Source organism: Natrialba aegyptia DSM 13077, from assembly GCF_000337535.1.
In the GTDB taxonomy this organism is placed as follows: Archaea; Halobacteriota; Halobacteria; order Halobacteriales; family Natrialbaceae; genus Natrialba; species Natrialba aegyptia.
In genome coordinates, this window is record NZ_AOIP01000015.1 from 57,672 (window position 1) to 112,707 (window position 55,036).

At 63.3% G+C, this 55,036-nt stretch carries 57 protein-coding genes, 1 tRNA gene and 2 pseudogenes (1 of these 60 running past the window's edge); 25 read left to right on the forward strand and 35 right to left on the reverse strand.

Features of this window, described 5'->3' with window-relative positions; translation table 11 throughout:
- Positions 1-829: the 5' portion of an iron transporter gene (locus C480_RS04355; RefSeq protein ID WP_006664405.1), read on the reverse strand. The gene continues 302 nt to the left of window position 1, outside the view; only the first 829 of its 1,131 coding nucleotides appear in the window; the start codon lies at positions 827-829; its stop codon lies beyond the left edge, outside the window.
- Between the two features lie 119 nt (positions 830-948).
- Between C480_RS04355 and C480_RS04360 the strand changes: the two genes are divergently transcribed.
- Positions 949-1,347, forward strand: coding sequence for a prefoldin subunit beta (locus C480_RS04360; RefSeq protein ID WP_006664406.1), 399 nt, complete (start codon positions 949-951; stop codon positions 1,345-1,347).
- Between the two features lie 6 nt (positions 1,348-1,353).
- Positions 1,354-1,632, forward strand: coding sequence for a DUF3194 domain-containing protein (locus C480_RS04365; protein ID WP_006664407.1), 279 nt, complete (start codon positions 1,354-1,356; stop codon positions 1,630-1,632).
- Between the two features lie 99 nt (positions 1,633-1,731).
- Here C480_RS04365 and C480_RS04370 read toward each other — a convergent pair whose 3' ends face one another.
- Positions 1,732-4,161: an LUD domain-containing protein gene (locus C480_RS04370; RefSeq protein ID WP_006664408.1), complete on the reverse strand. Its 2,430-nt coding sequence runs from the start codon at positions 4,159-4,161 to the stop codon at positions 1,732-1,734.
- A 3-nt stretch (positions 4,162-4,164) separates the two neighbouring features.
- Entirely contained in the window at positions 4,165-4,671 is a 507-nt protein-coding gene (locus tag C480_RS04375; protein ID WP_006664409.1) for an LUD domain-containing protein, read from the reverse strand.
- A gap of 383 nt (positions 4,672-5,054) precedes the next feature.
- Here C480_RS04375 and hflX point away from each other — a divergent pair, with 383 nt between their 5' ends.
- Positions 5,055-6,389: a GTPase HflX gene (gene hflX / locus C480_RS04380; RefSeq protein ID WP_049903212.1), complete on the forward strand. Its 1,335-nt coding sequence runs from the start codon at positions 5,055-5,057 to the stop codon at positions 6,387-6,389.
- A gap of 24 nt (positions 6,390-6,413) precedes the next feature.
- Here hflX and C480_RS04385 read toward each other — a convergent pair whose 3' ends face one another.
- Positions 6,414-6,968, reverse strand: a complete 555-nt coding sequence (locus tag C480_RS04385) for a GMP synthase subunit A (protein ID WP_006664411.1) — start codon at positions 6,966-6,968, stop codon at positions 6,414-6,416.
- A 188-nt stretch (positions 6,969-7,156) separates the two neighbouring features.
- On the opposite strand from C480_RS04385, the gene C480_RS23730 reads away from it, so the two are divergent.
- Complete coding sequence (locus C480_RS23730) at positions 7,157-7,297, forward strand: hypothetical protein (RefSeq protein ID WP_162832063.1); 141 nt, start codon at positions 7,157-7,159, stop codon at positions 7,295-7,297.
- Positions 7,298-7,382: 85 nt separating this feature from the next.
- Here C480_RS23730 and C480_RS04390 read toward each other — a convergent pair whose 3' ends face one another.
- Together C480_RS04390 and pan1 are read right to left on the reverse strand one after the other, a co-directional pair.
- Positions 7,383-8,291 carry a glycerophosphodiester phosphodiesterase gene (locus tag C480_RS04390; protein WP_006664412.1) on the reverse strand — a complete coding sequence of 303 codons (909 nt, stop codon included), beginning with the start codon at positions 8,289-8,291 and terminating at the stop codon, positions 7,383-7,385.
- Positions 8,292-8,484: 193 nt separating this feature from the next.
- On the reverse strand, positions 8,485-9,702 hold the full coding sequence (gene pan1 / locus C480_RS04395) for a proteasome-activating nucleotidase Pan1 (protein ID WP_006664413.1): 1,218 nt from the start codon (positions 9,700-9,702) through the stop codon (positions 8,485-8,487).
- A 242-nt stretch (positions 9,703-9,944) separates the two neighbouring features.
- Here pan1 and C480_RS04400 point away from each other — a divergent pair, with 242 nt between their 5' ends.
- The 3 genes from C480_RS04400 to rad50 all read left to right on the forward strand — a co-directional run bounded on the left by C480_RS04400 (position 9,945) and on the right by rad50 (position 14,494).
- The gene (locus C480_RS04400) at positions 9,945-10,217 is read left to right on the forward strand and encodes a MarR family transcriptional regulator (protein WP_006664414.1); all 273 of its coding nucleotides are present in this window, start codon (positions 9,945-9,947) and stop codon (positions 10,215-10,217) included.
- A gap of 138 nt (positions 10,218-10,355) precedes the next feature.
- Positions 10,356-11,753, forward strand: coding sequence for a DNA double-strand break repair protein Mre11 (gene mre11 / locus C480_RS04405; protein WP_006664415.1), 1,398 nt, complete (start codon positions 10,356-10,358; stop codon positions 11,751-11,753).
- Entirely contained in the window at positions 11,750-14,494 is a 2,745-nt protein-coding gene (rad50, locus tag C480_RS04410; RefSeq protein WP_006664416.1) for a DNA double-strand break repair ATPase Rad50, read from the forward strand. Before mre11 ends, rad50 begins: the two co-directional genes overlap by 4 nt.
- A 69-nt stretch (positions 14,495-14,563) precedes the next feature.
- Here the strand turns inward: rad50 and C480_RS04415 are convergent, their stop codons facing one another.
- The 3 genes from C480_RS04415 to C480_RS23735 all read right to left on the reverse strand — a co-directional run bounded on the left by C480_RS04415 (position 14,564) and on the right by C480_RS23735 (position 16,192).
- Positions 14,564-15,133, reverse strand: a complete 570-nt coding sequence (locus C480_RS04415; RefSeq protein WP_006664417.1) for a DUF7346 family protein — start codon at positions 15,131-15,133, stop codon at positions 14,564-14,566.
- On the reverse strand, positions 15,130-15,771 hold the full coding sequence (locus C480_RS04420) for a DUF7322 domain-containing protein (RefSeq protein ID WP_006664418.1): 642 nt from the start codon (positions 15,769-15,771) through the stop codon (positions 15,130-15,132). Before C480_RS04420 ends, C480_RS04415 begins: the two co-directional genes overlap by 4 nt.
- A gap of 259 nt (positions 15,772-16,030) precedes the next feature.
- Positions 16,031-16,192: a DUF7331 family protein gene (locus tag C480_RS23735; RefSeq protein ID WP_006664419.1), complete on the reverse strand. Its 162-nt coding sequence runs from the start codon at positions 16,190-16,192 to the stop codon at positions 16,031-16,033.
- A gap of 192 nt (positions 16,193-16,384) precedes the next feature.
- Here C480_RS23735 and C480_RS04425 point away from each other — a divergent pair, with 192 nt between their 5' ends.
- From C480_RS04425 to C480_RS04455, 7 genes are all read left to right on the forward strand, one after another.
- Positions 16,385-19,105 (forward strand): DNA-directed DNA polymerase, encoded by a 2,721-nt coding sequence (locus C480_RS04425; RefSeq protein WP_006664420.1) that lies wholly within the window; start codon positions 16,385-16,387, stop codon positions 19,103-19,105.
- A 275-nt stretch (positions 19,106-19,380) separates the two neighbouring features.
- The gene (locus tag C480_RS04430) at positions 19,381-20,811 is read left to right on the forward strand and encodes a cytochrome ubiquinol oxidase subunit I (protein ID WP_006664421.1); all 1,431 of its coding nucleotides are present in this window, start codon (positions 19,381-19,383) and stop codon (positions 20,809-20,811) included.
- On the forward strand, positions 20,804-21,799 hold the full coding sequence (locus C480_RS04435; protein WP_006664422.1) for a cytochrome d ubiquinol oxidase subunit II: 996 nt from the start codon (positions 20,804-20,806) through the stop codon (positions 21,797-21,799). The genes C480_RS04430 and C480_RS04435 overlap by 8 nt, the downstream gene beginning before the upstream one ends.
- A gap of 206 nt (positions 21,800-22,005) precedes the next feature.
- On the forward strand, positions 22,006-22,917 hold the full coding sequence (locus C480_RS04440; RefSeq protein WP_006664423.1) for an ABC transporter ATP-binding protein: 912 nt from the start codon (positions 22,006-22,008) through the stop codon (positions 22,915-22,917).
- 61 nt (positions 22,918-22,978) lie between these two features.
- The gene (sufB, locus tag C480_RS04445) at positions 22,979-24,409 is read left to right on the forward strand and encodes a Fe-S cluster assembly protein SufB (RefSeq protein WP_006664424.1); all 1,431 of its coding nucleotides are present in this window, start codon (positions 22,979-22,981) and stop codon (positions 24,407-24,409) included.
- Position 24,410: 1 nt separating this feature from the next.
- Positions 24,411-25,625, forward strand: coding sequence for a Fe-S cluster assembly protein SufD (gene sufD / locus C480_RS04450; RefSeq protein ID WP_006664425.1), 1,215 nt, complete (start codon positions 24,411-24,413; stop codon positions 25,623-25,625).
- A 144-nt stretch (positions 25,626-25,769) separates the two neighbouring features.
- Positions 25,770-26,264 carry a hypothetical protein gene (locus tag C480_RS04455; RefSeq protein WP_006664426.1) on the forward strand — a complete coding sequence of 165 codons (495 nt, stop codon included), beginning with the start codon at positions 25,770-25,772 and terminating at the stop codon, positions 26,262-26,264.
- Here the strand turns inward: C480_RS04455 and C480_RS23405 are convergent.
- Entirely contained in the window at positions 26,245-26,385 is a 141-nt protein-coding gene (locus C480_RS23405; protein WP_161606993.1) for a hypothetical protein, read from the reverse strand. The two genes, C480_RS04455 and C480_RS23405, sit on opposite strands and share 20 nt — an antisense overlap.
- A 33-nt stretch (positions 26,386-26,418) precedes the next feature.
- On the opposite strand from C480_RS23405, the gene C480_RS04460 reads away from it, so the two are divergent.
- A complete protein-coding gene (locus tag C480_RS04460) occupies positions 26,419-26,847 on the forward strand; it encodes a metal-dependent transcriptional regulator (RefSeq protein ID WP_006664427.1) in 429 nt (142 codons plus the stop codon).
- Between the two features lie 54 nt (positions 26,848-26,901).
- Here C480_RS04460 and C480_RS04465 read toward each other — a convergent pair whose 3' ends face one another.
- The 3 genes from C480_RS04465 to C480_RS04475 all read right to left on the reverse strand — a co-directional run bounded on the left by C480_RS04465 (position 26,902) and on the right by C480_RS04475 (position 31,062).
- Positions 26,902-28,818 (reverse strand): phospholipase D-like domain-containing protein, encoded by a 1,917-nt coding sequence (locus C480_RS04465; protein WP_006664428.1) that lies wholly within the window; start codon positions 28,816-28,818, stop codon positions 26,902-26,904.
- Between the two features lie 81 nt (positions 28,819-28,899).
- Positions 28,900-30,261, reverse strand: coding sequence for a HEAT repeat domain-containing protein (locus C480_RS04470; RefSeq protein WP_006664429.1), 1,362 nt, complete (start codon positions 30,259-30,261; stop codon positions 28,900-28,902).
- 75 nt (positions 30,262-30,336) lie between these two features.
- Positions 30,337-31,062: a protein sorting system archaetidylserine synthase gene (locus tag C480_RS04475; protein WP_049903216.1), complete on the reverse strand. Its 726-nt coding sequence runs from the start codon at positions 31,060-31,062 to the stop codon at positions 30,337-30,339.
- Between the two features lie 346 nt (positions 31,063-31,408).
- Here C480_RS04475 and C480_RS04480 point away from each other — a divergent pair, with 346 nt between their 5' ends.
- Positions 31,409-31,846, forward strand: coding sequence for a cupredoxin domain-containing protein (locus C480_RS04480; protein WP_006664431.1), 438 nt, complete (start codon positions 31,409-31,411; stop codon positions 31,844-31,846).
- Positions 31,847-31,993: 147 nt separating this feature from the next.
- On the opposite strand, the gene C480_RS04485 is transcribed toward C480_RS04480, so the two are convergent.
- From C480_RS04485 to C480_RS04500, 4 genes are read right to left on the reverse strand one after another with little or no spacing between them, the layout of a single operon-like run.
- Positions 31,994-32,722, reverse strand: coding sequence for a DUF7519 family protein (locus C480_RS04485; RefSeq protein WP_006664432.1), 729 nt, complete (start codon positions 32,720-32,722; stop codon positions 31,994-31,996).
- Positions 32,719-33,975 carry a DUF58 domain-containing protein gene (locus C480_RS04490; protein ID WP_006664433.1) on the reverse strand — a complete coding sequence of 419 codons (1,257 nt, stop codon included), beginning with the start codon at positions 33,973-33,975 and terminating at the stop codon, positions 32,719-32,721. Before C480_RS04490 ends, C480_RS04485 begins: the two co-directional genes overlap by 4 nt.
- Positions 33,972-34,553 carry a DUF7269 family protein gene (locus C480_RS04495; protein ID WP_006664434.1) on the reverse strand — a complete coding sequence of 194 codons (582 nt, stop codon included), beginning with the start codon at positions 34,551-34,553 and terminating at the stop codon, positions 33,972-33,974. The genes C480_RS04490 and C480_RS04495 overlap by 4 nt, the downstream gene beginning before the upstream one ends.
- Entirely contained in the window at positions 34,550-35,245 is a 696-nt protein-coding gene (locus C480_RS04500; RefSeq protein WP_006664435.1) for a DUF4129 domain-containing protein, read from the reverse strand. Before C480_RS04500 ends, C480_RS04495 begins: the two co-directional genes overlap by 4 nt.
- A gap of 279 nt (positions 35,246-35,524) precedes the next feature.
- Between C480_RS04500 and C480_RS04505 the strand changes: the two genes are divergently transcribed.
- On the forward strand, positions 35,525-36,454 hold the full coding sequence (locus C480_RS04505) for a sulfide-dependent adenosine diphosphate thiazole synthase (RefSeq protein ID WP_006664436.1): 930 nt from the start codon (positions 35,525-35,527) through the stop codon (positions 36,452-36,454).
- A 336-nt stretch (positions 36,455-36,790) separates the two neighbouring features.
- The gene (locus tag C480_RS24645) at positions 36,791-37,090 is read left to right on the forward strand and encodes a hypothetical protein (protein WP_006664437.1); all 300 of its coding nucleotides are present in this window, start codon (positions 36,791-36,793) and stop codon (positions 37,088-37,090) included.
- Here the strand turns inward: C480_RS24645 and C480_RS04515 are convergent.
- The gene (locus C480_RS04515; RefSeq protein WP_049903321.1) at positions 37,087-37,392 is read right to left on the reverse strand and encodes a hypothetical protein; all 306 of its coding nucleotides are present in this window, start codon (positions 37,390-37,392) and stop codon (positions 37,087-37,089) included. The two genes, C480_RS24645 and C480_RS04515, sit on opposite strands and share 4 nt — an antisense overlap.
- A gap of 94 nt (positions 37,393-37,486) precedes the next feature.
- Here C480_RS04515 and C480_RS04520 point away from each other — a divergent pair, with 94 nt between their 5' ends.
- Both C480_RS04520 and C480_RS04525 read left to right on the forward strand, forming a co-directional pair.
- On the forward strand, positions 37,487-38,257 hold the full coding sequence (locus C480_RS04520) for a DUF7001 family protein (protein ID WP_006664439.1): 771 nt from the start codon (positions 37,487-37,489) through the stop codon (positions 38,255-38,257).
- 116 nt (positions 38,258-38,373) lie between these two features.
- Positions 38,374-38,790: an acyl-CoA thioesterase gene (locus C480_RS04525; RefSeq protein ID WP_006664440.1), complete on the forward strand. Its 417-nt coding sequence runs from the start codon at positions 38,374-38,376 to the stop codon at positions 38,788-38,790.
- Positions 38,791-38,822: 32 nt separating this feature from the next.
- Here the strand turns inward: C480_RS04525 and C480_RS04530 are convergent.
- Together C480_RS04530 and C480_RS04535 are read right to left on the reverse strand one after the other, a co-directional pair.
- Positions 38,823-39,480 (reverse strand): annotated as a pseudogene (locus C480_RS04530) (class I SAM-dependent methyltransferase).
- A gap of 134 nt (positions 39,481-39,614) precedes the next feature.
- Positions 39,615-40,514: a thiamine-phosphate synthase family protein gene (locus C480_RS04535; RefSeq protein ID WP_006664442.1), complete on the reverse strand. Its 900-nt coding sequence runs from the start codon at positions 40,512-40,514 to the stop codon at positions 39,615-39,617.
- A 224-nt stretch (positions 40,515-40,738) separates the two neighbouring features.
- Between C480_RS04535 and C480_RS04540 the strand changes: the two genes are divergently transcribed.
- Entirely contained in the window at positions 40,739-41,089 is a 351-nt protein-coding gene (locus tag C480_RS04540; protein WP_006664443.1) for a hypothetical protein, read from the forward strand.
- A gap of 28 nt (positions 41,090-41,117) precedes the next feature.
- Here the strand turns inward: C480_RS04540 and dcd are convergent, their stop codons facing one another.
- Together dcd and C480_RS04550 are read right to left on the reverse strand one after the other, a co-directional pair.
- Positions 41,118-41,714: a dCTP deaminase gene (gene dcd / locus C480_RS04545; protein WP_006664444.1), complete on the reverse strand. Its 597-nt coding sequence runs from the start codon at positions 41,712-41,714 to the stop codon at positions 41,118-41,120.
- An 81-nt stretch (positions 41,715-41,795) separates the two neighbouring features.
- Positions 41,796-42,419: a thioredoxin domain-containing protein gene (locus tag C480_RS04550; RefSeq protein ID WP_006664445.1), complete on the reverse strand. Its 624-nt coding sequence runs from the start codon at positions 42,417-42,419 to the stop codon at positions 41,796-41,798.
- Positions 42,420-42,523: 104 nt separating this feature from the next.
- On the opposite strand from C480_RS04550, the gene pth2 reads away from it, so the two are divergent.
- Complete coding sequence (gene pth2 / locus C480_RS04555) at positions 42,524-42,862, forward strand: peptidyl-tRNA hydrolase Pth2 (RefSeq protein WP_006664446.1); 339 nt, start codon at positions 42,524-42,526, stop codon at positions 42,860-42,862.
- 133 nt (positions 42,863-42,995) lie between these two features.
- Here the strand turns inward: pth2 and C480_RS04560 are convergent, their stop codons facing one another.
- Both C480_RS04560 and C480_RS04565 read right to left on the reverse strand, forming a co-directional pair.
- The gene (locus C480_RS04560) at positions 42,996-43,466 is read right to left on the reverse strand and encodes a DUF7344 domain-containing protein (RefSeq protein WP_006664447.1); all 471 of its coding nucleotides are present in this window, start codon (positions 43,464-43,466) and stop codon (positions 42,996-42,998) included.
- A 155-nt stretch (positions 43,467-43,621) separates the two neighbouring features.
- Positions 43,622-43,843, reverse strand: a complete 222-nt coding sequence (locus C480_RS04565) for a hypothetical protein (protein ID WP_006664448.1) — start codon at positions 43,841-43,843, stop codon at positions 43,622-43,624.
- 213 nt (positions 43,844-44,056) lie between these two features.
- Here C480_RS04565 and truD point away from each other — a divergent pair, with 213 nt between their 5' ends.
- Positions 44,057-45,499, forward strand: coding sequence for a tRNA pseudouridine(13) synthase TruD (gene truD, locus C480_RS04570; protein ID WP_006664449.1), 1,443 nt, complete (start codon positions 44,057-44,059; stop codon positions 45,497-45,499).
- A 106-nt stretch (positions 45,500-45,605) separates the two neighbouring features.
- Here truD and C480_RS04575 read toward each other — a convergent pair whose 3' ends face one another.
- The 4 genes from C480_RS04575 to C480_RS04590 are packed head-to-tail and all read right to left on the reverse strand — an operon-like array spanning position 45,606 to position 48,494.
- Positions 45,606-46,247, reverse strand: coding sequence for a 30S ribosomal protein S3ae (locus C480_RS04575; protein WP_006664450.1), 642 nt, complete (start codon positions 46,245-46,247; stop codon positions 45,606-45,608).
- Positions 46,240-46,641, reverse strand: a complete 402-nt coding sequence (locus C480_RS04580) for a KEOPS complex subunit Pcc1 (protein WP_006664451.1) — start codon at positions 46,639-46,641, stop codon at positions 46,240-46,242. The genes C480_RS04575 and C480_RS04580 overlap by 8 nt, the downstream gene beginning before the upstream one ends.
- Positions 46,642-46,643: 2 nt before the next feature.
- Positions 46,644-47,975: a hypothetical protein gene (locus C480_RS04585; RefSeq protein ID WP_006664452.1), complete on the reverse strand. Its 1,332-nt coding sequence runs from the start codon at positions 47,973-47,975 to the stop codon at positions 46,644-46,646.
- A gap of 48 nt (positions 47,976-48,023) precedes the next feature.
- The gene (locus tag C480_RS04590) at positions 48,024-48,494 is read right to left on the reverse strand and encodes a 30S ribosomal protein S15 (protein WP_006109942.1); all 471 of its coding nucleotides are present in this window, start codon (positions 48,492-48,494) and stop codon (positions 48,024-48,026) included.
- Positions 48,495-48,912: 418 nt separating this feature from the next.
- Between C480_RS04590 and C480_RS04595 the strand changes: the two genes are divergently transcribed.
- Positions 48,913-48,984, forward strand: a tRNA-Ala gene (locus C480_RS04595).
- A gap of 114 nt (positions 48,985-49,098) precedes the next feature.
- Here the strand turns inward: C480_RS04595 and C480_RS04600 are convergent.
- From C480_RS04600 to C480_RS04615, 5 genes are read right to left on the reverse strand one after another with little or no spacing between them, the layout of a single operon-like run.
- On the reverse strand, positions 49,099-50,106 hold the full coding sequence (locus C480_RS04600) for a tyrosine-type recombinase/integrase (RefSeq protein WP_006664453.1): 1,008 nt from the start codon (positions 50,104-50,106) through the stop codon (positions 49,099-49,101).
- Positions 50,103-50,870, reverse strand: a complete 768-nt coding sequence (locus tag C480_RS04605; protein WP_006664454.1) for a hypothetical protein — start codon at positions 50,868-50,870, stop codon at positions 50,103-50,105. The genes C480_RS04600 and C480_RS04605 overlap by 4 nt, the downstream gene beginning before the upstream one ends.
- A 5-nt stretch (positions 50,871-50,875) precedes the next feature.
- Positions 50,876-51,085, reverse strand: a complete 210-nt coding sequence (locus C480_RS22030) for a hypothetical protein (RefSeq protein WP_083873335.1) — start codon at positions 51,083-51,085, stop codon at positions 50,876-50,878.
- Positions 51,069-51,566, reverse strand: coding sequence for a helix-turn-helix transcriptional regulator (locus C480_RS04610; protein ID WP_006664455.1), 498 nt, complete (start codon positions 51,564-51,566; stop codon positions 51,069-51,071). Before C480_RS04610 ends, C480_RS22030 begins: the two co-directional genes overlap by 17 nt.
- The gene (locus tag C480_RS04615) at positions 51,563-51,799 is read right to left on the reverse strand and encodes a hypothetical protein (protein ID WP_006664456.1); all 237 of its coding nucleotides are present in this window, start codon (positions 51,797-51,799) and stop codon (positions 51,563-51,565) included. The genes C480_RS04610 and C480_RS04615 overlap by 4 nt, the downstream gene beginning before the upstream one ends.
- Positions 51,800-52,146: 347 nt before the next feature.
- On the opposite strand from C480_RS04615, the gene C480_RS04620 reads away from it, so the two are divergent.
- On the forward strand, positions 52,147-52,458 hold the full coding sequence (locus C480_RS04620) for a winged helix-turn-helix transcriptional regulator (RefSeq protein ID WP_006430898.1): 312 nt from the start codon (positions 52,147-52,149) through the stop codon (positions 52,456-52,458).
- 317 nt (positions 52,459-52,775) lie between these two features.
- Here C480_RS04620 and C480_RS22920 read toward each other — a convergent pair whose 3' ends face one another.
- Positions 52,776-53,954, reverse strand: a complete 1,179-nt coding sequence (locus C480_RS22920; protein ID WP_152424007.1) for a hypothetical protein — start codon at positions 53,952-53,954, stop codon at positions 52,776-52,778.
- Positions 53,955-54,140: 186 nt separating this feature from the next.
- Positions 54,141-54,716, reverse strand: a pseudogene (locus tag C480_RS04625) (tyrosine-type recombinase/integrase); the annotation flags it as partial.
- Positions 54,717-55,036: the final 320 nt, after the last annotated feature.

A 55,036-nucleotide genomic window follows, 5' to 3' on the forward strand; every position in this document is an offset into this window, starting at 1 on the left:
TTCCCGCCGCGTTTCGGGCATCGTCCTCGACGAACGCGGCGACGTAGGCGATATCGTCGCTCGTTTCGGATCCGAGCCGAGTGACACCATCGCGATCGAGCGCGAGTTCAGCGGACTCGGTACGTTCGCCATCACTATCGCGGCCGCGACCGTGTTCGCCTCCGGCGTGGTCAGCCATCGGTGCGAGCGCGTCGGATTCGCCTCGGCCCTCGTCCGCGTCGATCAGCCGGCGCTCGAGTGCATCGATCGCGGCGGCCTCGTACTCGAACTCGAGGTCGACGGTCGTCGTCCCAAAGTCACCGGCGAGGGAACCGGTCGGCGCGGCACTTGGCGGGCCGACTCGGACCGTCGCCGTGTAGGTCCCATCGCCGTCGAGCGGGACGTTATCGCCGTAGTGGGGCCCCATTCGCTGCGAGAGCATCGGCCAGAGATCTCGCTGGTCGATTCGCTCGCCGTCGTCGCTCGCCCTCCCGCGCCGAATCCGCACCGTCACCGGTGCAGGGAGAATCACACCCGTCTCCGCATCCCGAACGACCACCATCAGGTGGAGTGCGTGTCGGGATCGAACGTCGGCCCGGCTCCGCTCCGCGCCGGTGACGACCCAGAAGGAGTGCGGGCGCGACCCCAGCAGCGAGAGTTCGCGCCCGGCTGCGGTCGTCTTCGCGTAGGGAAGCATCTCGTCGACGTGGGGTGGCACGTAGACGCCCTCGGGCGGGTCGACCACGAGTTCGCGCCAGGCGTCCTCGCGCCGGAGCGTCTCGAGACAGCCGGCGGTAAGCGAGACCGAGAGGGCGGACCCGCCAGCTGTGAGTACGTTGCGGCGTCGCATCGCTCGTTCACTCCGTACACTCCACCGCCACGCGGGAAGGGCTACGGGCTGCACCAGCAGCCCGGCGCTGTCCGAACGCAAAGCTTGGCTTTATCAGTGCGGAGGGCGACGGTCGAGACATGCAAGGGAATCTGCCGCCGGAGGCACAGGAGAAAATCGAACAGCTTCAGGACCTGCAAGAGACCGCCCAGCAGGTCGCCGTCCAGAAACAGGAGACCGAATCGGGTCTCACCGAGGCCCAGAACGCCCAGAACGAACTCGAGAACATCGACGAGGACACCACGATGTACCGGCAGGTCGGCGACCTCCTCGTCGAGACGGACTACGAGGCAGCCGAGGACGACCTCGACGAAAAGGTCGACTCGCTCGAACTCCGCCTCGAGACCCTCGAAAAGCAGGAAGATCGCGTCCAGGACCAGTTCGAGAGCCTGCAGGACGAACTCGAAGACCTGCTCGGCGGCGCGGGCGGCATGGGCGGCCCGGCCGGCCCCGGCGGCCCGGGTGCAGGCGGCGCGTAACTGTCGATGTCGACCAGTGATTCGACGGACGAGCGACCGAACGAGCCGACCGACGAGGAAGTCGTCCAGACGGCCGCCGAGGCCGCAGAAGGGCTGATCTTCTCGCGGTACAAGCAGTCGAACGTACGCGATCTCGACGTGACGGTGTCGTTCGAGGACGGCGTTCTCGAAGTCGACGTCTATCTCAACGCGCCCGAGCGTGACAGCGGGACTGACCCGGAGGAGGTTGCAGACGAGGCCGCACGCGTTGCTCGCGAGGCGGTCGACGACCTGTTCGGGGAATAATTCTCCAGCGTCCTCTCTGTCGCCTGTTCGCCTGTTTTCACACCCCTTTGAGCCACCCGTCCAACCGGAAGCGACCGGCACGAATCCAAGACAACCGTGCTACACGGTCGAATCCGGCGCGAGCACCTCGATCGGGTGGGGAACGTCCCGCTCGAGTAACGCCTCGAGCTGGTCGCCGCAGGAGGTTCCCGAGGCGACGACCAGATCCGTCCCCCCGTGGTCGAACTCCCGGGCAAGCCGGTCGCCAACGTCCATACTGACCTCGTAGTACTCCCGCTTGTAGCCGAAGGAACCGGCCATCCCGCAGCACTCGACCGAGGAAGTCCGTGGCGCGTAGCCACAGCGCTCGAGCAGGGCCGTCGTCGGCGCTTCGAGATCGAGCGTGCGCTGCTGGCAGTGCGAGTGGTAGGCGATCGACCGGTTGCCATCTCCATCTCCATCTCTATCTCCATCGCCATCCTCACCACCATCGCTATCGCCCGTCGAGAGCACGCTCGGGTCCGCCCCCTTCTCGAGCAGGCCGAAGACGAACTCGCAGATCTCGTAGGTGTTGTCCCGCAGGCGTTCGAACGACCGTTCCGGCAGGAATCGTTCGTACTCGCGCTGGAACGCCGCCAGGTCGGACGGTTCGATGACGACGACATCGCGGCCCGCGTCCAGGTCTTCGGCCAGCGCGGCGTAGACCCGGCTGGCCTGTCGATCCGCCGTCGCAACCATCCCCTGCGAGAGGGGTGCACGCCCGCTTTCGGGCAGGTCGGGAACCGAGACGGGAACGCCGAGCGCCTCGAGCGTTCGGACGGCGGCTTTCCCGCGGTCGGTGTCGACGTAGTTGGTGTAGATATCTGGGTAGAGGACGACCTCGCGGTCGAGTTCACTGTGTCGATCTTCCGGACCGGCGGCCGCTGCCCGTCGTCTCGATTCGCGTTCGCCGCCGCGGGCCGCGAACCAGTCGACGAGCGATCGTCGTTCGAACGTCGGCAGGTCCCGTCGACGGTCAATCCCGAGCGTGCGCTCGAGCAGCGAGCGGACGAGTTCGGTGTCGCCGAGCCAGTTCGAGACGGGCGCGGTCGCGCTGCCGAGTTTCGTCACGGTGGCAATATTGCCGAAGAAGCGCTTCCCGAGGTCGAATCCGTCCGGTTCGTCGTCCGGCGTCAGGCCGTCGACGAGGAAGTCGTAGGCCTCGGGGTCGTCGTCGCGGTTGACGCGGTCCCTGACGACGGTGTTGATCCAGGGGATATCGATCTTCACCGGGCAGGCGTCGACGCAGCGCGTGCAGCCGGTACAGAGATCGTTGAACTCGGCTGCGGAATCCTGTCCGTGGACGCCGGCCTCCCAGCCGGTAGCGATGCCGCCGGAGTAGGTCTCGCCACCGAAGCCGTGGCCGCCGACGGACTGGAAGTTCGCACACGAGTTCGAACAGGCACCACAGCGGATGCAGTAAAGCGTCTCCCGCAGTTGGTCGTCCTCGCGCATGTCCGTGCGGCCGTTGTCGAGGAGAACGAGGTGGAACTCGCGGTCTCGGTTGGCGCCAGCGGTGCCATCATCGCCGCCGAGCGGTTCGTCGGGTGACTCGAAGTCGACGGTCGGCGAGTTCGTCGGCGGCGAGAGCATCGTCACGTACTGGGAGAGCGGCTGCCCCGTCGCGCTCTTTGCGATCAGGTCGACGAACGGTTCGAGGTCGCGAACCGAGGGGATCAGTTTCTCGACGCCGGCGATGGCGACGTGCGTATCGGGCGTGACGGCGCACTTGCGGGCGTTGCCCTCGTTCGTCACGAGCGCGATCGTTCCGCTGTCGGCGGCGACGAAGTTCGCACCAGTAATGCCGACGTCGGCGGCCTGAATACGCTCGCCGAGGTGGTCGCGGGCGAATCTCGTGAGCGCTTCCGGCGTGTCGAACTCGACGTCGGGGTCGAACTGTTCGACGAACAGGTCGGCGATTTCCTCGCGAGTGAGGTGCATCGCGGGGCCGACGATGTGCGAGGGCGTGTCGTCCGCGACCTGGAGGACCCACTCGCCGAGGTCGGTTTCGGTGACGTCGATACCGTCAGCTTCGAGGGCGTCGTTGAGGTCGATCTCCTCGGTCGTCATCGATTTGGATTTGACGACCGACGGCCGGTTTCTGTCGCCATCGCCGGCCCCGCTTTCCTCGCTGCCGGTAGCCGCTTCCGAGCCATCGGTGTCCGCGCGGTCTTCGACCACGTCGGCCACGTACGCGTTCGCGTCGGCGGCGTCGTCCGCGAGGTAGACCGTGCCGCCGTTCGCTTCGACCGCCTCGCGGACCGTCTCGATCAACTCGGGGAGACGATCGATGGCATCTTCTTTGATCGCCCGCGCCTCGGTTCGCAGCGCGTCGAGGTTGTCCGTCTCGTCGTAGGCCTGCGCACGGCGATAGTTCGAGACGCTGGTCTGGGTGTGGATCGCTTCGCCTTCGGTCTCGAGCAGGTGACGGAGGTGGGCGGCAGTTTCCGCTCGCGAGTTCGGTGCTGCGCCCGTGTCGGACTGGCCTGGTTCGTGGCTGCGTTCGGCCATCGGTTATCGGTCCTCCAGTACGACGACGGTGACCTCGCCGGGGCCGTGGACGCCGTGGACGAGTCCGCCCATGTCGGCGGTCGCGCTCCGGCCCGTCGCGAAGACGATGCTGTCGCCGCCGGCCGCGAACCGGTCGGCGAGGCGGTCGAATCCGGCCCCGATGTCCGGGACGATATCGCTCGCCGCGACGACGGCGACGTGGTGCTCCGGGTAGAGGCTGACCGGTTCGTCGCCGGCTGCCCGTGACTCGATCGCGACGGTACCGTACTCCGCGATCGCAAACGTGGCCGGCGTGATGCCGGTTCGGGCGTCCGCGAGTTCAGTAGCCGTCGGCTCCGCCGCGACTCGTTCGGGAAGCGAAACGCCGTCGAACGGCAGCGGGACGCCGACGGCCGGGGTTTCGAGGACCGCGTCGAGCCGGTCGGTCGCACCGGCCGCCGACGTGAACGCGACGCTCACCGCGAGTTCGTCGAGGCTGCGTTCAAATCGGCCGACTGTATCGGTTGTCATTATCTACCATGTTCTGGTGGGAGACCAATAGCGTGGCGGTCGTCTCGATCCCGCCCTGATCGGAATTGTGCTCCCCATTCACACACCACCCAAAGCGCTATATCGGTCGTTCCTGAAGTAAACGCGAGGACATGGAGACCCTTTTCAGCCGGTAAGCCGGGATCGCTCGCCGCCGTCGTGAGCGGCAGTTTCGGACCGAGAGTACCGCGTTCACATCGGACACCGAACAAGTTCGGGTCCGCGAAGACGCGACACTGCGAAATCGCAACGCGGCGAAACCACACGGCGAGCACCCGGCCGTCACCACGTCGAGAGCCGCGGCTCCCGCGCGAACCGCGGCGAGCACCGATTCCGTCCCGACTCATGCCACCGAACACCCACTCATGGTACAATCGAACACGCCGACTCGACGCACAGTCATCGCGAAACGATCAGCAACCGCTCCCGTGGATACCGACGAAATCACCGAGTTAGCCCGCGCAACCGGACACGAAATCGTCGCCGAACGCACCCAGGTCGGTCCCGAGGACCCCGGCACCCACTTCGGGACCGGCAAGGTCACCGAACTCGCCAGGACCGTCGCGGACCGAAACGCCGAGCGCGTCGTCGTCGACGGCGAACTGACGCCGAATCAGCACCACGCGCTCGCGTCGGCGATGCCGGACGAGACGGCCGTCATCGACCGCTACCGGCTCGTTCTCGAACGGTTCGAGGACGGTGCCGGCACGCGCCGCGCGCAACTGCAAGTTGAACTCGCGACGCTGCAATATGAACTCCCACGCGTGATCGAAGCCGCGGACGAAGGGCTACTCAACCGACAAACCGAAACGGGGTCACCGGTCTATGACATCCGCGATCGAATCGACCGTCTCGAACGCAAACTGTCCGCGTGTCCCGACCCAGCGGCTGAATTTCGAAAACGCCGTCGCGAAGCGGGATTCGATCTCGTCACGATCGCGGGCTACACCAACGCCGGCAAGTCGACGCTGTTGCACCGGTTCGCCGACGACCTGTCGTACTCGCCACCCGCGCGCTCGCGATTGACCGACCAATCACCGGAGACGCCAGCGACGGATCGCTCCGACGACGCCCCGACCGCCACCATCGCGGATCGCCTCTTCGAAACCCTCGAAACGACGACGCGGCGAGCGACCATCGGCGGCCGCCCCGTCCTCGCGACCGACACCGTCGGTTTCGTCGACGACCTTCCGCACGAACTCGTCGAATCCTTCAGCGCGACGCTCTCGGAGGCGGCCGCCGCGGACGTCGTCGTGCTGGTCGTCGACGCGAGCGATCCCCCGGCCCGCTTTCGCGAGCGGCTCACGGTCTCGCTCGACGTGCTCGACGCGCAGGGCGTCGACGACGACCGCATCATCACCGCCCTGAACAAAGTCGATCTGCTCAGCGTCCGCGAACGGGCGCGTCGCTGCTCGGTAGCACGGTCGATCCTCCCGGCATCCGCCTCGGACCCGATCCCGATAAGCGTTCGAACGGGGCGGCACCTCGAACCGCTTCGGACGGCGGTCCTGGACCGGCTGCCGGCCGAACGGGCGGTGTTTCGGCTGCCGAACTGCGACGACGCAATGTCACTCGTCTCGCGGGCGTACGACCGCACGTCGGTCGATACCGTCGACTACGACGGCGATACCGTGACGCTCGTCTGTCGCGGTCGGCCGTCGGTTATCGAACGGTTGCGAGCGACCGCAGAAGAACTCTAACGCTCGTTCGGTTCGGCCGCTCGCTTACGCTGCTTCGCAGATATCCCGGAAGTTCTCGAAGATCGCGTCGCCCTCCGCAGTGTGGGCGACCTCCGGGTGCCACTGGACGCCGTAAAGGTCGCGGTCGGTGTCGCTCATCGCTTCGATGCCGCAGACGTCGCTCGTGGCCGTCCGTTCGAAGCCGTCGGGGAGTTCGACGACCTCGTCGGCGTGGCTCGCCCAGACCCGCGTTTCGGGGTGCAGGCTCCCGGTGAGCGGGTCGTCCGCGTCGACGAGTTCAACGGTAACGTCGGCGTAGCCGCCGTAGTCGCCACCCTCGACGCGGCCGCCGAGTTCCTCGGCGATGAGTTGCATTCCGAGACAGATGCCGAGGACGGGGACGTCCGCCTCGAGATACTCGGCGGAAGCGCCGATGCGGTCCATGTCCGGTCCGCCCGAGAGGACGACGCCGTCCGCATCGATCGCTTCCGGTGGGGTGTCGTTGTCGATCAATTCCGTGTCGACGCCGAGGTCGCGAAGCGCCCGACGCTCTAAGTGCGTAAACTGCCCGTGGTTGTCCACCACGACGATCTTCGTCATTACGGGCCTCTAGCCAGTCACTCGGTAAAAACGGTCCGGAAGCGAAACGCCACATGATGGCGGTATTTCGTCTCCCGGCGGCTTCTCGGATGGCCTGCATCGCTGGCCACCGCTGCTGCTGTCCTACTGCTGTTGTCCCACTGCCGCTGTCCGGTACGTTTATACGCTCGTCAGCGAACGGTATGGATATGGCAGTCGATCTCAACGAGTTCAAGCATCCGGCCTGGATCACCGCGCTCGGAACGGGCGCTGGCTACCTGTTGCTCCTCGCGGTGTTGACGATCGCCCTTTTCGTCGTGCCGTGGCTCGTCTTCTCGGCATTGCTGTAAGAGAAAGGGGAGAGAGCCAGACGTTACGTCTTCCCACGCGTTCGAGCCTCGCTGCGCTACCGACGGTGAAACGACCGTCGGCGGATTACACCCGTTTGCCGGTTCCGAACTCGAGGACGCTCGGATAATCCGCGATAAGCCCGTCGACGCCCAGTTCGAGGGGCCGGCGTGCCTCCTGCCAGGTATCGACGGTGTAGACGTTCACCGCACGGCCCTCCTCGTGAGCCGTTTCGACGAGTTCGGTATCGAGGACGCCGAGCGACGGGTTGACCGCCTCGGCATCGAGTTCGCGCGCGATCTGCAGATTTTCGTCTTTGTTCGACCCGAAGAGCTTCGCGACCGACACGCTCGGATCGACGTTCCGGACCGCCTCGAGCGCGGCCGTCTGGAACGAGGAGACGTAGAACTCGCCCGGATAGTCGGCTGCGATCGAGAGGGTGCGTTCGGCGACTTCCTGCCAGGAGTAGTCGCCGTTGTCCTTGAACTCGATGTTCATCGTGACGTTCGGGCGGGCGGCGTCGAGAACCGCCGCAAGCGTCGGCACCGTTTCCCCGCTCTCGAGAACTTCGGCTCCGAGCACCGTTTCGGCGGGCGTCTCGGCGACGCGTCCCGTCTCGTCGGTCAGATCGTCGAGGAACTCGTCGTGGAAGACGACGATTTCGCCGTCCGCTGACGGTTGAATGTCGATCTCGATGCGATCCGCTCGGAGCCGCGACGCACCGGCGACCGCCGCGACCGTGTTTTCCGGGTAGATATCGGCGTACCCGCGGTGTGCAGTCAGGTGTGGACCGTGCGTCGCACCGGAGCGAGAGCGCTCAGACGGGGCTACTCGGTCGTCGCCCTCCCGTGCCGCACCGGTGTCGCTCATACCGACGGTCCCGACTGCGAGTCCCGTAACTGCTCCGATCGTTCCGAGGATCGTCCGCCGACCGGCCGCGCCAGCTGTGTGCCGTTGCTGTGCCGTCTTGTCGGAATCGGGCTGTCTTCCCGCCATCACGACGGACCACCCGACTGACAACAAAGATCGTTTATATGAGTGCTACATATCACAAATTCTGCTCCGTGCTGGTATAGAGAGATTCTCGATCCCGTGCGCGAAAAGCGGCCGCTGGCGAGTTCACGATCGTCGGCAGAAATGATAGTAGACGGTTCCTCGAAACAGCCGACAGCCCAACAGGAGCGACCGATCAGGCGAACGTCTTCGACACGTCTTCGGTCTCGTCGGATTCGGCCTGGACCTTGTCCCAGGCGTTCTCGAAGTCCGCCATCTGAATCTCGGTGCGGTCGTCGCGGATGGCGAACATCCCGGCCTCGGTACAGACCGCTTTGATGTCGGCACCGGAGGCCTCGTCAGCCGCTTCGGCGAGTGCGCTGAACTCGACGTCGTCGGCGACGTTCATGCCGCGGGTGTGGATCTCGAAGATGATCTCGCGGCCCTCCTGGTTCGGCTTCGGAACTTCGATGAGGCGGTCGAAGCGACCGGGACGGAGGATCGCGCGGTCTAGCATGTCGAAGCGGTTGGTCGCGGCGATGATGCGGATTTCGCCGCGGTCCTCGAAGCCGTCCATTTCGCTCAGGAGTTGCATCATCGTCCGCTGGACCTCGGCGTCGCCGGAGGTCTTCGACTCCGTGCGCTTGGCGGCGATGGCGTCGATTTCGTCGATGAAGATGACGGCGGGTTCGTGCTCGCGTGCGACCTTGAACAGGTCCCGGACCAGTTTGGCTCCCTCGCCGATGAACTTGTGGACGAGTTCGGAGCCGGCCATCTTGATGAAGGTGGCGTTGGTCTGGTTGGCGACGGCCTTTGCGAGCATGGTCTTCCCGGTGCCCGGCGGGCCGTACAGCAGGACGCCACTCGGCGGGTCGATCCCGACATCGTCGAACATGTCGGGCTTCTCGAGGGGCATCTCGACGGTTTCGCGGACTTCCTGCATCTGGTCTTCGAGGCCGCCGATGTCCTCGTAGCTGACTTCGGGACTCTCGGTGACTTCCATGACGCGGGCCCGAACGTCGGTTTCGTTGGAGAGCGTCTTGACGATAGAGAGGGAGTTGTTGACGGCGACGCGGGCGTCGGGGTCGATCTCCTCGCGCATCTCGTCGGTCACTTCGGTCAGGGCTTCCTGGTTGTTCCCGTGCTGTTTGATGATGATGCCCTCGTCGGTGAGTTCCTGGACGGTGGCGACGAACAGCGGGGACTGCTTTAGCTTCTTGTTCTCGTGCGTGAGCCGCTCGAGTTTCTGCTGGTACTTGTTGTTCTCGGCGTTCGCGTCGAGGAGTTTGTCGCGCATCTCCTCGTTTTGCGACTCGAGGATTTCCAGCTGATCCTCGAGCGCCTGGATTTTCTCCTGTTGGGACGCCTCGTCCTCGTCATATGGGAGGTCGACGTCGTCCACAGTGTCAGTCATCACCCGTTCCTTGGGTGTTGGTTCATAAGAGGCTTCGGGTCATCTGTCCCCGCTGAAGCCGGTTGTGCCGACAGATTCAACCGGCTTCGATTCCGCCGCTTCTCGCCGAGACCCGCTCGGTGACCCGTCTCTCCAGCCGCGTTCCACGACGAGTTCAGTGCTCCATCACGCGCTAGATATAACCACAAAGCATTATACGAAACAGAAAATATTATCATCTCGTATTCGGTAATGGGTATACGATGAGTGCTTCAGAGACGTTTCGTCAGGAGACCGAACAGGAGCGAGGAAGTTGGGACGACGTTCGCGAACTCCCCCCGAGTGCTAAACTCGTTGCAAAGGTCCTCGAGTACAACGATACGATGACCCAACAGCAGATCGCCGACGAGACCCTGCTCCCCGCTCGAACGGTGCGCTACGCGCTGAACCGGCTCGACGAGGAGAACGTCGTCGACGCTCGCTTTTCCTTCTCGGACGCCCGCAAGCGCCTGTACAGTCTCGATATCGACGCCTGAACGGCCACAATCGGAACCCGCGGCGATGTAGATAATTCGATCCGCGAGCCGTCGTTCCCGAGTCGAGATTTCTCAGCGAAGACTACTTTCACTCCGGTCGCGGAACCTCTTTAGGGCCCACACACCAATGACGGGTAGATGACACGGGTGATACACACGGGCGACACCCACATCGGGTACCAGCAGTACAACTCGCCCGCGCGCCGACGGGACTTTCTCGAGGCGTTTCGAACCGTCGCCGAGGACGCGGTCGCGGCCGACGTCGACGCCGTGATCCACGCCGGTGATCTCTTTCACGACCGCCGGCCGGGACTGGTCGACCTCCAGGGCACCATCGACGTCCTCCGAACGCTCGACGACGCCGACATCCCCTTTCTCGCAATCGTCGGCAACCACGAGGGCAAACGCGACGCACAGTGGCTCGACCTCTTCGCCGACATCGGCCTCGCGACGCGACTCGGGCCGACCCCAGAGGTCGTCGGCGACATCGCCATCTACGGACAGGACTTCGTCCCCCGCTCTCGGCGAGACGAACTCGACTACGAGTTCAGTCCGCGTCCCGACGAGGCGACGCACGCGGCGCTGGTGGGCCACGGTCTGTTCGAACCGTTCGCCCACGCGGACTGGGACACCGAACGCATGCTCGAGGAGGCGACCGTCGAGTTCGACGCCGTGCTCCTCGGGGACAACCACGCGCCCGAGACCGCGGACGTGCTCGACACCTGGGTCACGTACTGCGGGTCGACCGAACGTGCGAGCGCCAGCGAGCGCGAGGCGCGGGGCTACAATCTGATCGAGTTCGAGAGCGAGGCCGCCGGGAACGACGAGGACGACGGCGTCGCCATCAGCCGCCGCGCGCTCACCGACACCCGCGAGTTCGTCTTCGTCGACGTTGAACTCGAGGCGGACGAAGGCATCGACCGCGTGCAAGAACGCGTCCGCCAGCACGAGCACGATGTCGAGGACGCCGTCGTCATCGTGACGGTCGAGGGCGAGGGTCGCCCGATCACCCCGGCCGCCGTCGAAGAACTCGCGCTCGACCGCGGTGCGCTCGTGGCCCGGATGAACGACCGGCGGGAGCTGCCGGACGAAACCGAGGAGGTGACGGTGAGTTTCGCCGATCCCGACGCCGCCGTGCGAGAGCGGGTCCGGGAACTGGGACTCAGCGACGCCGCCCTCGGTATCGACGAGACGGTTCGCAACGACGAGTTGCCGAACTCGAACGTTCGCGAGACGGTCGAGCGCCGCGTCCGTGACCTTCTCGAGGACGATCGGGCCGCGTTCGATCCAGTCCCGGACCGCGAGCCTGCAGACGAGGACGTGACGACGGTTGCGGATCAACTCGGGGACACAGACACGGAGTCCACCGCGGCGACAGCCAGCGACGAGGGCGAAGGGGAAGGGGAAGAAGAAGGAGAACGGAAAGGGGCGAGCGAACCCGCCGGAACCGAGGGTACTGCGGCGACGACCGAGGACGGCGGCCGGGCGGACGGCGACGGAGAGACCGACCACGCCTCACTGGGTGATTTCGCGTGAGAGCCGACCGAATCCGCCTGCTGAATTTCAAGTGCTACGGCGACGCCGATCTCACCCTGCAACGCGGCGTCACCGTCGTCCACGGCGTCAACGGCAGCGGCAAATCGACGCTGCTCGAGGCCGTCTTCTTCGCCCTCTATGGCTCGAAAGCGCTCGACGACCGCACGCTCGACGACGTGATCACGACCGGCGAAGACGAGGCGGAAATAGAACTCTGGTTCACCCACGACAACCGGGAGTACCGCGTCGAGCGCCGACTCAAACTCCGCGGCGACCGGGCGACGACGACGAAGTGCGTCCTCGAAACGCCCGCGGACACCATCGAGGGCGCACGCGACGTGCGACGGACGATCACCGAACTCCTCCGGATGGACGCCGAGGCGTTCGTCAACTGCGCGTACGTCCGCCAGGGCGAGGTCAACAAGCTCATTCACGCCTCGCCGAGCGACCGCCAGGACATGATCGACGATCTACTCCAACTCGGCGCGCTCGAGGAGTACCGCGAGCGCGCGAGCGAGGCCCGTCTCGGCGTCAAGACCGTCCTCGACGGCCAGCGCGAAGTTCTCGACGACGTCCGCTCGCAGGTCGAACAGAAAGAAGCGCAGGATCTTCACGACACGCTGAACGCCCTCGAAACCGAACGCGACGAACTCGTCGACGAACTCGAGCACTACGAAACCCAGCGCGAACAGGCCGTCGACACGTTAGAAACCGCTCAGGACGTGCTCGACCGCCACGAGGAGACACGCGAGGAGATCGAAACGCTCACCGACGCGATCGAAACGCTCCAGTCGAAGATCGGCGAAACCGAACGACAACGCGAGACCGCCCAGAACGAGATTCGCGACCGGAAGGAAACCCGCGAGGAACTCGCCGAGGAGCGCGACGACCTGCTCGCCGAACTCGACTGCGACATCGACCCTGCCGGCGACACCGACGGCGACGCCGACAACGACGAGACGATCGAGAGCCACATCGCCGACCTCGAAGCCCGCGACGAGGAACTCCAGGACGAACTCGCGGACGTTCGGGCCTCGATCCGGACGAAAACCGAGGAACAGGAACGGCTCCGCGAAGCGGCGGACGATCTCGACGCGCAGGCGGCCGACGCCCGCGAGGACGCCGCCGAGTTCGGCGAGCGACTCGACGACGACGAATCGGAGATTGACGCGCGCGAGGAGAAACTCGCCGACCTCGAAGACGAGATCGAGTCGCTCCGAGAGCGGTTTGTGGATGGAGAGGCGACGGACGACGGCGACAGCGACAACGACGCCGCAGTCGCGTTTGGCGAGACGCAGGCACGGCTCGACGCACTCGAGACGGAGCGCGAGGAGATCGTCGCCGATCGAAACGACATCACTGCAGACCTCAAGGCGGTCGACAACGCCATCGAGGAGGCGGAAGCGTTACTCGAGGCGGGCAAGTGCCCCGAGTGCGGCCAGCCCGTCGAGAACTCGCCCCACGTGGACGTGTTAGACGAGAAACGCGAGGAACGCGCCGAACTCGCGGAGCGCCGCGACGAACTCGAGACGGAACGAGCCGAACTCGACGCGCGTCTCGAAGACCTCGAAGCGCTCCGTGAGGCCGAGCGGCGCGTCGAACGACTCGAAGACAACCGCGACAACGTCGCGCAACTGCTCTCCGAGAAACGGGCGGCCGTCGCTGAGCGACGCGACCAGCGGGACGCACTTCTCGAGGAGGCTGATGACCTCGAATCCGAGGCGGAATCGAAGCGCGAAGCGGCGGCCGATCTCGAATCCGAAATCGACGAGATCCGGGCGACGCTTGGCGAGATAAACGGCGAACGGAGCGACCTCAAGGAAACCATCCGGACGCTCGAACGCGTGCGCGAAATCGTCGACGAGCGCGCCGAACTCGAGCGGGAGATCCAGACTCGGCGGGATCGTCGGGCCGACTGGCAGGAGATGAACGACGAGCGCCGCGAGACGCTCTCGACGAAACGCGACCGCAAGCGCGACCTCGATTCCGAGTTCGACGAGGACCGCGTTCAAACGGCGCGCGAAGACAAGCAAAACGCCGAGGGCTACATCGATCAGGTCGACGAGAAACTGGCCGAACTCGAGGCCGAACGCGACGATCTCCAGGGGAAGATCGGCGGCATCGAGGAGAAACTCGACGAACTCGAGCGGCTTCGGGATCGCCTCGATACCGTCGAGCAGCGGTGTGAAACCCTCGAATCGCTGTACGGCGAGGCCGAAACCCTCCAGACGACCTACGGCGAGTTACGGTCGGAACTGCGCCAGCGAAACGTCGAGACGCTCGAACGCCTGTTGAACGAGACGTTCGAACTGGTCTACCAGAACGACTCCTACGCGGGGATCGACCTCGACGGCGACTACCAATTGACGGTCTACCAGAAGGACGGCGAGAGCCTCGATCCCGAACAGCTCTCCGGCGGCGAGCGCGCGCTCTTTAACCTCAGCCTGCGGTGTGCCATCTACCGCCTGCTCGCCGAGGGCGTCGAGGGTGCCGCTCCGATGCCCCCGCTCATCCTCGACGAGCCGACCGTCTTCCTCGACTCCGGCCACGTCACGCAACTCGTCTCCCTGGTCGAGTCGATGCGCGACCTCGGCGTCGAACAGATCGTCGTCGTCAGCCACGACCGCGAACTCGTCGGCGCGGCGGACTCGCTGGTCCGCGTCGAGAAGGATGCAACGTCGAATCGCTCGCGACTCGAACGCGGCGAGCCGCCCGAAGCGACACTCCTCGCAGCAGAATAACGGCTCTCATAGTTCGCTCTTCGTCTCCCGGCACCGATAAAACCCGATCGGCCACTCGCTACTTGACCGCTACGACTCTCGCGTTTCGAGAGGCGGCTTGCGAACCGAACTCGTGTCGTCCGTCTCGCCCTCCTGGGGCGCGGTGTCCGTCTCCGTACTCGTATCCGCACCGAGTTGGTTACCGGACTCCGAACCCGCATCGACCGCGGTATCGAATCGAATCGTTTCCAGTGCTCGTTCGCCCGTATCCGTGAGCCGATACCCTCGCCGGCCGTCGACCCCGAGTTCAACCTCGGTAAGCAGGCCGGCGCTCGTCAGGACGGTCAATCGACCGTGGAGATCGCTTTCACAGAACTCGCATCCGGCGAGTATCGTCCGCACGTCGAGCGGCCCCCGGTCTGCGAGTTCAACGAGGAGGCCGAGCGTGGCCTCGTCGTGGACGGTCGTCAGCAGCGTTCTGACGGGGCTGCTGACGACCTCGGCAACGGGGGTGAATTCCTCGTCAGCGTCGACCGAATCGAGGCGGTCGTTCTGAACGTAACACTCGTTGCCGGTCTGAGGATCCCGAACGAGGCTCGCGTGTTCGGAGCGTTTGAGAAGCAGATATCGTTTGCCGGTGTCATCTTGGACGGTTGTCATGGTCTGTCAGAGTCGTCCGGTATCCGTTGTTCGGGACCATCCCCTGAAGTACTTTTGCCAGCGTCAGTATTCCTGGCTGCCCCGTCGCTGCTTGCGGGGTCTTGCTCCGAGTCGTCGGCCGTCTCGCCGTCGTGCGTGAACTCGTCGCTGCGGGCCTGGTAGGACCGGTATCGACGGTAGGCGAACCCGAAGAGAACGACGCCACCGATGACGAGTCCGACGCCGTGGGCCGAGACCCCCTCGAAAAGTAAAAAGAGGAGGCCGAGCGAGAGCGCGAGAACGGCGGCGTTGATCACCAGGACGAGTCCCCAGAAGATGTTGAGTAGTTCCGATGGAACGTCGGACTCGGTCGTCGAGACCTCCGGAATGGGAATCGAGTCGAGTTCGTGATCGGCGACGAGGTCGTCGTGGAGCGTCGAGCCGGCGTCTTCGGTCTCGACTGCTGGGATCGTCAGCGAATCGCTCTCGGGATCGGCGAACTCGGCTTCGGGGTCCCACTCCTCGGTAGGATCGAGTGACGACTCGCTCTCGTGTGGCCGGGAGTGTTCGTTCTCGTCCGCTGTTGTGTCTCGGTCCCCGCTCTCGTCGCTGTCTTCGTGTGTACGCTCGGAGTTCCCGGGAGTCCGATCGGATACCACAGGTGGGCAGAAGACGAGCACCCGCAAAAGGATTCGCGTTCGTCGGTCGCAGTTGGAGCCATGTTCATCAGTCGCAGTTGGAGCCGCATCCGTCGGTTGCAGTTGTGATACGCGGTTCTGATCAGGTTGCAGGTCGTAGGTTACAGTTCACGAGTTGCAATTCGCGGGTTGCAGGCCACAGATCATCGGTTGCAGACCGCGGCTTGTCACACGGTCGAACGCACCCGCGCCGTCTTTCGATCAGACGGCACGTCCGCGTTCAGGCGACCTCCGTGAGCACCAATGTCCGGGAGGTTTCGACCCACGCGAGCGGGTTCTGGGCATCGAAGAAGACGACGCCGTCGTCAGTCTCGTAGGATTCGATCGTCGGGGACTCTACAGCGGAACTACGATCCGTCACGTCGTCGGTAGCAGTTGACATCTCGGTCACCCGAGCTCTTGGTATGTGTTACCACATTATATGTCTTTTTACCGCTGCAATATCACGTTGGGGCGGGGACCAACAAAATCGGTAGCGGCGCTACGCACGGACCCACAGATACCCGTCTCCAGGTGGCGACGGAGCGGCGTGGATTGCAGGGGTTTTTATTCACCGGCTACAAAGCCCGATACCATGACTGAGGCGGGCCAGACCGGACTCACGGAGTTCTCAGAGGAGTCCGCAACGCGGCCGGACGAAGAGGCAGTCGCCGTCGCGGGCAACGGAGGAACCACCACGACCGAGGTGGTAGACGTCGTCGAGGAAACCCTCCCCGAACCCAACGGTGAACTCGAACTCGCGGTGATGCAGGTCGATTACACGATCGCCGGCTACGGCGACGAGGAACGGCCGATCATGCACGTATTCGGGCGGACGACCGAGAACGAACTCGAACACGTTCAGTTCGTCGGCTTCCGACCGTACTTCTACGCGCCAACCGAGACCCTCGACCGCCCGCCCGCGGAACAGTACGATCGACTCACGGGCAGCGAAACCGAAGACGAGAACGGCGAGCCCTACGAGAGCATCCGCGGCGAGCGACTCACGAAAATCTTCGGCCAGACGCCCCGCGACGTGGGGCAGATCAGGGACGATTTCGAGCACTACGAGGCCGACATCCTGTTCCCAAACCGGTTTCTTATCGACAAGGACGTTCGTAGCGGGATCCGCATCCCCGAGCGCCGAGCGGAGGACGGCTCGCTCGTCGTCCCCCACGACGAGGTCGCGGCCGTCGACGTCGACGCCGATCCCCGCGTCTGTATGTTCGACATCGAGGTCGAGGACCGCCACGGCTTCCCCGAAGACGGCGAAGAGAAAATCCTCTGTCTCACCAGCCACGATTCCTACCGCGACGAGTACGTCATGTGGATCTGCGAAGCCGACGCGGGCGACGGCGAAATTCCCTCGGCGATCGAGGAGTACGACCCGATCGAGGACGGGATCGACCACGCGATCCGGAGCTTCGAGACAGAGGAGGCGATGCTCGAAGCGTTCATCGAGTACGTCTCCGAAACGGACCCCGACGTGCTCACCGGCTGGAACTTCGAGGACTTCGACGCGCCGTACTTCCTCGACCGACTCGAAGAACTCCAGGGCTCACACCACGAGTTCGATCTCTCGACCGACCGCCTCTCGCGCGTCGACGAGGTCTGGCGAAGCGGCTGGGGCGGCCCGGACATCAAGGGCCGAGTCGTCTTCGACCTGCTCTATGGCTACCAGCGGATGGTCTTCTCCGAACTCGATTCCTACCGGCTCGACGCGGTCGGCGAAGCCGAGTTAGGGGTCGGCAAGGAGCGCTACGCCGGCGACATCGGCGACCTCTGGGAGGACGACCCCACGCAACTGCTCGAATACAACCTCCGGGACGTGGAACTCTGCGTCGAACTCGACCGCCAGCAGGAAATCATCCCGTTCTGGGACGAGGTGCGCTCGTTCGTCGGCTGTAAACTCGAGGACGCGCCGACGCCCGGCGACGCGGTCGACATGTACGTTCTCCACCAGGCCTACGGCCAGTTCGCGCTGCCCTCGAAGGGCCAACAGGAGGCCGGCGAGGAGTACGAGGGCGGCGCGGTCTTCGAGCCGATCACGGGCGTCAAGGAGAACGTCACCGTGCTCGACCTGAAGTCGCTGTACCCGATGTGCATGACGACGATCAACGCGTCGCCGGAGACGAGGGTCGATCCCGAAACCTACGACGGCGAGACCTACGTCGCACCCACCGGGACCCACTTCCGAAAGGAACCCGACGGCGTGAACCGGGAGATGATCACCGAACTCCTCGCCGAGCGCGAGGAGAAAAAGGCGCTGCGAAACGAGCACGAACCCGGCACGCCCGAGTACGAACAGTACGATCGCCAGCAGGGCGCGGTGAAGGTCATCATGAACTCGCTCTACGGCGTGTCGGGGTGGGAGCAGTTCCGACTCTACGACAAGGAAGCCGCATCCGCGATTACGGCGACCGGCCGCGAAGTGATCGAGTTCACCGAGACTGCCGCGGACGAACTGGACTATCAGGTTGCCTACGGTGACACCGACTCGGTCATGCTCGAACTCGGTCCGGACGTGTCCAAGGCGGACGCGCTCGAGCAATCCTTCGACATCGAGGAGTACATCAACGGCCGCTACGACGACTTCGCCCGGAAGGACCTGAACGCCGAGGAGCACCGCTTCCAGATCGAGTTCGAGAAACTCTACCGGCGCTTCTTCCAGGCCGGCAAGAAGAAACGCTACGCCGGCCACATCATCTGGAAGGAGGGCAAGGACGTCGACGACATCGACATCACCGGCTTCGAGTACAAACGCTCGGACATCGCCCCGATTACGAAGGAAGTCCAGCATCGTGTCATCGAGATGATCGTCCGCGAGGGCGATATTGAGGGGGCGAAAGAGTACGTCAACGGCATCATCGAAGACGTCCGCGCGGGTGCGGTCTCGCCCGAGGAAATCGCCATCCCCGGCGGCATCGGCAAGCGACTGGACAACTACGACACCGATACGGCCCAGGTTCGCGGCGCGAAGTACGCCAACCGACTCCTCGGTACCAACTTCCAGCGCGGCAGCAAGCCGAAACGGCTCTACCTCGATCGGGTCGATCCCACTTTCTTCGAAGCACTCGAAGCCGAGGAGGGACTCGACGCGCGAACCGATCCGGTCTACGGCGCGTTCAAGCGCGACCCCGACGTGATCTGTTTCGAGTACGAGGATCAACTTCCCGAGGCGTTCGAGATCGACTACGACACGATGTTAGAGAAGACGCTGAAGGGGCCGATCGAGCGAATTCTCGAGGCGCTCGGCGTCTCCTGGGAGGAAGTAAAGAGCGGTCAGGAGCAGAAGGGACTGGACAGTTTCATGTGACCGTCCCGGGCGGCACACGTCGCCGTCGCTCGAAGCGCGCACTACCGTTCGTTTTTGCACTAAGTATGCAATAGATGCCTTGCAGTTCATCGTCTGATACGAGCAGCCGGCACATGGCATCCGTCTGGGTCGATAAGGCACAATAGAGAGCCGCACCAGACGATACATGCCGTTACTGGGCCAAGATTTAGCCGTCGACATGGTCCCTTCCAATCGGGTTCCGGTCGTCGTGTTACAGCGCCGTGACTACCCCGTTCGGGTGGGGGTGGACTAACGTGCTCGATCCAGTCGTCGCCGGCCGCGCCCAGTTCGCGGTGGCGCTGACGATCCACATCATTTTTGCAGCGCTTTCCGTCGGTCTCGGCCCGTTCCTCGTCTACTTCGTCGTCCAGGAGATCCGAACCGGCGAACAGCGGTACGCCCGACTCCGCGAGTTCTTCACGAAGGTGTTCGCGCTGGGATTCGTGATGGGGACGGTCACAGGAATCCCGCTCGGGTTCATGTTCGGGACGAACTTCGCGGCGTTCTCGACGATCGCGGGCGAGTTGATCGGCGGCCCGCTCTCGTTCGAGGCCAAGATGGCGTTCTTCCTCGAAGCGGCCTTCCTCGGCATCCTGCTCTACGGCCGCGAGCGCGTCCCGGAGTGGTTCTACGCCCTCTCGTCGGGCTTCGTAGCGCTTGGTGCCTGGCTGTCGGCGTTCTGGATTCTGGTCGCGAACGCCTGGATGCAGACGCCGCGGGGCTACGAACTCGTCGAGCGCGGCGGGAGGACCGTCGCCCAGCTCACCGACCCCATGGCGGCGTTTTTCACGCCGCGGCTGCCGTGGCTGTTCGTCCACATGCAGTCGGCCGCGATCATCTCCGTGACGCTCGTGATCGCCGGCATCGCGGCGTATTTCGTCTACCACAACCGCGACAGCGAGGTCTGGAACACGGCGTTGCGCGCCGCGGTCGTGGTATTGCTGGTCATGTCCGTGTTTCAGGTGTTCCACGGCGACCTCTACGCTCGCCACGTCGCCGACACGCAGCCCCAGAAGTTCGCCGCGATGGAGGCGCAGTACGAAACGTCGACTGGCGCTGATCTCCACGTGATCGCGGTGCCGACGAGCCTGGATGCCCTGGACAATCCGCGCGCCGAAAACCTGTTCACAGTCAACATTCCGAACCTGGCGTCGTTCCTGGCGAGCGGGGGTGATCCGTCCGCCGAAATCACCGGCTTGAACGAGTTCAACTACGACTCCCCGCCGGTCGCGCTGGTCTTCTGGTCGTTCCGCATCATGGTCGGGCTCGGGTTCTGGTTCGTCGGCCTCGGCCTCTGGGGTGGCTATCGGCTCCTCCGGGGTGGTATCCGGACCAGCGACCGCTATCTGGTGGCGCTGATGGGCTCCGCGCCGCTCGGATTCACCGCGCTGATAACGGGCTGGTACGTGACCGAGGTCGGCCGCCAGCCGTGGATCATTCAGGGCGTATTGCGAACGTCTGAGGGAGCGACGATCGGCCTCTCCTCGGCCGAAGCGACGCTCTCCCTGCTCGGCGTGGCCGCCGTCTACGGCACGGCGCTCGTGACGTTCTGCTATCTCGTCCGCCAGTACGTCCGGTCGGAACGCGAGCGGTTGCTGCCGCCGACGGCGGGCGACGGCGATTCGGGACCCGACTCCGGCTCGGATTCGGAGGCCGGCCAGCAGGTGGTGGGTTCAGATGACTGAACTCGTCTCCACGGCAGCCGTCCAGTATCCCGTCGAATCGCTTCCCGAACTCTGGTTCGCGTTCGTCTTTGCCGTCCTCGGCGCGTACCTGCTGCTCGACGGCTTCGATTTCGGCGTCGGAATGCTCTACGCCCGGGCGGACGGCGATGAGCGAGAGACGATGCACGCCGCGTTCGGCCCGGTCTGGAAGGCCAACGAGGTGTGGCTCGTCCTGTTCGGGACCGTCCTCTTCGCCGCGTTTCCGGCCGTCTACGCGAATGTCCTCTCGCGGCACTACCTGTTGATCTTCGCGATTCTGGCCGCGCTCGTCCTTCGGGGCATCGGCTCGAAGCTCCGCGAGGAACGCGATTCGGACCGCTGGCACCGCGTTTGTGACCGCTCGTTCGTCGCCGGCAGTACGCTCGCGCCCTTTTTCCTCGGGATGCTCGTCGCGAACTGGCGGTTCGGGTTCGAATCGACGATAAACGGGACGGCGATCGCCGTCGGCCTCCTCCTCGTAACGCTCTCGGTCGTCCTCGGCGCGTCGTTCCTGACGATCAAGACCCGCGGCGACCTCCGGCGGACGATGCGCCGGTACGGCCGCCTCGGATCGGTCGGCTACGTCGCCGTCTCGCTCGCGACGATCGGCTATATCGCCCTCGCCGAACCAGGCGGGTCGCCGGCGCCATCGACCGCCGAAACGGCCGCCGCCGTCGGCGGAACGATCGCGTTCGCGGCGCTTGGTATCGTCGCGAACCGCCGCCGGCGGGACTACGGCTGGGCGCTCTCGGTCGCGGGACTGGCACTCGTCTTCGTCGGCTATCTCGCCTGGACGATGCGCCCGTTCGTCGACCCGGCCGCCGCACTGTCGATCCGCGAAGCCGTCGTCAGCCCGGTCGCCCTCGAGGTGAACTCGATCGTCGCCGTCACGTTCGTGCCGCTCATCATCGGCTACTTCGTGCTGCTGTATTCGGTCTTTAGCGGCCCGGCGACCGCGGGTGACTACTGAGCTATCTCGCTTCTTTCGGGGCTTTCGACCCGACTTTCGACCGTTACGCCTGTCTCGATTTCCCGATCGATCCCCCAGTCGAAGTACGCACTCACGAAATATCGGTTTTCGTAATCGGAAAATATTCTACCGAATTCATCACCGTATACAGTTGGATACGAAACCGTTATCAGTCGGACGACCCACGATTCACACGACAGAGTACTATGGCACGCCTCGAACTATCCAACCTGCACGCAGAAGTAGCAGATGGCGACGAGAAGATCCTCGAGGGCGTCGACCTCGAGGTCGAATCTGGCGAAATCCACGCCCTGATGGGACCGAACGGCTCCGGGAAGTCGACGACCGCGAAGGTCATCGCCGGCCACCCCGCCTACGAGGTCACCGAGGGCGAAGTCCTGCTCCACATCGAGGACGACGAGTTCGGCGAGGACATCGAGATCGACGACGACCAGCGCACCTGGAACCTGCTCGACCTCGAGCCTAACGAGCGCGCCGCGCTCGGCATCTTCCTCGGCTTCCAGTATCCCGCCGAGATCGAGGGCGTCACGATGACGAACTTCCTGCGCACGGCGCTTAACGCCAAGATCGAAGAGCGCGAAGAACTCTTCGAGGAAGGCGAGGACAGTGACGAGGACGAGGCAGAAGACGAAGGCTTCGAATCCTCGCCGATGGAAGGGCCCGCGGACGAGGGCGAAATCGGCGTCGCCGAGTTCCAGAAAATCCTTCAGGAGAAGATGGAACAGCTCGAGATGGACGAGCGCTTCGCCCAGCGCTACCTCAACGCCGGTTTCTCCGGCGGCGAGAAGAAGCAAAACGAGGTCCTGCAGGCCGCCATCCTCGAGCCGTCGATCGCCGTCCTCGACGAGATCGACTCCGGGCTCGACATCGACCGCCTCCAGGACGTTTCAGCCGGCATCAACGCGCTGCGCGACGAGCAGGGAACCGGTATTCTCCAGATCACCCACTACCAACGCATCCTCGACTACGTCGAGCCGGACCACGTCCACGTCATGCTCGACGGCGAGATCGCAAAGAGCGGCGACGCCTCGCTCGCGGAAGAACTCGAGGACAAGGGGTACGACTGGGTTCGCGAAGAGGTCTACGGCACCGCGTAACCGGATTTAGCTAGAACAACCGTAATAACGCTACAGCCGTAAACACGACTACATACAAATCATGAGTTCAGAACAAGATCACCTCAAAGAAACTGACACCGAGGCGCGGTTCGAGTTCAAGAAAGAACAGAACGCCGCCGTCAAGTCCGACAAGGGGCTGACCGAGGAGATTATTCGAATGATCTCCGAGGACAAGGACGAGCCCGACTGGATGTTAGAGCGGCGGCTCCGCGCGCTCAAGCAGTACCAGAACATGCCGATGCCGACGGACTGGCCGGGGCAGCCGGACCTGACCCAGCTGGACGTCGAGGAGATCGTTCCCTACATCCGCCCGGACGTCGACCAGCGCGAAGGCGTCGACGACTGGACCGACCTCCCTGACGAGATCAAGGACACCTTCGACAAACTGGGCATCCCGGAAGCCGAGAAGAACGCCCTCTCGGGCGTCGGTGCCCAGTACGAGTCCGAGGTCGTCTACCAGAACATGCAAGAGCAGTGGGAGGAGAAGGGCGTCATCTTCTGCAACATGGACAAGGCCGTCCAGGAGCACCCCGAACTCGTCAAAGAGCACTTCATGACGACCTGCGTGCCGCCGAGCGACAACAAGTTCGCCGCGCTGCACGGGGCCGTCTGGTCGGGCGGCTCGTTCGTCTACGTCCCCGAGGATGTCACCGTCGAGATGCCGGTGCAGGCGTACTTCCGGATGAACTCGGAAGGGATGGGCCAGTTCGAGCACACGCTCATCATCGCCGAGGAAGGGGCGGAAGTCCACTACATCGAGGGCTGTTCGGCACCGAAGTACGGCACCCACAACCTCCACAGCGGCGGCGTGGAAGTCTTCGTCGGCGAAGACGCTCACGTGCAGTACTCCACGGTGCAAAACTGGTCGAAAAACACCTTCAACCTGAACACCAAGCGCGCCATCTGCGAAGAAAACGGCACGATGGAGTGGGTCTCCGGCAGCATGGGCTCGAAAGCGACCATGCTCTATCCGTGTACGATCCTCAAGGGTCGCGGCGCGACGGACACCCACATCACCATCGCCTTCGCGGGCGAGGGCCAGGACATCGACACCGGCGCGAAGGTCTACCACAACGCGCCCGAGACGAGTTCGACGATCGAGTCCAAGTCGATCTCCAAGGACGGCGGCCGCACCAACTATCGTGGCCTCGTCCACATCGCCGACGGCGCCGAAAATTCGAGCACCGCCGTCGAGTGTGACGCGCTGATGTTCGACAACGAGTCCACGTCGGACACCATGCCGTACATGGAGATCGAGGAATCGAAGGTCGACGTCGCTCACGAGGCGACCGTCGGCAAGATCGGCGATGAGGACATCTTCTACCTCCAGTCACGCGGACTGGACGACGACGACGCCAAGAAGATGATCGTCGCCGGCTTCATCGAGCCGATCACGGAGGAACTGCCGATCGAGTACGCGGTCGAACTCAACCGCCTCATCGAACTCGAGATGGAGGGGAGTCTCGGATAATATGAGCACGCAGGTACACGCCAATCTGACGGAAGAACAGGTCCGCCAAATCAGCGGGGAGTTGGACGAGCCCGAGTGGCTCACAGAGACCCGCCTCGAGGCCCTCGACGCGCTCGCCGACCTCGAGATGCCCGACGTCATCCGAACGCCGGGTCGGGACTGGACGAATCTCCACGAACTCGACTTCGAGTCGTTCGTCGACCCGCTGAACGCCGCCGAGGACAAGGATCAGGTCGGGCCGGCCGACGCCGAGGTCCTCTCCTGGGCCGAGGCCGTCGCCGAACACGAGGACCTCCTGCAGGAGCACTTCGGCTCCGTCGTCGACCCCCAGGAGAACTACCTGACGGCACTCTCGACGGCGCTGTTTAGCACCGGGACCGTCGTCTACGTCCCCGAGGGCGTCGACGCCGAGGACGTGACGGTCCGAACCGAACAGAACTCGCAGTCGCTGTTCAACTACACGCTCGTCGTCACCGAGGAATCGAGTTCGGTCACGATCCTCGAACGGCAGTCGACGGGCGAAGAGGCCGACGAACAGTACTACAGCGGCGTCGTCGAGGTCGTCGCCGGCGAGAACAGTTCGGTTCAGTACGGCAGCCTCCAGAACCTCTCGGAGGAGGCCTACAACTTCACCGTCAAGCGCGGTGACGCCAGCACCTACGCCACGATCGACTGGATCGAGGCGAACCTCGGGACGCAACTGACCAAGACCGAGGTCTCGACCGAACTCAACGGCGAGAGTTCGGAGACGCAGATCGTCGGTGCGTTCTACGGGCACAACGACCAGCACTTCGACCTCGACGCGAAGGTCTGGCACCGCGCGGAGCACACGACGGCCGACCTCGTCACCCGCGGGGTCACCGACGACATCGCCCGCTCGGTCTACGAGGGCGTCCAGGATGTCGGCAGCGAGGCCTGGGACACGAGTTCGTATCAGCGCGAGAATACGCTGATGCTAAGCGACGAGTCCGAGGCCGACGCCTCGCCGAAGCTGATCATCAACAATCACGACACCGAAGCCTCCCACAGCGCCACGGTCGGGCAGATCGACCAGGAGGACCTATTGTACATGACCTCTCGCGGTGTCAACCCGCGTGCCGCGCGGAACATGCTCGTCGAGGGCTTCTTCGTGCCGGTCCTTGAGGAGATCGCGGTCGACGAACTTCGCGAGGACTTAGAGGAACTGATCGCGACGCGACTGCGCACGCGAGACTAACTCGCTGCACCTCGCTGCACCGCTGTTTTTACGTACCAGTCGAAGACAGTAGTCGGTTCGTTCTGGTGGCAGAAGAGAACGGGCAAAGCAATGGAGAGAGCGCGAGTAGGGACGATTAAGTAGCCGCGGCCCTGACGCCGTAGCATGAGTCTGGGACAGCGCGTCTCGAACGACCGGCAACTCACGCGACTCCTCCAGATCGGGGTCGTGCTGGAGGAGGTCGTCGAGTCACGCGCCGCCCACCACCTCGAGACCTTACCTTCCGACGAACGGGATGCGGTCGACGGGGAGGTGGAAACGTTACTCGTCGACGCTGCCGAGGAATCAGCCGATCACCGCGAACGCCTCGAAACACTGATCGACGATCTCGAGGCGGAAACGGTCTCCTACGAGGAAATCAACACCCTCGTCGACGCCCAGTACGGTCCGCCCGAGGATACGGACGGCGTCCTCTACGATCAGTTGGCAAACGAGGAGACGGCGTACAAGTTCTACGACGACTTGATCGCCGCGATCGACGCCTCCGAGACCGAGTTCGCAGTCGACCGTGATCGACTGCTCGACACCCTCACGACGATCCGCGAGGAGGAAAAGGAGGGTGCCGAAGAAGTAACCGAAATCATGGAGCGCAGAGCATGATGACGCCGGGAGTTCCGAGGGCGGCGATTGCAGCATTCGGAACCGGACACGGAACCAGGAACGAAATCCCCGTCTGGACGCTGTCCGCGGCCGACGGCGAGCGCAGTCGAACCGATACCATCACCGCCACGCGTATTAGCGACGGAGGGACGCGATGAACACGGCAGACCAATATCTCAAAGCAATCTATCTCGCACAACGGATCGAAGAGGGCCCCGCCTCGACGGGAACGCTTGCGGACCTGCTCGAAGTCAGCCCGGCAAGCGTCAACGAGATGGTCGGCAAACTCGAGGATCGTGAACTCGTCGAACACGAGAAGTACAAGGGAGCGACCCTGACCGATGAGGGTCTCGAACGCGCTCACAACGCGCTCCAGACCTACTGTATCATCGAACGATTCCTCACTAACGTGCTGGAAGTCGACGAGTTCCGCGAGGAAGCCCGCGCGCTCGAGAGCGTGATCGACGATACGGTTGCCGAGCGCCTGGATACGATTATCGACCGCCCGGCACAGTGTCCGGACTGTTTCGATGCCGAGCAGGACCACTGTGAACTGCTCGAGAGTGGCGACCACGCGAACTAAAGGAGTCTCGTTCTCGTTGTTGCGTGTTGTCGTGGCGGCAGTCAGTGATGGCACTCACTCATCAGTCCGTGTGCCGCTTACAGCAGCAGCGTCGTCTCCGAAGCGGATGTACCGTCGCCCGATGAGCGCTGCGAGGATGAGTGCAACGGTGCCGATGAGTACCGTTCCGATCGGCAGTGACCACGTGTCACCGCTCCAGTCGGCCTCGAAAACCGTTGCATAGTAGCTCGCCGCGTCCGACCCGTGAACTGCGAGCAGGACCTCGCGATTGTTCTCGAAGGAGTTCGCGTTCCAGTTGGCGCTGCCGATGATGGCAGTTTCGCGGTCGATGACGATCCCCTTCGCGTGAATCTTCTCGAAGCGATCGGTATCCGCGACGAGTCGAACCTCGATCGGGAGATCCTCCCGTTCCGCCAGACTCTCGAGTTCAGTCGCCAGCGCCTCGTTGTCCGCCTCGTTGTACCACGTCGAATCGAGCAGAATGCGAACCGAAACGCCGCGACGTGCGGCGTCGACCGTCGTCTGGAGCAGCGAGAGATCGCCGTCGATGCTGGCTTGGGTGATGAGAATCTCCTCGTCGGCCTCGGCGAGAAGCGTCTGAATGCGGTGTTCGGCGTTATCGGGCGCGATCAGCAGTTCGGCGGACTCGACGGATCGTCGTTCGGCTTCGTGTGCTGTCGGATACGATGGCGATGGCGATGGTGACGAAGTGAACTCGTCGTCTTCCTCGACAAACGACGTATGAGCCGCGTATTCAGCCCCCGGTTCGGTATCCCAGCCGCTAAAGTCGGCTTCGAACACGGTCGCGAGTTCAGTTGCGAGCGTCTCGTCCGGTAGCCGAACGCCCCAGCCACGGCTCGACTCGCCGCCGACGCCGGAGGGGTCCCAGTTCTCGGTCGTCACCAGGACCGTGTCGTCGGCGACGGCGTACTTGGGGTGGTGAAAGCGGTAGCGAGCGCCTTCGCCGCCGGTCGCACGGACATCGATCCCGTTCCCGGCCAGCGTCTCGAGTACGGATTCGGTTGCGGCCGGCGTGCCGCCGACGGGGCTGGCTTCGAGGAGGACGGCCACGTCGACGCCGCGGTCGGCTGCAGCGACGAGTTCGGTGGCGACGGATTCGGAGGTGATCGTGTAGCCGGCGAGGAGGAGCCGGTCGTCGGCGTTGCGGATCGTTTCGAGCGCCACGGCTGGCTCGTCGGGGAGGACGAACGTTGTGGCCGTGTCGCCGTCGCTGTGCGAGACGGGGAGACAGGTTGCCTCGTAGGGCCACCACTGCCCGGTTGCGTCGGCGTCAGCGGTGTCCGTAGCGGTGCCAGCGCCGGGGGTGTCGGTGTTGATTCCGGGATCTGCATCCGATCCCGTCTCTGTATCTATACCTGTTCCTGCACCTACCCTTACACCGACACTCTCGGTCCGATACCACCGTTGTGCGGTCGGAGCGCGGTCGTAGGACACCGAATCGAGCACCGTCGATCCGTTTCGCAGTTCGAGGTCGTCGCCGTCGACGGCGAACCGGACGGTCCCCTCGAGTTCGAGTACCGGATCGTCGGTGAGCGATCGAGTAGCGGACGAGTTCGTGGTCAGGGCGATGCGACCGGAGACGGTTTCGTTCGGGAGCGCGGCGGTGGTGTGGCCGTCGGTGAGCGACCAGTTGCCGACGCCGGTGTCCGGCGGCGTTTCGAGCACGACGAACTCGCCGACGTTCCCCTGGGTCGTCGGATTCGGTGCGAGTTCGACGAGTCGAGGCCGGGTGACGTTCTGGTCCGTGGCCGTCGAGGGATCCGAACTCGTCGAATCGGACGAAGCGGTCGAAGCGGCAACGGGACAAGCGAGATCCCCGCCGGCAGTGGCACCAGCGGTGTGAGCGGGTCCCGGAGCGCCGCCGGAGACGCCCCACACACCGGCGGAGAGCCCGGTGAGCAGGCTACAACTCACGAGGAGGGCGAGGGCGACCGACCGACGAGTAGACATCACCCGGTTTGGCTGCGTCTTCGTACTTAAACTGTAAGCCTCGATGAGAAAAACGGAGCGACGGACGTGGGGAACGTGGGGTTAGGCGACCGGTTCGGGGTCGGCTTGTTCGGCTTCAGCCTGGACGAGGTACGCCCGGTCGTCGTCGTACTCGGCGACGATTTCGAGCGCGTCGCTCGTTCCGATCCGGTTGAGCGCCCACGCGGCGCTCGCGCGAACTCTGTCCTCCTCGTCGTCCGCGAGCACGTCCGCGAGGGGATCGATCGCGCGGGTATCGCCAATCAGTCCGAGCGCGCGGGCGGCCCAGCTTCGCACGTCGGGGTTGTCGGCGACGAGTTGGTTGGCGAGCGGCTGAACGGCCGCCTCGGCACCGATCTCGCCGAGTGCCCTGAAGGTCGGTTTCTGGAGGGTCGGATTCGAGTCGACGTAGTCGAGCAGGGCATCGACGACATCGTCGTCCGCGACGCCGATCTTGCCGAGGATGCTGATCGCCTGTTCGTCGCGTCGGCCGGCCTTCTGAACCATCGGATCGATGGCCTCCTCGGGGCCCATGCGTTCGAGGGCCTCGAGACAGTGATTCTCCATGTACTCCGACCCCAGGCTCTCGTAGGCCAGCAGGATCATGTCGACGTTGCCGCGCTTCTCGTGAACCTTGAGGGCGTGCCACTCGGGCGGGAAGTCCTTGACGTGGTCGAGCACGTCGTAAAAGCCCTCCCGGCGGAGCTGTTCGCGGACCTCGAGGTCGGTCCACTCCGTCGCGTCGTCGATGGCCGCCTGGAAGTCGTCGGTCGCCTCGAGCAATCCGGCGATCGTCTCCGCATCGTCGTCGGCATCGAGTTCAGCGTCCTCGACGGCGGCGACGGCATCGTCGAGCGTGTCGGCCAGTCGGTCGGGCGTGTCTGCATCGGCCTCGTCCGTCGATAGCGCGACGGACGAACCCAGAATCTCGTTGAACTCGCCGAGGTAGTCATCGGCGGCGACGAGGAGTTCGTCGCGACCTTCCACGGTCCAGCGCGTGCCCGTGATCGTGCCGCTGGCGTCTTCGATTTCGTCGACCACATCCTCGCCGTAGGGACCGCGCTGCTCCTCCAGCTCGGATTCGAGATCCGAGAGGTCGCTTTCGATCTCGTCGTAGGTCTCCTGGAGTTCCTCCTCGGGCGCGGGTTCGTCGTCCTCGTCTTCTTCCTCCTCGTCCTCCGTCTCCGGCGGCTCGGGAATTTCGACCGTTTCGAGTTCGGTACGGAACGCCTCGAGGTCGGCTTCGACGTCGTCGAGATCGTCCTCGGTTTCGGCCGCGTCGAGATCGGTCTCGAGCGTCTCGACCTCGTCGCTGAACTCGTCGAGTTGGGTGCGGATGGCCTCGAGATCGGGCGTTTGTTCCGATTCTTCGCCTGCTGATTCCGCTTCCTGATCGGTCTGATCCGGCGTGTCGTCCTCGCTCATACTCTCACCGCCCCGGGGGTGGGACGACGCCGACGCGTACCACTGTTCATACGCTACGGTCGTGTCAGGATCGTCCTAAGCGTTTCCATGCGCGGTCGTCCCCTGCTGGGGAGTCTCCTCGCGCCAGTAGAACCAGGGGCTGAGCGTCATGTAGGCGAGTCCGAGCGTCAAGAGGGCATAGGGGAAGGTGCGGCCAGCGAAGTTCGGGATCAAGATCGCGAGGACGTGGACGACGCCCATGATGGCGGCGTCGCGGGCGAGCAGGTCTGGGTAGCTGATCCGCGAGACCATCAGGTAACAGAACGCGCCCGTCACGGCGAGGACGAGCCAGGGGTTGGCGACGCCGGCGAGGATCGCCGCGCCGAGGACGGTCGCCGCGAGGGTCGTCTGGATGCCTTCGGTGTAGTTGACGGCGGTATCGTAGGCCGTGTACAGACCGAGTCGAGCGACGGCCATGGCGACGAACAGCGCACAGACGCCGGAGACGAGCAGTAGTTCACCCGTCACGGTCTCGTGCGAGATGTCGAGGCCGCCCGTGATGACGACGAACGCGAGGGCGGCGGGGGCGACGGCGAAGGAGGCGACATCGGCGAGGGAATCGAGGTAGGGGCCGGCATCGGTGCCGCCGTAGCGGCGAGCCAGGATGCCGTCGAGACCGTCGGCGACGGCGGCGAGCAGGATGAGTCGGGCGGCGAGGTCGATGTCGACGAAGGCGACGACGACGGCGACGAACCCCAGGGCGGCATTGGCGATCGTCACCGCGTCGGCGACGCCCAGTCGCCCGACGAACCGGGGGAGCATACTCGCGGATTCGGCGGGCGTGTACCTTACGTGTTTTCGTTTCATGATGACAGGGCGATATGGGGGCGGTGGGTATGGGAGTTGGCGGATATGTCGGTGGGTATGGGAGTTGGCGGATATGTCGGTGGGTATGGGAGTTGGTGGATATGGGAGTCAGCGGATATGGGAGTCGTATGGGACGGCGCGGGAGCTGGGAGAGTGGGATGCATAACTGGGGAGAGTGCAGAGATAGGGTAGAGAACGACGGAGACGGGGATCCAAGCGGGACAGCGCTGACGGTGGTTCGAGCGTCGAACCGGAGCCCGGAACCGGGGCGATTATATCGCGAGTCTCCCAAGCGTTCGGTATGAACCGGCGCGCCTATCTCGCCGCCGTCGGCACGTCCCTCTCGGCCAGCCTCGCCGGCTGTACGTCCACCCTCGGTGTGTTCGACGATTCGCCCTGCAGCGGCGACGACTGCACCATCGGGATGACTCGCAACGAGTTCCTCCCTCGGGAGTACGAGGCCACCGTCGGGGAGACGGTCGTCTGGAAGAATACGAGCGGGGCGATTCACACGATTACGGCGCTCGAATCGGGCATTCCGGACGACGCGGAGTACTTCGCGACCGGCGGCTTCGAGGACGACGCGACCGCACGCGAGCAGTGGCGCGAGAACCACAGCGGCGGGCTCGATACCCGCGAGACGTTCGAGCACACCTTCGAGGTCCCCGGCCGGTACGAGTACATCTGTATTCCGCACGTCAACGCGGACATGGTCGGGACGATCATCGTCAGCGAGTAAGCGAGAGTGTGAGGAGACGGGTTCCCGTTCGCGGCTCGTCCGAGGGGCAAGGATCGACGGTTGAGAGCAGAATCCATTTTCTTCGACGGTCCCGCCCGAGCAGCGGCATCGAATTGTGATCACATCGAGAGACAGCGTTCCGTGCGGTCACTGTCGAGGGGTCGGCATCTGGGGAAAGTGAGCTAGCGCGAGGAGAAACGTCGTGGTTGCGACCAAAAGCAGTGCCAGTCCTCCGATGGAAGACCCGACGGCCGGGATACGGGAGACGGCGATCGTGAGAATGATTGCTATCAGAGCCACACCTGAACTCGCCATCGCTCCGGCCAGTTCTACGGAGCGGGTTTCAGCAGCGCCGCCGACCCGTTCGCCGAGCGTGACCGCTCGCTCGGCCGTGTCCCACGAGAGAAGCACCATCGTTACGGCGACCGTCGATCGCCACAGTGGCGCTCCGTCGATGAGAGCAGTTGCTGTCACGCCGGCGAATACGAGTGCGACACCGGCTGTCGTGAACGATCGGGCGAACCTACCATATACGGGAAATACGCCGAGGGTTACCAGTAGCGTTCCGGACCCCGACGCGAGCAGGATGAGTAACGGAGACAACGGAAGAGAAAGGGTGACAGAGGCACCAAGCGCCGCGGTGGCAACGATGAATCCGAATCCGGTGACCGCGCTTCCGACGAGTCGATACCCCCGGCGGCGGAGCAGTACCCCGCCGATGAGGAGCGTCAGCCCGATCGCTTCCAAAAGGAGCGGGGCCGTCTGTCTCGGATCCGTTAACCCGGCGATGCACGCACCGAAAACCGCGACGAATGCAACGCCGGCGCTCGCACTCGCTGGAGTCGGATCGGTCGGCTTATCCGGAAGGCCGCTCATCGGTTCGCCCCCGCTCGTATCGCCGTCTCGAGGGCTGTCTCGGGATCCCAGTCGATAACCGTCACGTTCGATCGCCGAAGGGCCCCTAGACGGTTGTCCCGTCGGAGTCCTGCGACCGCAGTCCCGAGCGACCGCGTCGCCGTGACTGCCGGCGAGATAACCGTCACCGGCTGGCCGTCTGCGCGGAGGGTTCGAGCCGTTTCGAGCGGGGAGTCGTCGAGTAACGGAGATATCAGGAGGATGCTAGCCTCCCCGAACCGCGTTCGAAGCGGCCGAATCGGTAGTTCATCGGTGTCTCCAGGACGAGTTCTGTTCGGCGGTTCGAGCGGCAGCAGTTTCGGATCGTCGAGCGTTTGTCGTATTGTTTCGACGTGGTGCGCTCCGGTGTTCGGGGCAATGTACCGCTGTTCGGTGCCGAAGACCGCGAGCCCGACCGGTCCGTTCGCGGTCGCGATGGTATCGAGTAATTCGCGCGCGACGGTACACGCGTAGAAGACGGCGTGCGGTTCGTCGCTACTGTCTGAGCGGTAGCAGACTTCTCGCGCATCGAGACAGAGGAGAGTGGCTCGAGAGCGCTCGTCGCGAAAACTGATTGTGGTCAGCTCGCGGTCGCGCGCGTAGCGGTTCCAGTCTATTTTTCGCTGTGGATCTCCCGGTTGGTAGGAACGGACGGTTGAGAATACGGTTCCGTGTCCGTTATCGACCGTGATAGTCGATCCTGCATACCGGTGTGCTATCTGTTCGAGCGTCGCGGTTCGAACCGGCGACCGACAGGCAAGTTCGGTTTCCGTCTCGACGTTCGTCTCGACCGCGACGCTGCCGCTGATATCCTCGAGAACGACGGCGGCCGGCCTGAAACGATGGGTTCCGTGTTTCGCGGTAACCGTGTAGGAGAAGGTCGTCTCGTCGTCGGGGCCGAGCGCCGCCGCGTGTCGGGCCGAGCCGTCGGTAACCGAGAGCATCGGCGGGATTCCGTCGACGAGACACACGCTGGGGAGCATCCGGTCGCCCGCGTTTTTGAGCGTGACCGTCACTTCGACCGCCTGCCCGTGTGAGGGGGCAGGCTCGGTACACGACCGTTCGAGTTCGAGCGTCGCGGCGGGCGACGTGGGCACGTGCGAATAGACGGCGAAGACGACGGGCGGGATCGAGAGGAGTAATAGCGTCGAGTCCGCTACTAGCGCACCGATTCCGCTGGTGAGGAGGGCGGCGATCAGCGCGCTATTCCAGCGAGTCGTTCGCCGAGTTGTCATCGACGGGCCTCCTCCGCGGCGAGCGTCAGAACCGCCCGCGCCGTTCGCCGCGCCCTTCGCGCGAAGTACAACCGTTCTCGGAGCGATCGGAGAAGCGAGCCGTCCGATTCGGGTTCGGGACGAACGAACGCCGCCGCGACCGGATCGTCCGTCCACGTTCCGTCCGCGAGGTGGTCGCGGGCTGTTTCCGTGGCGCACCCTTCAGTTCGGACGATCGTTCGAATCGTCGTCCGTCTGAGCCCGTCTCGAATGCGGTGCCGTCGAGCCGGCGGGAGCGACAGGGGCCATCGTCGATCCAGAACGTGTTCGAGTTCGCGTCCGGGTGGCGGCGTCGATGGAATCGGTTCCGGCGGCGTGCGATCCGCTCGGTCGGAATCGTCGAGCAGAACAAACGGGAGGAGAAGAGACGCGATCACGAACACGACGACGAAAAACGCTACCAGCAGTATTTCATCATCCCACGGCCAGTGAAGAGCGCCGCCGATCGGCGGGGCGACCAAGACGGCGAGCCCGGCACAGAGTGAGAGGATGCCGCCAGCGGCGGATATCCATCGAATAATCGATCCCGGGTTGCTCACTCGGAATCACCGTCGAGCCGTTCGAGTTCACGCCTCGCTTTCCGTCGGTACGCGGTCGTTTCGGCCGCCTCACCGTAGCGGGTCTCCCGAAACAGTTCCGTGACTGCGGTCACGGCGCTTTCGTCGAATCCGGCGTCGATAGCGGTCTCGGCCCACTCCGTCGGCGTGCGACAGTGCGGCCGGTCCGGTTCGAGCGGTTCGGTCATCTCGACCCACGCCTTGGCCACGCCGGATTCCGGCTCGGCGGGCGGCCAGGATTCGCCCGTCTCGTCCGAACGCGTTGAGCGTGTCGCCGACCGCCGCCGGGTCGCCAGCGCGGAGAGACCGATGGCAGCGCTCGACTCGGGGACCCGACGACCGACGAGCAGGAGAACGGCGACGACCGCGCCGATACCGACGAGGGGAAGCGCGGCCGAGCGCAGAAGTGCGAGGAGCAGACCGAGCCCGCCGGCCCAAGAACCGGTGCCGGTCCCGAGGATGGCGGGATCGAACTCGATCCCGAACAGGTCGAAAAACGCAACGACGAGCAATAACAGGACATCCAGGATGGACAGGCCTCCCGGAGCGGAACTCTCAGCGGAGACATCATAGGTGGTGGTGATCGGCGTTGTCTCGAGGACGGAGGCTGTAACGCCGAGCGTCAGGATCGAAAGGAGCGCAGTTACGATCAGGACGGACCTATTTTGACGCATTCACGTACGGACGTAATTCGTACTGAGCAAGATAAAACTACAGTCCTCTCAGCTGTTCGTTGTCCGTTCTATTGCATGGGCCGAAACCGCGGGGTTCACTCGGGAGCCTCGAACTACCCTCCGCGCGAGAAGAGCGGTCGGATGCCCGCCGAAACCGTCGCTGATGCCGTAGCGACGATATCGGGCCTCCCGCCGGATCTTCTGCTTGATCCATTTTTCGCGTACCCTTGCGAACCATCGCGATAGACTTTTCACTACTGGATGATACCACCTAGTTGTATGAGCGAGTTTGATCAGTTCAGTCAGGTCGGCGAAGCCGACGTAACGCGCGCAATCGGGCAGGAATGGACCGAGGAGTTCATGGACTTCTCGGACTCGGACGTGATCATCATCGGTGGCGGGCCCTCCGGGCTCACGGCCGCGAAAGAACTCTCCGAACGCGGCGTCAAGACGATGGTCGTCGAGAAGAACAACTACCTCGGCGGCGGGTTCTGGCTCGGCGGGTTCCTGATGAACAAGGTTACCGTCCGCGACCCCGCCCAGCAGGTCTTAGAGGACCTCGATGTCTCGTACAAACAGTCCCAGGATAGCGAGGGACTGTACATCGCGAACGGACCCGAAGCCTGTTCCGGACTCATCAAGGCCGCCTGTGACGCCGGCGCGAAGATGCAGAACATGACCGAGTTCACGGACATCGTGATCCGCGAAGATCACAAAGTCTCGGGCATCGTGATGAACTGGACGCCGGTCCACGCGCTGCCGCGCGAGATCACCTGCGTCGACCCGATCGCCGTCGAGGCCGACCTGGTCATCGACGCGACCGGCCACGACGCGATGGCGGTCAAGAAACTCGACGAGCGCGGCGTGCTCGACGCTCCGGGTATCGGCGACGCCGAGGCCAGTGCGACCGGCATGGACCAGACCGGCGACGACAGCTACGGCGCGCCCGGCCACGACTCGCCGGGTCACGACTCGATGTGGGTCGGCAAGTCCGAGGACGCCGTCGTCGAGCACACCGGCCTCGTCCACGACGGTCTGATCGCGACCGGAATGGCGACTGCGACGACCTACGGCCTGCCGCGCATGGGGCCCACCTTCGGTGCCATGCTCGTCTCCGGCAAGCGCGCCGCCCAGGTCGCGCTCGACGAACTCGAAGTCGACGCCGAGCCGGTCGAGTTGACTTCGCGGGCCGCGCCGGCGGACGACTGAAAGACCGGTCGGTAGGTGGTTGTGGTGATAGTAGTAGCGTCAGAAGAAGATAGTGTCTGAATGCCCACTCGGGCAGCAACGCTCATCTCGAGGTAGCAGTCGTCGTCCACACCGTTTTCGCGGCCGTGATACAGCGTTCGGACATGAAACTCGTCCGTTACCGGTGCGACCGGCGATGCGGGGAGCTGGGCGGTCGATCACTTCGCGACCGACGGCCACGAGGTATCGGCATCGACCTCGAACGCCCCCCGAGAGAGCCGGCCACCGTCACCTTTCTCGCCGCCAATCTCACCGAACAGGGGCCGGCGTGGGAGGCGACCCTGGCATACGAACCCGATGCCGTCCTCCACTTCGCCGGCGTTCCCCGGATGGCCGAAACGCAATGCCGCGCTTGCGGCCGATATCGACGGCCACGAAGCGTCCCACGCGATGGCCGCCGATAACCACCTCGGCCGACCCACCGCGAACGTGATCGAGACCGTCTTCGGAGCGCGGCCGGCAGAAGGAGACCTCGCAGGCGAGGAATCCGCGTTCTCGACGGCCAAAGCGACAACCGAACTCGGCTGGGAATCCACCCACACCCGGCGGGACGCCGAAACTGAACTCGGCGACGGACCGTCGTTTATCGACAGCTAAAATCCGTACTCGGTGTCCCGGCCGTGACCGCCATCTCGCTTCCCGTCTGTAGACGAGTCATCGGTTCGGTCGTCGACTTCGGCCTCACCATCGTAGATATCGACGTGATGAACGGCACTCGGTGAGAGGAGTCGATCTCCCTCGAGTTCAAGCCAGCCGTTTCCGTGGACGACGAGCGGTCCCTCGTAGAGCACGTCGTCCGGCTCGGGCCCGTCGTAGACGACAACGTCCCGATACGCTTGTACGAACGGACTTGCCTCGTCCGAGACGATCGAATCGCGAGAGACGAACGGCGGGAACATGTCGTACAGTGATGTTCGTTCGGTGATGAATGTGCGGGGCCCGCGTTCGACGCCGACCGTAACTGATTCACTCTGTGGTACAACTAGGGAATACATGGTCGAACAGATCGTCATCTACCGAGCGCCGACGACGGTGGCCGACATTGAGGCCATCGCCGGCTGGCTCGAAGCGCACGTCGACGCTTCCGTTTCCGTTCGCGATCGGTTCCTCGACGTACACCGCACCGACGGCCTCGCCGAACGGTTCGCCGAGGCGCGCGTGCGATCGCCCCACGAGTTCAGCACGGGAAACACCATGCTGGGGACGATCCGATACGAGGAGCGAGCGCTCGACGACCCCGTGCGCGAGGGAGGGGTACTCTACGATGGTATCGGAATCCAGCGCGCGCTGAACGAGGCGTTGCCGGCGGCCGAACGCGAACTCGATGCGGTACACGTTCCGGTGCTCGACAGAGCGATCGGGACCTGGGGCGAGCACGACGGCCGCTGGCACAAGCGAGTTTCCGTCCTCGGACAGCCGGCGCTGATCTCGGTGCCCGGCCTCTACGAAGCGCCGGCCAAGCCCGAGGCGTACTACGAAGAGCAGCAGCGCCACGCCCTGTTGTCGGGCGATACGCCGCCGCGGGAAGTCCTCGAGAACCAGGTCGAAGGCGAGTTCCTGGTCGCGGACGATCCGCGGACGACCGACGCGCTGAAGGGGTACGTGCTGCAGGCGGTGCACTACCTGGAGACGGGCGAGCCGTTCTGCGAGCGGAACTCGTGTCGGCTCTTCAACGCGCACTATCACGAGGAACTGATCGAGGCGCAGTTGCGCGAACCCGCGTTCTGCGCCGAACACGCCGCGATGTACGGCGAGTCGGCGTAGCCGCTGTCGTCGTTCGACACGTCCGGATCCGCGTCCCGCTGCTCTCCCGGATCCACGAAGCGGCAACTCGCCGAAACCGATGTGTACTTTTGTGCGACCCGCGTTCGAAACGCACAATGAGTGAGAAGTTTACCGTCGCGGTTCCCGTTCGGTACCGCGATCTCGATCCGATGGATCACGTCAACCACGCCGTCTACGCGAGTTACCTCGAAGCCGCCCGAACCGACTACATCGAAGCCGTTCTCGAGATCCCTCAGGAGGAACTGGCGTTCGTCATCGCGAATCTCGAAATTTCGTACGAACGTCCGATTACGATGGACGACGAGCCGACCGTTGCGCTCGAAGTAACCGACCTCGGCGACAGCAGTTGTACGATGGCCTACGAGATCCGCACCGGCGACGAAATCGCCGCGACCGCGGAAACGACGATCGTCCGCGTCGATCCCGACACGGGACACCCGACGCCGCTTTCGGACGCGGTCCGGAATCGAGTTCGCGAGTTCGAAGAACTCGAGGCACCGGCGTATTCCTGAGCTTCGGTTCTGTTTTGCCGTCTCGTCGAGGGTTACTCGAGTTCACCGCCGGTGAGTCGAACGACGCCGAAGAGGTGCGTTTCGTCGGCGACGGTGCGCGAGTTCGCTCTGAGTCGGGCGTGTGCGGCGTCGATGCGCTCGTCCAGTCGCACGTGGGGCGGAGACTCGTATCGGAGTTGCGTCGTCGGCGGGGTCGAGAGGACGACGATGGCGCGGAAGACGGCGTTGACCGGCGGGGCGTACCGCGCCTCGCTGCGGGCGGCGTTGGCGAGGACGACGTGGCCGCCGGGGCCGACGAGTTCGCACCAGTCGTCGACCGCGCCGGCGGGATCGTCGAGCATGCCGACGACGAAGGTAGCGAGGAGAGCATCGATTTCGGCGGGCGGGATCGGCGGCCGGGTCGCGTCTCCGCGGACGACGTGAACGTTGTCGTATCGGGCGGCCGCCGTGGCGGTGGCGCGGTCGAGTACCGGCCGCGTCACGTCGATGCCGATGACGGTACCCTCGGGGCCGACCTGCTCGCGGAGATAGGGGAGGTTCGCTCCGGTTCCACAGCCCATCTCGACGACGGTATCGCCTGTCTCTTATACACATCTCTGATNGATGTGTATAAGAGACAGGTGTTCGACGCGCGATCAGATCGTAGAGGCGCGCCCAGCGCCCGTAGAACTCCTGTGTTTCGGTCGTCATCGGTCGGTTCTGGTCTCCGTTCGTCGCGTTCGGTCTGTGTTCTCGACAGGTGTCCCAAAAGCTTGCGGTGGCGCTGGGGCGGCGATCGGGACGGCGTGTCATCCGCAGCGGCGGGTTTCTCTCCGGTCTCCAGATTAGAGCAGCGAGCGCACGTCATCCGCGACGGCTTCCGCGTCCGGGCCCAGGAGGTAGATCAGCGGTTCGATTCCCGGCCCGCCGGTCTGGTACAGCACCGTCGCGTCGGGGTGGTCGTCGATCGCCGCACCGACGCTCGATCCGACATCGTCGCTCTCGTCGAACTCGGCCGTCTCGTGGCCGTACTCTTCGAGTTCGGCGAGCACGTCGGCGTCGTACCGGACGTTGATCGCCGCTTCGGCGGTCGCACCGTGGCGGCGCGCCGAGAGCAGGACCGTCGCGACGTGTTCGGAGACGCCGAACTCGGGATCGGCCGGTACCGTCGCCTTTCCCTTCACGTCGAAAATCCGTCCGGGAACGCCGGCGACATCGTCGATATTCGATGCATCGGGCGTGCAGGCGACCAGGTTCGAGCCGACCGCCGGGATCAAGCCGGCGAAGCCGCTCGCGTTCTCGAGAATCCGCAGGCCGCGTCGGAGCGACGAGAGGACGCGCTCGCTGGTCCGCCGGTCGTTTTCGGGATCGTGCACCCGGAAGCTCGATCCGTGATCGGCGAGTTCGGGAACGGCCTCCTCGTGGAGCTGGGCGAGCAGGTCGCCGCCGGTTTCGAGTTCGCGGATGAGAACTTCGATTTCGATGAGCGCCTGGACGGGCGTGATGTCCCCGGCCGCGAGTCCGGCACCGAGTTCGTCGACGAGGCTGTCGACGCGCTCGTCGGCGGCGATACGGTCGTTCGTGGCAACGTCGCCGTGAGCGTACTTCGAGACGGCGCTCTGGCTGATCCCGAGGACGGTCGCGACTTCGCTCTGGGTGAGCCCCCGGTCGCGCAGCTCCCCGGCCAGGAGCGAGCGGACCGTCGGCAGGAACTCGTCGACCACTAGTTCTTCGACGAATTGCATTCGGTAGGCTGGACTTGGACCGCAGCGGGGTTAACTTTCCGGGGATTCGGGCTGTCGTTTGTGGATCGCGGGTCGCGGATTGGGATCGCGGGTCGTGGCTCACGGGTGACGGATCGCGATTGACTAGCTGCAAGCCACAGGTCGTATCAGGTGTGCCGTTCGAGTGCAGAACAGCCGGCCTGAATTCGAACATACTTATCGCTGGGGTGTAAACGAACGGATCGATGAGCGTCAAGGCAGTCGTCGTCGCGATCGGTGCCGGCATCGCCGCATTTCTCGGAATTGGACTCGGGGTGACCGAGATCACGGGTCACTGGGTCGCGTATCCGCAGTTCCTCGGGCTGCCGGCCGGCTTCGTCACCGGTGCCGTTGCAACGATCGGCGTCGCCCTGAAACTCACCGACGACAGTCCCGACGGGAGACACGATCTTGCGGGCGCGATGGGCGGGTTCGCCGTCGGTCTCGTCGGCGGTATCCTCATCGCGGCCGGCACGATATTCGGTGCCGTCAGTTCGCTCGGCGTCGGCGTCGTTCTCGGACTCGTCGTTGCGATCGCGATCGCCCGGTATCGGTGAGGATTCGAGTTCGTGGGACGGTCGTCCGTTAGCGGTCCAGTTGTTCGCCGCCGAACTCGTGGTCGCTCTGGATGCGCGAGGCCTGCGGACCGTCCTGATCCTGATACTTCGAGCCGCGCTCGCTGCCGTACGGCCGTTCCGCCTCCGTCTTGAGTTCCGTAAAGGTGAGCTGTGAGATGCGCATCCCCGGCGTCAGCGCGACGGGTGCCGTGCCGAGATTCGAGAGTTCGAGCGTGATCTGACCTCGGTAACCGGGGTCACAGAGGCCCGCGGTGGCGTGGACCACGACGGCGAGGCGGCCGAGCGAGGAGCGGCCCTCGACGTGGGCGATCAGGTCCGCCGGAATCTCGACGCGCTCGTAGGTCGTCCCGAGGACGAAGTCGCCGGGGTGGAGAATAAAGTCGTCGCCGTCCTCGACGAGCGTCTCGGTGACGTATTCGTCGACCTCGCGCTCGGAGTCGGGGTGAATGCAGGGGATGTTCGTCCGCTGGAACTCGAGGAACTCTCGTCCCAGACGGAGGTCGATACTCGCGGGTTGGATCTGCAGTTCCGGATCGTCGAGCGGTTCGACGACGAGGTCGCCCGCGTCGAGTCGGCGGCTGATGTCCGCATCGGAGAGGATCATATCCGACGAGTCGAACGGTGGATGTGAAACTGTTCCGATTGCCGTCGTCGCGCCGGACCGACGCGGCCTTCCACTCTCCACTTACTTCAGTGCGTTTTCGATCGCCGTCGTCGTCTGCTCGAGTGCCATCATCACGAAGTCGTCGCTCTCGTAGAACTCGACCTGCTCGCCGTCGACGAAGACGGTCGGCGTCGCGGCGACATCGTTCGAGTCGCCGTGGGACTTGTTGTCCTCGATCACCGATCGGTGTTGCTCGTCCTCGGCGGCCTCGCGGACGGCCCCACCATCCGCTCCGGCGTCGTCAGCGACCTCCTCGATGACATCGTAGGTGTAGGACCCGAGGTGCTCGTAGATGTCGCTCGCGAAAGTCCAGAAGGCGTCGTTACCTTCGTTCTCGAAGACCTCGCGTGCCGCGCTGGCAACTTCCCAGGACCATTTCTCCTTCACCGGAACCGGGTAATCGCGGAACTCGTACTGAATCTCCCCCGGTTCGATGTACTGACTTTCGAGTTCGGGATAGACCTGGAGTTTGAACGCCTGGCAGAAATGACAGGAGAAGTCTTCGTAGATAGTAACGGACACGTCGGCGTCCGAATCGCCGTTGACCGGTGCATCCGGCGGACCCCCATTCCCGAGACAGCCAGCAACACCACCGATACCGACGGCCGCCGTCGTGGCGAGAATCGCTCGCCGCGTTTGCCTCATAGTGGCTGTTCGTCCTCTCGAACGAAATGCGTATCGATCGTCACAACTGCCGCCTGCTGCTTGTAATCGCCGTTGCTTTACCCGTCGCTCTCGAGAACACCCGTATGAAACAGGCCATCGTCGCCCGAACGGATATCGGAATGGGACAGGGGAAACTCGCCGCACAGGTCGCACACGCGTCGTTGTCGGCTTACGAGAAGGCGGATAGCCAACTTCAAGACCAGTGGAAACGAGGCGGACAGAAGAAGGTCGTCCTCAAAGGAACGAGCGAGCGCCAACTCCACGAACTCGCGGAGATCGCGGATCGAGACGGCATTCCGAACGCGATCATCCGGGATGCCGGCCACACGCAACTCGAGCCGGGGACCGTCACTGCGCTTGCGGTCGGACCGGCCGGCGATGACCGGGTCGATAGCGTGACCGGTGAACTCTCGTTGTTCTAACTCCCACGGTCTGTATCAGACGGTCTACTGTCTCGATTTCTCAGTGCAACCGCGGGACGGTTCGCGGTTGTTTCGGAACTGACTGACAACAGTCCGTCTCACTCGACTGACCGTACCCTACGTGCCGGTCGCGTTATGCGCTGTCACCGTCGATTTCGATATCGACATCGACGGTACTGTCGAGATCAACGGTAACCCCGGCAAGATCGAGATACGGCGACAGAACGCACCGGTCGACCGTCAACTCGACGAGTTCAGTCTCGTCGGTTGCGGTGAGGAGGCCGGCATCGGACAGGTGTGGCAGGTGGACGTGATAGAGGTCGGTCAGGACGCGCTCGTAGCGATCGGTGTAGCGGCTATTGGTATGGGAAAGCCGCCGTTCGGCCATATCGTCAGTCGCTTCGAGCGAACCGTCGTCGGACTCGAGTTCAGACCGCGTGATAAAGGTAGCGAGGTCTGTGATCGAAACCGGCACTGGGTGTGCCGCCAGATAGGCGAGCGTATACTGTCGCCGTTCGACGGCGAAGGCGGCAAACAGGTCGGTCGAAGTGATCAGTCGTGGTTCCGTCGCGTCATCGATGGAGTTGCGTGTATCGGACATCATACGCTCCGTACTTCACTTAGACTTCTCTCGATCGCCGACGACTCTCGCGCCCCGACTTCAGTAGAGTACACGTACAAATTGACGGGGGTACATATAACCTTTATTGTCGATTTATGAAGAGAGAACAAAACATCAGCAGTACTGATCGGTTCGGCTCATTTCTCCGGCGACGCATGCGAGTCAGACGACTGCGAATCCGAGTTCTCGCGTTCGACCGTGACGATCCAGTCGGGGGCATCAGCCAGTGGCGTCGTGATCACCCACGTCGCTTCGATGGCGGCACCGTGTGCGAACGCGGACGTGATCAGCGTTTTGAGGTCCGCTTCGAAGGTCTCCGTCGCTTCTGTGTGGTCCTCGGGGGAGTGATTCGTATTCATGGTCGGGCGGCAAAGACAGATCGATACTCGATTGCCTGTTGCCAGGAGGCAAGCAGCGGCAATAACCGTATCGGCCTGTCACGATCCGCTTACGATCCGTTCACGACTCCCGATGACCGCCCGCGGAGAGCGCCGAGACGGACACCAGCCGATACACCGCGTGGACCGCGAGAACAAACCGATTTAATCTCCGCACGCAAACCCCCCATCAGCATGCGCCCGGCACACCCCACCGAACGCGCCGTCGGAATGACAGCCTACGTCAGCGATACCGACGGCACCGGCGGCCGCCTCCGTGCGGCCGACGACCACTTTCGCGTTCGTGAACTCGAACGCTTCTCGACCGAACCGATCGACGCGTCGACGGACGCCTATCCGCACCTCGTCTTCCGGGCGACGCTTCACGGGTGGGACACGAACGACTTCGCCGCGCGCATCTCGGACGCCCTCGGCGTCTCCCGCGAACGGATCAACTGGGCCGGCACCAAGGACAAATACGCCGTCACCACACAGCTCTTTTCGGTCTACAGCACGGACGCGGTGGACCTGCCGGACATCAACGACGCTGAACTCGAACCCCTCGGGCGCGCCGGCCGCTCGCTCGAGTTCGGCGACCTTGCGGGCAACGCCTTCGAGGTCGTCATTAGCGATCCCGCGGAGCCGGCGAACGCGACCGACATCGCCCGCGAACTGCGGGCGTTCGGCTCGTTCGCCGGAGAATCCGGTCGCACCGACGACAGCGGCGGCGGACCGACGACCGACGGGTCGGGAGCAACCGAACCGAGCGATTCCGCACCGATCGGCGTCCCCAACTACTTCGGCCAGCAGCGCTTTGGCAGCCGCCGGCCGGTCACGCACGAAGTCGGCCTCGAAATCGCCCGCGGTGACTGGGAAGGCGCGGTAATGGCCTACCTGGGCGCTCCGACCGAGGCCGAACCCGAAGGGACACAGGCGGCCCGGTCGTTCATCGAGGAGACGAGAGACTGGCAACAGGCGCTCGACCGGTTCCCGAATCGACTGCGCTACGAACGCTCGATGATTCACGAACTCGTCGCGTGCGACGGCGACCCCGGCCCCGACGACTTCCGCGCCGCACTCGAGTCCGTCCCCTCGAACCTCCAGCGCCTGTTCGTCCACGCCGCCCAATCCTACGCGTTCAACCTGTTCCTCGGCGAACGCCTCGAACGCGGTCTCCCCTTCGACCGCCCCGTCGCCGGCGACGTCGTCTGCTTTACCGACACCGGCGACGACGTTCCCGCCGAACTCACGCTCCCCGATACCGACCGCCTCCAGCGCGTCGACGAGCGCCGCATCCAATCAGTAACCCGCCACTGCGAGCGCAACCGCGCCTTCGTCACCGCCCCGCTCGTCGGCACCGACACCGAACTCGCCGACGGCGAACCGGGCGAAATCGAACGGGACGTACTGGACGACCTCGGACTCCGCCCCGGCGACTTCGACCTTCCCGGCGAGTTCCACTCGACCGGCACGCGACGGGCGATTCTCGTCCGCACTGCACTCGGCATCGAGCAAGCCGGGGAAGCCGAGCGAGACGACTCGGATGCACTCACCCTCTCGTTTTCGCTTCCCAAGGGGTCGTACGCAACGGTCCTCCTGCGAGAGTTCATGAAGGTCGATCCGATCCATCTCGGCTAACAACGAGCGATCGTCGCCTCGAGAGCGTAGACCGTGATCGTTCTTCCGGCGGCGCTGCTCGGACGCTGGCGGCGAAAAAACAAAACGGGCGTCTCAATCGAATCGGTTAGTCGCTCGTCGCGACGTCTTCGTCGTCGACGTCGACCGCAGTCGCCTCCTCTTCGGCGACTTCCTCGGGGTGGGCTTCGAGCGTTGCCTTCTGGATCTCGACCCGGCGAAGCGGGTAGATCGTCTTGGCTTCGCCGTAGATCGCCGACGAGAGTCGTCCCTCGACGACGCCGTCGATGAGTTCTTCGAAGGTGCGCTCCGCGGCCGCCTCCTCGACCATCTGGACCATCTGTTCGCGGATGGCCTTCTCCTGGCTCGCGTCCGCCTTCTTGGTCGTGAAGGCGACGGGCTGGACCTGCACGCGGTAGTCGTCCGTCGTGAGGACGGTGACGTAGGCCTCGATCTTCGAGGCACCGCGGCGGACCAGCGAGCGCAGGTAGTCGCGGGTCAGCGAGTGCTTCTGGAACTCGGTGTAGGCGGTATCGCTACCGACGTCCGTGATCTTGAAGGTCAGCTTCGTGTTGTTCTCGCTGGCGTTGTTGTTGAGGTCGCCGAGCGTCGTTTCGATGGTTCGGTCGTAGACTTTTTCCGGTTCATCTGCGGGGGTCTCGCCGAGTTCGGTCCGGTCGAACTGCTCCGGAGCGAGCACGGTGTACCACCGCTTTTCCTGTTTCGCACGTGAGACTGAGCGTTCACTCATTGTGTTCTTGTGTTGTGGTATCAGCGTCGGACACAGTACCCGTGTCCGCTGGGTCGTCGTACTGTTCAGTCGCGTCTGCGGGCGGGACGTCCGTGGCGTCGCTATCCGCGACATTGTCGTCTCGCCCATCGGGAGCGTCTCGCACCGTGCGAGCAACATCGACTGCAACCTCGAGATTGACGGCGTAGTCGTCGACCGTCGAGTGCAATCCGCCCGTCGTCTCGCGTTCGATCCGGGTGACGACTGTCGTCTCGTCCGCCACGACGGTCTCCATCTCGTCGGTGTTGTCCGGGCGAAGCGCCCGCGCGACGAGTTCGGGATCGTCGTGGTGGGTGCGGATCGTGGCGCGTCCGTGAGGTGCTGGTGCCAGCTCCGTGTCTGTCTCCGATGGCATTGTCAGTAGTGCTCCCTCACTGCCGCGATGATCGTCGAATTGTCCACCGTTCTCGCTTCGTCTTCCGCGCTCTCGTCGCCGCCAACGCTATCGTCCGCAGCAGCGTCATCGACGGTGACGTCGTACTGCAGATAGCCGCGGCGATGCCCAACATCGTACTCGGCACGGATCCCGTCGGCGTCGAGTTCTCGCGTCACCGCTTCGACGGTCGCCGCAAGCGACTCGGACTCGCGAGTCGCGATCGCCGCTTCACCATCGCCGATGGCGAGCACCGTCGGCTCCGGCGAGCGGAACTCGACGGCCAGGCGAGCAACCGCTTCGACGGGACCGTCGTCGATACCGACGACGAACAACCCGTCGTAGCGGCCGGTCGAGGCCGTCTCGAGCGCGTCGTGTGCGCGTTTTCCGCGCGTTCGCCAGGCCGAAAGCGCCGGTCCGACGGCGTCGTGGCCCATCGCCAGCGCGGCTCCCGTACCGGGTTCCGTGCGAGCCGTCGCCTCGAGCACGTCGGCGTAGCCGCCAACGGTGGAAAAGGCGTACTCGTCCTCAGAATCGGATCCGGTCCCGATCCCAGTCCCGGTAATCGCGTACGGCTGCAACACGCGCTGGATCGACGTTGCGGCCGCATCGGTGGCCGCCTCGGCTCCCACGACATCGAGCGCGACGAGCGAGCCGATCGTCCGATGCGCGTCCGCGTCGAACGAGGCCGGCTCAGCGAACTCGAGTTCAGTCCCGGCGAGCGCATCGCGAGTCGCCTCGGGATCGCCCGACCACGGCGCGCACACTCGCGTCGAGTGCGCCAGGCCGTCGACCGGGTCGGCGGTCGGAATCGCGACACCGGGTCGCCGTTCGACGAGGCCGCGTTCGCGAGCGCTCTCGAGGAGCCACTCGCTCTCGCCGGCGCCGGGTTCGACGCCGGCCGCGACGAGGCCAGCAAGCGCGAGCACCGGATCAACCCCGGTGACTGCCGTCGAGCCGTCCGCGCTGAACTCGCGAACGAGGTCGGTCGCTGCGAGCGTTGCCGGACGGTCGTCCGAATCCAGTCGGACGACGGCCGTGGCATTACCCGCGTCGACGGCACCGAAGACGACCGTCAGCTCGTCGCTATCGCTGTCTCGGTCATCCTGTCCCTGAACTCGGTCGGTCCGATCACCGACCGTTCGGGCGACCGTCACCTGAAACGGGATTCCATATTCGGAGAGCGCCGCGGCGAGAATACCGCTCGCTGCGAGCGCATCGCCGTCCGCTCGCGTGACGATGCGAACGAAGCCGGCGCTCTCGATGTCGGGGGCGTGTGTCGCAACCGTGGAGCCGGCGTGGCCGTCGGTGGACATTGAACGTGGACGATCGTGTCGGTGGTCGTGCTCGACGAGTCGGACGCGTTAGTTCTCTTCGAGGAGATCGACGGCGATCTCGTAGGAGTACGCAAAGTCCGGCTCGAGTTCGTCGCCGCGGTAGTAGTCGGCGAGTCGGCGGACCTTCGACTCAGTGTTCTGCAGGGCGCGCTTGTTCTGGTAGTCCTGCGGATTCTCCTGGACGTGCTCGCGCAGGCGGATGGCGCGCTCCATCAGATTACGGAGATCCTCGGGGATGTCTGCCTTGGCATCGTTTTCGTCGAGGATCTGGGTGATCTTCTTGCCCGTCACCAGCTTCACGTCCGGGACGGGCGTTCCTGTGACACCCTCGTCGCGCAGTTTGATCCCGATCTGGCTGGGATCGTGGCCCTGTTCTGCCAGTTCGACGACCCGCTGTTCGACTTCGTCGGGGTCGACGTCGCTCCACTCCGGTGGTTCGTCTGCCGCGGGCTTGTCCGAACCGGACGAGCCACGACGGCGCGTATGCATTCGTGCCATTGGTGAGGATAGGAACCGCACTGACCGCTCGAGCACGCGACAGCCGGTGCCGTTCGGCGACCGAACGTCCGTCCGTGCATGGTGCACTTCCGCAATCCCAAGCCACCCGAAAGAGTGAGTGGCGCAGTCAGATTTGCGGCCGTGCGCTTCCCACCGTCGCTTTCAGCGGAACGAACTAAAGGGTTTCTAGATCTAGAGCGACCGCCGTGACAGCCACCAATACGCGTTCGTTTCGCCGCGGCATTGCGGGACGACCTGCGCCAAACAGCGTTCCACGAGCGAGGGATCGAACGGAATCGGCGCGGCCGCTGAACTCGTCGGAGAAACGAAGGGAGTGGCGTGTGAGGCAACGACAGGGCCACCCCGACGATTTCGAGGGGTTTATCTATTCCCGTGGGAAAGCAAGTACTGCGAACGAGGGCTCGTAGATCAGGGGTAGATCACTCCCTTGGCATGGGAGAGGCCCCGGGTTCAAATCCCGGCGAGTCCACTCGAAATTTTGCGTTTCAGGCCCTCTACTCCGCGAATTCCGTTCCCTAAGGGTGTTCTGACGACTATCGATACGACAGTGCTGACAGCGGCTTGCTTGAGAGTCATGTTCCTGTTATAGGTCTTCGATGAAGTCGCGTCGCTGTTCCATCTTCTCACGGTCTGTACGGCGGTCGTAGTGGCGATCAAGAACTTCCGAGGACACGTCACAGCGGTCGCTGATGATTTTCTCGGGGATGTCCTCGCGGAGCTGGTACGTAATCGCGCCGCGCCGGATAGTGTGCGGCGAGAGACTGCTCGGGCAGTCGTAGTAGTGCCCGTACTCCGTGGCTTCGCAGTCGTTCGGATCTCGGTCGTGGGGACACCCCTCGATCATGCAGGGCTGGGTGAGTCGGTATACCTCCGACCGGATCTGGCCGGAACTCAGCCGGCCCTGATCGCTCGTTACCAGCGGCTTGCGGCCGTGGTCGTCCACGACATCGTGGCGGTGGAAGCGGATGTACTCGTCGAGGACATCGCAGTAGTAGTCGTCGAGCGCGATCGCCCGCTCGGCCGGCTCCTGGTTCTTGAGCGGCGTGTCAGTATCTGGCCGGTGGCGGAGCCAGAAGCACTGGTCCTTGGGCTCGTAGTCCTCAAGGTCGACCGCTCGAAGGCTCCCGAGGCGGATCCCCGTATGCCAGAGGATCGCCATGATGACGTGCTCGCGGCTCGCGCGCTTGTACCGCTCGAGGTAACCGATGATCTTGTGGGCACGATCGGCGTCAAGCATCTCATCGCGCGCTTCATCACCGCGGTCGACGTCCGGAAGCTTCACTCGCTCGCGCATCCCCGGTTCGACGGCATCGATGGATGCACAGAACTCGAGGAAGACGCGCAGCGTTGCGAGCTGCCCGCGAAGCGTGACGATGTTCACGTCCTGCTGTCGCCACACCCGGTAGCGGTGAAGATCCCGGCCAGTGAGTTCGTTGAGGTTGTCGATTCCAACCTCGTTGCACCACTCGACGAAGGCATTCAGACGGTATTTGTGGTTCTGCAGCGTCTTCGCGCTGATCTCGAGTTCGCGGTGTGAGACGTAGAGGTCGACAGCCTCGCGGGGCGAGATCGGCTCGAGGTCGTCGCTCATCGCTCACCTCTAGACAGTAGTGATGTGCTATCGGCGGCAACATCGGTGAGCGTTGTCTGTTCGTCGCCCTCGAGGTGGACTGACCGTCGTTCCTGGTAGGCGTCACGCGCAGCGGGCTCGGAGTCGATAGCGATCCACTCGCGCCCCAACTGCTCCGCTGCGATCGCAGCCGGGGCAGTTCCGGCACAGGGAACGACGACCGTTTCGGCAGGGTCAGTCAACCCCTCGATCCAAGCACGATATGGGCCGACCGGCTTTACGCTCCCCCAGCCGTAGGGATAGCCAACTTCTACGCGGCGGGGATGTCGTGCGATCTGACGAGCGGCAGTCGTCGTTCGCCTCGGGGTAGGTCCCTTGTGTGCGAAGATGACGGGATAGCCAGCGTTGGAAAGGTACTGGCCAGGCGTACTCGTGTCGGGGTCACCACCACCGTCGACGTAGGTCACGCCGCCGCGACGGCGGTAGCCGCCCCCCTCGTACCACGCACTCACGTCGCCGTACTCCTCGCGGACGTAGCTCTCCAAACGCGGGGCGAGCCAGTCGTCGGCGTCGGCGATGAGCCATCCACCCTCCTCGAGGACATCCCAGGCTACATCGACGATTTCCGCTGTCGTCTCGAATTCGTGGGTTGGGTAGTCAACACCGAACGCACCTTGCCGACCAGGCCGCGCCCACGCGTCGTCAAGACAGACGACCGCTGCCGATTCGGATTCGAGCGACCGCAGCTCGGTAAGCGCATCACCAATTCGGTAATTGCTTGCCACACACCTCATGCGCTGACCCTCCGCGTCGCGTAGTTCCGGAGTTGACGGAAGACACCACCTCGTCGGAGTTTTCTGCCGTCTTCGGTACGGACGATGTGCCCGCCGGCGTGACACTCGGTACAGCGGTAGCAGGACGCCTCCGTTGCGCCCCACGCGATCTGTCGGGCGGATCCGCCGCAAGTACGACAGGTGACCGCTTCAGGGTCGTTGCTCATCGTTCACCTCCGCCTCGTCTCCTCCGTCGGTCGCGGCGATCTCGATCCCGCAGGCGTCCGCGCGTCGGTGGACACTCTCTTCGAGCAGCGTCTCGGCGTCGGACGTCAACGTGTAGCTGTTCGTCCGGCCGTCGAGTTCCCCTTGTTCGACGAGTCCATCGTCGATCAGACGGTCGAGGTTCTGGTACAGCCGTCCGTGGAGCACCTCGTCGTGGTACTGCTCGAGGTGCTCCTGAATCGCAAGTCCGTAGGATTCCCCGCTGGTCGATTCGATGTGAGTAATCGCCTCGAGGATGTCGCGCTGGAAGCCGGAGAGATCACCCCACGCGATGCCGCCGTCGGCGACCAGTTCGGGCTCAGCGTCGTACTCCTGTGCGAGTTCATCCGCACAGTCCTCGCAGACGTAGCCGTCGGGCGTGAAGACCTCCTTCCAGCCGTCACAGCCCGGTGTGTCGCAGGTGTAGGGACTGCGGGCGTTCATCGGCTCACCCCCTGCTCGTTTCGAGTGGTCAGGTGATCGTCGATCGCCGTGTTGATCGCCTGCGGCGAGCGCATTCTCTCGCCGTGGATCGCGTCGAGGGTGGCGATAACTTCGGTGAGAACGGCATTCTGGTACCGCAGCTCGTTCACGATCGTCTCGAGCGTGTCGGCTTGGCGTCGTTCCTCGGGCGAGCCCGCAGTGGGACCGCCATCAGCGTGGATCGTCGCGCACAATCGACAGGCTGGTTCGTCGAATCGAGCGTCGTAGCACTCCGCTCGAGCACCGCAGGCGCAGCGAGCGTCAGACCTTTTGGATGGCGATGCCTCTTGCCGTGCGTGGGGTACACGCCCCACGAGAGTTCCGCAATTCATTGTGGATTCCGGAGCTACCTTCTGGGCGGCGTGCCAGCGCCGCCCGGTCTCACATACCAACAAGAGTCATCTTCAGCCGAGTTGGTAGCTCCGTGTTTCTGTGTATAGGCCCCCTTTGCATAAATGCAACGACTGACTAAATCAGGTCAGTGTTCTATTGAGTGGAGAATACCGTAGGAATAGGTTAGTGCGTGCTGAAGTGGGCAGAAATGAGGAAGTCGGGAACGTGGATGACGATCTGGGATGATCGTATTCTCGAGACTCTACGAAAGGAAGGCGCAAAACCAGTCGGTGAACTTGCCGAAGAAGAGGGTCTCAGGATTTCTCACTCTTCTGTCTCACGGCGCTGTAAGAAGCTCGCCGAAAACGGATTACTGACCCCGCTCGGAAATGGCGTATACACTATTACTGACAGAGGGGAGGCCTATCTCGATGAGGAGTACGACGCTGAAAACGGAGTCTACCTTAACGGAAACGGCTCGAGAGACGGCCCCACGGCGAGTGAAACCTCGGAATCGTGACGGACCGAAGACCAGCTCGATGGATGTGTACACTCGATGAACGAATCCTCGAGTACCTCGAAGAGGATTCTTGGTCAACCCCCCGCTACATGGAACAGGCTATGGGATTCAATGCCTCTCGAGGGAGGATTCAAGAGCGGTGCCGAATGCTTACACAGGCTGGTTTAGTGACACCGATGTTTAGCGATCATCACATGTACGAGATCACGGGTAGAGGTCAGAGGTATCTCGAGGGAGAATTAGATGTGAAAGATCTTCCTCAACCCTCTACATCTATAACTATATATGGCTCTAACGTGGGAATTGACTAAAATCTATTAGAACCAGCGAGGATTCCGATACCATGGGTATTCCTTAGGTGAAAAGTCGTTTTTTCGCCCATAATATACATCCGTTCTTGGATCGAGTACCCCGATTTGTCTTAATTGTCGTGTAAAATTGTCATACACATTTTGCAACATTACTTCTCTCCAAGTATCCATATCAGAATGAAGTGGATCAGGGTCACCACCTTCTATCAATTTTCTAGCTTTGGTTCGTTTATCGCTAGAACAGAAAACATTCAGAAATATATTCGGATATTCCTTGCAGAGTTCTTTTGTCAACCGGTTCAATGGTATTCGTTTAGTCTCAAAGTCATCAATTACCTCGTCTAACGTTCTAAATTCAGGATGTTCCTTGTATTGTTTTCGAAGAAGCGTTGCAACTGCAGGGTTCTCCACATATAAGGTGTGTTTGTACGAAGTTCTATTTTTCAACTCATTCAAGTCATCAATAGTATCGACACCCTCCCCGTTTAAATTTGACATCGCCATAACTCCATCATCAGAGAGTGAATAACTGTCACCTTTCTTCTCAAGAAGACCAAGTGTAGATGCACCTCTGATCGTTTCATATGGATAATTGAAATTATACTCACCGCTAATCATATCAACGATTTCCTCTTCTTCCCTTGGTCTATTTTGAAGAGCAAATAACGGGGCTAAAAAGTTCACGGGCTGTGATAACTGCAAGGAAGATATATTGTGCATAGATGTCCGATTCTCCAGCCGATAGGTCAATTGTCGACGAACGTCTTCTAGGAGAGAACGATTATACACATCACTTGGTTCTTCCCACCGAACTATTTTGTCATCTTCAACACCAATAAGTCCCAACCCAACATTCCTAGCTTCACTTTCAAATAATGACAATCGTTCTTCAGGAACTGCAATATATGAACGGTGAACGCCAGATTGGTGTATTAGTGCTTGCTCGAGACCAATCTCGCTTGTTGATCCCTTAATCTCTATAGCAATCAACTCGTCTTTATTATTTTTCCCAATTACGTCCGCTTTCTTCGTTTTTATGGGAATATTATGTATACGATTATTCTTTAATACCTGTTGATATTCCTCTCTATTTCTATGGCTACCCGGAACATGTATGAGGAAATCACATCCTCTCTCTTTCAGTTCTTGTGTGACTATTTTGAATACTTCCCCCTCACTTGGCATTGTTAAATAGGCCCACTATTATGTCCCTATGTAAATATATCGTATCAGATCAAACGTGGTGGATCACAACCAGCCAACTTTACTTCTCTCTCGCTGCTGATACTGCCGGACAAAACTATTCACACGTCGGTCGCATTCGAACGGTCGTCGCCACAAGCGACGATCCGTGAGACGCGATCGAGTGTTCACTGACTTTTGTCCGGCAGTATGAGCTTCAGGGCTATAGCTGCCTCGGTAGTGTTCAAGGAATGTCTCCAGATCGTTCCACCCGCCCCAGTCACACACCAGCAATGGATCTACGTCAGCCGACGCGAGTGCAGTCGCCCAGGTCCGCCGGAGATCATGGCACCCGAGATGCTCCCAACCGGCGTCTCCCGTCTCGTCGTACAACTGGTCGGCAGCCGATCGAACCCACCGCCGGAGTGACCGCGTACTGGTAATCTCGACGAGCGACGAGCTGGTCGACGCGTCGCGTACGTCGTCGACCGTCCGAATGGTCGTCGCGAGATCTCGCGGCACGGGTGTCTCTCGGAACTTGTCGCCCTTCCCATGCCACACGCGGAGCATCGTCCCGGCATCGGTATCGACGATGTCCTCCGGCGCAACGTCGAGGACTTCGTGCGAGCGGAGCCCGCACCGTGCTCCGAGTGCGAACGCGATTCGCTGTTGGGTATCGTCGGCAGCCTCGAGCAACTGTTCTACTTCGTTCTGGCTGAGCCAGACCTTCATGTCGTCGCGGTTCTCGTGCTGTTGGAGATTCATGCGTCCGGGTTGCCTGCATCCCGGACAAGAACCGCGGGGAATCTAGTTTTTTCGGTGGTGCTCGAGGGGGAGATCGGGCCGATTCTGTCCGACTCTCATCGAATTCTCGGACACACTGATAGACTCATTCGGGCTGTTTGGCAGCTACTACGGCTCTAAGTATCGTTGTCTCGTTAGTCACACGTAGAACCATGGTCGATATTGGGCCTTTCAGACTCAAATGGAGTGGTCTCCGCCCAGTGATTCAAACCTCTGGCCCCTGGTACGAGCGGGTCAAATTAGCGGGACGAATTGGGAAAATAATCGCAGGATTAGTGATT

Bases quoted from the DNA above. Each gene is read 5' to 3' on its own strand.
- C480_RS04600 (WP_006664453.1), bottom strand. From the start codon at position 50,106: ATGAGCGACGACCTCGAGCCGATCTCGCCCCGCGAGGCTGTCGACCTC.
- C480_RS04465 (WP_006664428.1), bottom strand. From the start codon at position 28,818: ATGTCTACTCGTCGGTCGGTCGCCCTCGCCCTCCTCGTGAGTTGTAGC.
- C480_RS04565 (WP_006664448.1), bottom strand. From the start codon at position 43,843: ATGAATACGAATCACTCCCCCGAGGACCACACAGAAGCGACGGAGACC.
- C480_RS04515 (WP_049903321.1), bottom strand. From the start codon at position 37,392: ATGTTCCCGCCGTTCGTCTCTCGCGATTCGATCGTCTCGGACGAGGCA.
- C480_RS04560 (WP_006664447.1), bottom strand. From the start codon at position 43,466: ATGATGTCCGATACACGCAACTCCATCGATGACGCGACGGAACCACGA.
- C480_RS04470 (WP_006664429.1), bottom strand. From the start codon at position 30,261: ATGAGCGAGGACGACACGCCGGATCAGACCGATCAGGAAGCGGAATCA.
- C480_RS04385 (WP_006664411.1), bottom strand. From the start codon at position 6,968: ATGACGAAGATCGTCGTGGTGGACAACCACGGGCAGTTTACGCACTTA.
- C480_RS04535 (WP_006664442.1), bottom strand. From the start codon at position 40,514: ATGCAATTCGTCGAAGAACTAGTGGTCGACGAGTTCCTGCCGACGGTC.
- mre11 (WP_006664415.1), top strand. From the start codon at position 10,356: ATGACACGGGTGATACACACGGGCGACACCCACATCGGGTACCAGCAG.
- C480_RS04620 (WP_006430898.1), top strand. From the start codon at position 52,147: ATGAGGAAGTCGGGAACGTGGATGACGATCTGGGATGATCGTATTCTC.
- C480_RS23405 (WP_161606993.1), bottom strand. From the start codon at position 26,385: ATGGTATCGGTTCGACTGCGCTCGCCGTCGGCCGCGGACAGCGTCCAG.
- C480_RS04400 (WP_006664414.1), top strand. From the start codon at position 9,945: ATGAGTGCTTCAGAGACGTTTCGTCAGGAGACCGAACAGGAGCGAGGA.
- C480_RS04360 (WP_006664406.1), top strand. From the start codon at position 949: ATGCAAGGGAATCTGCCGCCGGAGGCACAGGAGAAAATCGAACAGCTT.
- C480_RS04575 (WP_006664450.1), bottom strand. From the start codon at position 46,247: ATGAGTGAACGCTCAGTCTCACGTGCGAAACAGGAAAAGCGGTGGTAC.
- sufD (WP_006664425.1), top strand. From the start codon at position 24,411: ATGAGCACGCAGGTACACGCCAATCTGACGGAAGAACAGGTCCGCCAA.
- C480_RS22030 (WP_083873335.1), bottom strand. From the start codon at position 51,085: ATGAGCAACGACCCTGAAGCGGTCACCTGTCGTACTTGCGGCGGATCC.
- C480_RS04435 (WP_006664422.1), top strand. From the start codon at position 20,804: ATGACTGAACTCGTCTCCACGGCAGCCGTCCAGTATCCCGTCGAATCG.
- C480_RS24645 (WP_006664437.1), top strand. From the start codon at position 36,791: ATGCCGTCCTCCACTTCGCCGGCGTTCCCCGGATGGCCGAAACGCAAT.
- C480_RS04520 (WP_006664439.1), top strand. From the start codon at position 37,487: ATGGTCGAACAGATCGTCATCTACCGAGCGCCGACGACGGTGGCCGAC.
- C480_RS04390 (WP_006664412.1), bottom strand. From the start codon at position 8,291: ATGGCGGGAAGACAGCCCGATTCCGACAAGACGGCACAGCAACGGCAC.
- C480_RS04500 (WP_006664435.1), bottom strand. From the start codon at position 35,245: ATGCGTCAAAATAGGTCCGTCCTGATCGTAACTGCGCTCCTTTCGATC.
- hflX (WP_049903212.1), top strand. From the start codon at position 5,055: ATGGTACAATCGAACACGCCGACTCGACGCACAGTCATCGCGAAACGA.
- truD (WP_006664449.1), top strand. From the start codon at position 44,057: ATGCGCCCGGCACACCCCACCGAACGCGCCGTCGGAATGACAGCCTAC.
- C480_RS04365 (WP_006664407.1), top strand. From the start codon at position 1,354: ATGTCGACCAGTGATTCGACGGACGAGCGACCGAACGAGCCGACCGAC.
- C480_RS04425 (WP_006664420.1), top strand. From the start codon at position 16,385: ATGACTGAGGCGGGCCAGACCGGACTCACGGAGTTCTCAGAGGAGTCC.
- C480_RS04370 (WP_006664408.1), bottom strand. From the start codon at position 4,161: ATGGCCGAACGCAGCCACGAACCAGGCCAGTCCGACACGGGCGCAGCA.
- C480_RS22920 (WP_152424007.1), bottom strand. From the start codon at position 53,954: ATGCCAAGTGAGGGGGAAGTATTCAAAATAGTCACACAAGAACTGAAA.
- C480_RS04590 (WP_006109942.1), bottom strand. From the start codon at position 48,494: ATGGCACGAATGCATACGCGCCGTCGTGGCTCGTCCGGTTCGGACAAG.
- C480_RS04550 (WP_006664445.1), bottom strand. From the start codon at position 42,419: ATGAGGCAAACGCGGCGAGCGATTCTCGCCACGACGGCGGCCGTCGGT.
- C480_RS04440 (WP_006664423.1), top strand. From the start codon at position 22,006: ATGGCACGCCTCGAACTATCCAACCTGCACGCAGAAGTAGCAGATGGC.
- C480_RS04610 (WP_006664455.1), bottom strand. From the start codon at position 51,566: ATGAACGCCCGCAGTCCCTACACCTGCGACACACCGGGCTGTGACGGC.
- C480_RS04585 (WP_006664452.1), bottom strand. From the start codon at position 47,975: ATGTCCACCGACGGCCACGCCGGCTCCACGGTTGCGACACACGCCCCC.
- C480_RS23730 (WP_162832063.1), top strand. From the start codon at position 7,157: ATGGCAGTCGATCTCAACGAGTTCAAGCATCCGGCCTGGATCACCGCG.
- C480_RS04475 (WP_049903216.1), bottom strand. From the start codon at position 31,062: ATGCTCCCCCGGTTCGTCGGGCGACTGGGCGTCGCCGACGCGGTGACG.
- C480_RS23735 (WP_006664419.1), bottom strand. From the start codon at position 16,192: ATGTCAACTGCTACCGACGACGTGACGGATCGTAGTTCCGCTGTAGAG.
- dcd (WP_006664444.1), bottom strand. From the start codon at position 41,714: ATGATCCTCTCCGATGCGGACATCAGCCGCCGACTCGACGCGGGCGAC.
- sufB (WP_006664424.1), top strand. From the start codon at position 22,979: ATGAGTTCAGAACAAGATCACCTCAAAGAAACTGACACCGAGGCGCGG.
- C480_RS04505 (WP_006664436.1), top strand. From the start codon at position 35,525: ATGAGCGAGTTTGATCAGTTCAGTCAGGTCGGCGAAGCCGACGTAACG.
- C480_RS04375 (WP_006664409.1), bottom strand. From the start codon at position 4,671: ATGACAACCGATACAGTCGGCCGATTTGAACGCAGCCTCGACGAACTC.
- C480_RS04490 (WP_006664433.1), bottom strand. From the start codon at position 33,975: ATGACAACTCGGCGAACGACTCGCTGGAATAGCGCGCTGATCGCCGCC.
- pan1 (WP_006664413.1), bottom strand. From the start codon at position 9,702: ATGACTGACACTGTGGACGACGTCGACCTCCCATATGACGAGGACGAG.
- C480_RS04540 (WP_006664443.1), top strand. From the start codon at position 40,739: ATGAGCGTCAAGGCAGTCGTCGTCGCGATCGGTGCCGGCATCGCCGCA.
- C480_RS04480 (WP_006664431.1), top strand. From the start codon at position 31,409: ATGAACCGGCGCGCCTATCTCGCCGCCGTCGGCACGTCCCTCTCGGCC.
- pth2 (WP_006664446.1), top strand. From the start codon at position 42,524: ATGAAACAGGCCATCGTCGCCCGAACGGATATCGGAATGGGACAGGGG.
- C480_RS04580 (WP_006664451.1), bottom strand. From the start codon at position 46,641: ATGCCATCGGAGACAGACACGGAGCTGGCACCAGCACCTCACGGACGC.
- C480_RS04415 (WP_006664417.1), bottom strand. From the start codon at position 15,133: ATGACAACCGTCCAAGATGACACCGGCAAACGATATCTGCTTCTCAAA.
- C480_RS04485 (WP_006664432.1), bottom strand. From the start codon at position 32,722: ATGAGCGGCCTTCCGGATAAGCCGACCGATCCGACTCCAGCGAGTGCG.
- C480_RS04525 (WP_006664440.1), top strand. From the start codon at position 38,374: ATGAGTGAGAAGTTTACCGTCGCGGTTCCCGTTCGGTACCGCGATCTC.
- C480_RS04455 (WP_006664426.1), top strand. From the start codon at position 25,770: ATGAGTCTGGGACAGCGCGTCTCGAACGACCGGCAACTCACGCGACTC.
- C480_RS04460 (WP_006664427.1), top strand. From the start codon at position 26,419: ATGAACACGGCAGACCAATATCTCAAAGCAATCTATCTCGCACAACGG.